Source organism: Rhizobium sp. BK176 (genome assembly GCF_024808055.1).
On the sequence record NZ_JANUBV010000028.1, the window covers coordinates 1 to 57,671 of the forward strand.

Genomic DNA, 57,671 nt, shown 5'->3' on the forward strand with positions numbered 1-57,671 from the left:
ACATCAGATCTGCGCTTGAACGAGCCGCGCTATGCCTCGCTGCCGAACATCATGAAGGCGAAGAAGAAGCCGCTCGACAAGAAAAGCCCCGCCGATTTCGGCGTCTCCACCGCGCCGCGCCTGAAGGTCTTGAAGACCGAAGAGCCGTCCGGCCGCAAGGCGGGCGTCAAGGTCAAGTCGGTCGCCGAGCTGGTCGAGAAGCTGAAGACCGAAGCCGGCGTCCTCTAGGGTTCGAGAAAGGGAGACATATCCATGGCCATTCTTCTTCTGGCTGATCACGACGGCAGCCACCTTTCCGACCAGACCGCCAAGGCGCTGACGGCAGCAACTATGATTGCCAAGGAGCAGGGTAGCGACGTCACCGTGCTCGTCGCCGGCAAGGGCGCCAAACCAGCGGCCAATGCGGCTGCCGGGCTCTCCGGTGTCTCCAAGGTGCTGCTCGCCGAAAGCGACGCGCTTGCCAACAATCTGGCCGAGCCGCTCGGCGAACTGATCGTTTCACTCGCGGCAAGCTATGATACGATCATTGCCGCCGCCACCTCGACCGGCAAGAACGTCATGCCGCGCGTTGCCGCCCTGCTCGACGTCGCCCAGGTCTCGGAGATCATCGAAGTGGTCTCGGCGGACACATTCAAGCGGCCGATCTATGCCGGCAACGCCATCCAGACGGTGAAGGCGACCGACGCCAGGAAGGTCATCACCGTGCGCACCGCTTCGTTCTCCCAGGCCGGTCCCCAAGGCCCAACTGCTGCCGTCGAGGAGATCTCGACGGCAGCCCTTTCTTCTCGTCTCTCGACCTTCGTCAAGGAGGCGCTGTCGGCCTCCGAGCGTCCGGAACTGACCTCGGCGAAGATCATCATCTCGGGTGGCCGGGCGCTGGGCTCGGCCGAGAAGTTCAAGGAAGTCATCCTGCCGGTCGCCGACAAGCTCGGGGCCGCCGTCGGCGCCTCGCGCGCCGCCGTCGATGCCGGCTACGCCCCGAACGACTGGCAGGTCGGGCAGACCGGCAAGGTCGTGGCACCTGACCTTTACATCGCCTGCGGCATATCAGGCGCCATCCAGCATCTCGCCGGCATGAAGGATTCGAAGGTCATCGTCGCCATCAACAAGGACGAGGAGGCGCCAATCTTCCAGGTCGCCGACTACGGTCTCGTCGGCGATCTCTTCGAGGTGTTGCCGGAGGTAGAGCGGTCCGCCTGACCGCTTCGAAAAGCCCGAGAGCGGCCGAGCGTACCGATCGCAGTCAGTTGGTGGGCTGCTCTGCTGGCACAGGTAAAGTCCGATTTGCGGGCGGCAAATCTAGCGACGGCGGAATATGCTGGTCGACCACTCCCATCTGTTGTGTCGCGACCACTCGTCGTAAATGGCCAAGGCGATAAGGCGGCCGGCTCGGACATAGGGTCTCTTGACAGCTGACTGTCCACTCACTCGCTTACGCGGACAATCAACTTGCCAAAGTTTCGACCCTTCAGAAGGCCTATGAATGCCCTTGGCGCATTCTCCAGGCCATCCACGATATCTTCACGATATTTCAGGCGGCCTTCGGCAATCCATTTTGATGCCTCTTGGTAGAATTCCGGTCGCTGGTCGGCAAATTCGCGCTGAATGAAGCCACGAATGGTCAGGCTCTTGCGAAGGATTGTCCGCATGACGTCAGTCAGCCGATCCGGTCGTGCAGAAACCTCGCCGTTGTAGTGTGCAATCAGGCCGCAAACGGGTACGCGGGCGAAATCGTTGAGGAGGGGAAATACCGCATCCCAGATCGGGCCGCCAACGTTCTCGAAATAGACATCAATGCCATTGGAACAGCTGGCGGCGAGCGCGTCAGCAAAATCCGCCTTGGTGTGGTCGATAACAGCATCGAAACCAAGTTCGTCGAGAACGAATGTGCATTTCTCCTTGCCGCCTGCAATCCCAACGGCGCGCGCGCCATTGATCTTGGCTATCTGCCCGACGGCGGATCCGACTGCCCCGCTGGCCGCCGCCACGACAACGGTTTCCCCGGCCATCGGCTTGCCGATATTGCGAAGACCGGCGTAGGCCGTAAAGCCCGGCATGCCCAGAACCCCAAGAGCTGTGGATATGGGCGCACTCTCAGGGTTGAGCTTCCTTAAGCCGTCGCCATTTGCCACTGCATAGCTTTGCCAACCGGAATGAGAGAGTACGATCTCACCAGGCGTGTAGCTGCGATTCCGGCTTTTCAATATGCGCGCGACCGTTCCACCTTCCATGACGTCGCCAATGGCTACGGGAGCGGCGTACGACTTGGCGGCATCCATCCGACCCCGCATATATGGGTCGAGCGACAGGTACAGGACCTGAAGCAGGATCTCTCCTTCGGCAATCTCGGGCACCGGCCGCCGATCAATCCTGAAATTCGCTTCGGTCGGCTCGCCAACAGGGCGTGAGGCCAACGTTACCCGAAAATTCGTAAGGCTGTCGGTCAACATTTGCTCCTCTTCGAGGCGCGCCCGTGAGCTCATGGACGGGCGCGCTGTTTCGCCCGAAAGGCGTCGCCGACACCTGTGATACTCGTTCCCACGCCTGTTGGTCAATGTACACGGGTTTCGGCAGAAACGTCCTTCCTCCAAGCGTCCAGTTTTGTGTTACGACCTTGGCCGGACGTGGCAAGCGGACGGACCTGGCTGCTCGTTCAATCCACCGCTCTGGGCGCCTCTTATCTCGATTTTGCGCCCCTGACAGTTGCTGCCTGCATGGTGTTGCTGCGTCCACTGAAGGGATGGTTGGCTGCTCACAGCCTTTCACAGAGGAGGCACGCATCGATCGGGATTGGCAGCCCTAACACCGTTCCCATTGCAGCGGGGTCCAAGCACCAATATTTGGCTGAGAACCTAGGACCTGCAAAAATTCATTGGCAATATATTTGCAGCAAATCGGCGATCGAAGCGGAAGGGCTATGCAAATGCATGAAGAACGCCCACCGTTCCCTCCTTGCATCATCGAAAGTGCCGTTTTGAAGGTGAGGGGTGCCGAAGACGCATGGAACACCTGCGATCCCCATAAGGTCTCGCTCGCGTATACCGAGGACAGCCAATGGCGCAATCGCGCCGAGTTTGTCACCGGTCGCGAAGCAATCGTTGGCTTCCTCACGCGCAAGTGGGCGCGCGAACTGGAATTCCGACTAATTAAGGAACTATGGTCGGCTCACGAAAACCGGATAGCAGTGCGGTTCGCATACGAATGGCATGACGACTCGGGCAACTGGTTCAGATCCTATGGTAACGAAAATTGGGAATTTGCATCTAACGGCCTGATGCGACGCCGATACGCCTCCATCAACGATCTGCCGATCAAGGAACAGGAGCGCAAGTACAGGTGGGACCGTGGCGGCCCTCGACCGGTCGACCATCCTGGTCTTTCTGACCTCGGATTGTAGAGCTCGCGCCAGATTTTTCCCCGGGATGGGAGCGGATCGGATGCATGACCCAAGCCTTGCATCCAGGCACGCGGCCCAAGCAGCGTGACGGCCAATGCAACTCAAGTCTCAAATGCATATCAATCGTGTGATGTAGCGCGATCATGCATTGCTTGATCTATGGGGACCCATGCGACAGGTCACCGACCACCACCGGCGCGGCGACGACGCCGTTCATGATAGAGGCCGAGAGGCGCGCGTGGCCCTTGTCCATTCCAGCAAGGAGCTCGATGGAAGCTTGAACTTTCTATCGCTTCCATGACCGAGGAGAACGTCGAGTAAAAAGCTCGGGCGGGGCCCGAGAAGTCTTCTGGCTCCGGCTTCACAATCATCGTCATAGTGATCGCGATGACTGCAGTCACAGGGTGCTCATGGCAGGCCGAAACCCTCTCCGGGTTAAGCCTCCTCAGGCTGTCCCCCTTGCCACTGCATACCTTGCCAACCGGAACGAGAAAACACGATATCGCGAGGCGCGTCTGTGATACGACGCATCTATTTTGAAACATTTGTGAGGAATCTGGTGGGCGATGAGAGACTCGAACTCCCGACATCCTCGGTGTAAACGAGGCGCTCTACCAACTGAGCTAATCGCCCTCGCGAGATCGGTCCGGTTCGGTCCGCCGCGTCGGTGGCCGTGATCTATGCGGATCATGGAGCTTGCCCCGGGTGCTGTCCTTGACGAGGTAGCGCTGAGCGAAGAATTCGGCTTGTCGCGCCCCCCGGTGCGAGAACTGATGCGCCAGATGGCTGGAGAAGGCTTCATCGAGCTGGAGGCAAACCGCGCTGCGCGAGTGAGCTCGATGAGCTACCAACTACAGGCAGGGAGACGCGGTCGGCAAATCCGCCAGCCGTCTGAAGGTCGGATTCGTGCTCGCTCGATCCTTTACGCTTTCAGCGTTTGCGCTCTTCGTCGATACGCTGAGGCCTGCGAGCGACGAGCACGACCGTTCGGGACGCGTGACCGCAAACTGGCAGGTGCTTGGAAGTACCAGGCATCTGATCACCTCCAGCTGCGGCGTGCAGGTGGCCCCGACCCCGGATTTCGTCGATCCGGCGAGTTTGATGACATTGTTGTTGTTGGGGGACTTCTGACAGCCATGGATCCGGTCGATCGCGACACGATCGCTTTCGCCAAGCGTGCGGATGCGGCCAGGATCCCGTTGATCGGTCTCTGCACCGACTCATTCATCCTTGCCGAGGCTGGATTGATGACGAAGCATGAGACATGCGTGAGCTGGCTGCACTACAAGGAATTTCGCGAACGCTTTCCCGATCTTGCCGTGCGATCGGATCGGATATTCAACCTGGATCGGCAACGCGGTTCCTGTGCCGGCGGAAGCAGCGCCGCCGATATCGCAGCCGTCCTCGTGCTCCGGTATATCAGTCGCGAGGCCGAGAGAAATGCCCTGGAAGTCCTGCAGATCGAAAAGGCGCGTTCCGCCGGCGACATCCAGCCCGGCGCCCTTTGCACGATGACTATGAAGACAAGTGCGTGAAAGCCGCGATGATCATGATGGAACAGCACATCGAGGGTGGGATGACGATCCCGAGGCTCGCAGCCTCGGTTCGTTTGTCACGGCGACAACTTGAGCGATTGTTTCTGATCAAGGCTGGAAGTCTCCCGCACAGGCTTACACACGCGTGCGCATGGAGAGGGCGCGGGCGCTATTGGTGCAATCGAAGACGTCGCTGATCGAAATTGCTCTTGACGTCGGCTACGAGAATGCCTCTCACTTCACGCGCACGTTCAAGCGCATCTTTGGCCAGACACCGACACAGGTTCGGGCCTCTGCAATGGGGATTCAATGGATGCGCAAGGTCGGAACGATCCGTGAGCTGTGGCGATATCCAGTCAGTTCAACTACGGGCGAACAGATCGAACAATGTAGGCTTACGGCGACTGGCCTTGTCGGTGATCGTCAGTTTGCCCTGGTCGATGCGGCGACGGGTGTGGTCGCATATCCCGAGCGTGAAAAGCGCTGGCAAAGAGCGGTCTTTGTCAAGTCGCGGACCGCGTCGGATGGTGATGTGGAAGTCCAAGTGCCCGGCCACAACTGGTTTCCTATCACTGCGCCGCGGCTGCTGGAGGCGCTCACGAGCTTCTTTGAATTCGAGGTGGCGGTCAGACCATATGAGAGAACGGGGTCCGCGTCCGGCGACGCTTTATTTGCGGCTGACCGGTACGTGGTATCACCCTTGCATCTTCTGACAAGCGCTTCGGTCGACCATCTGAAGGAGATCCACCCCAGTGGAAATCCTGACCGACGTAGGTTCCGACCCAACATTTATCTGGAGGCTGAGGCCGATCTTTCCGGGTTTGCCGAACTGCACTGGATCGACGCGCCTGTTCGTCTTGGAAATGTCGCCGCGACGGTAATCGCGCCAACCAAACGATGCGGTTTTACGATCATCGCTCAGGATGGTCTGGAAAACGATCCCGACATTCTCCGGAACGTGATGAAATTTGGGAACCGCAATATGGGGGTCTATTGCCGACCGGATGAGCCAGGGGCAATCCGTCTTGGCGATGCGGTTTTCGTCTAGTTTCAAACTTGTCGCAGGTCTGAGAAAATTCACCTCTGATTTGGCCTCTATGCGGCGGATGTGGGCAGGAACGAAGTCAATGGCCACTCGTTAATCTGCGAGAGACGCAGAGGAGACCAAAATGGGTATCGAGGAAGCCAAGACCGAAAAAGGTAGAGACTCCGCACGCGGATTGCGGAAGAACGCCGCCAAGGAAGAGAAAAAAGTTGAAGCTCAGAAAGGGTCGGATCTGGCAAAAGGTGCCGATCGCTTCGAAGAGCGTTCCAAGAGTTCCGACGGCAAGAGCGCAGCGACCAAGCAAAGACTCTGAAACGGTACCTCACGGCGATCTCCGCGATTGGGGAGCATGTCATACGCTGTTGGCAATCGTAGGCCATTCGTTGAGCTGCGATGAACGTTCGGTGCGACCCCTCACCGGTCGAGGTCGACGGCACAACGGCACCGCGTTCTGATGTCCGAAAATTGGCGGGCTTTGCCGCACGAACGGCTGGGCTATCGAAGCTTCGCTTCGCGAGACGACGAAAGGCCCTCGTCGAGCAACACACACCGCAATGACTGGATTTTCGGAACTTACCCGCAGTGCAGGAATTATGGGACCGACTTCGATTTCCGGACTCGAAGTCTTGGACCTGCGGCAAAACAAGGAGCGCTCCATGAACAGGAATTTGACAGCCCTTTTGGGCGTATTGGCTGTGGCTGGGTACCAGAACAGGGACAAAATCCAGGAAATTCTGCGAAAGCTTGTCGACAGCGGGCAAGGAACCGCGGGACAACCTGCCGGAGGCACCGAGGCGAGCGGCGCTGATAACGGATTGGGGGGACTGCTGGGCGGCTTGTTCAGGCCGGGTGGTGTTGGAGATTTGTTGAAGGGCGGCTCGGTTGGATCAGTCGTGAGCGATGGGCTTGGCAGTCTGCTTGATCAATTTTCGAAGAATGGCAAGGGAGAGGTGGCGGGCTCCTGGGTCAATCAAGGTCCAAATCAGCCGATCGATCACCCGGAGCTGGTGCAGGCGCTGGGCCCGGAGCTACTGGCAGAGTTGCAACGAAAGACCGGACTGGACCGCGACGAGATTATCTCACGGCTATCGAAATCTCTTCCGGAAGCTGTCGATAGCCTAACACCTGACGGAACGGTTCCGGCAAACGCCTGACGTCACGCCGTACGGTGAGCTGCAGCCACTGACCGCCGGCAATGCCGAAGGCGCTGATTTCGCCATTGAGGCATTTCGTGCAGGATTGGTCTCGTCTGATTTGGTAGGAGCCGGTCACGAAGAGACGGGAACGCGATGCGACGAAGATTGAATCATAGCGCGATGCCTGCGGTCGGCTACGTTGAGCCGTGGAGCGTGCGCGCAGGAGGCTGGGTAGCGTGTCATGTTTCCTGTGCCGACCCAACGGCGCAGGCCACGGTCGTGACAATTGACCGGGATAAGAACGAGCACCTGAATTGGACAGTCAGGAAGGCATCTCGGTCTTTTGAGGTAAAAGCATACGACCTCGGCTCCTGGGTCGAAATTCCGATGTTCGATGTCGGTCAGGATTTCGTCCTTGATGTCGAGATTCTGTTCACCTCCAATGATGTCGTGAAGCCCGTCATTACTTGGCCGGGCTTCTTGCTGACCATCGATCGTGATGGACGGTTACAGGCCAATGGCACGGACGTCGCGACGATCGCCAATGAGACCTGGTACGGTCTATCCCTCTCGTTCCATGCCGGGGAACTGTGTTTAAGGCTTTCGCCCCATCACGGTGGAAGGGAAGTGGAGAGCAGGACATCTGGCCTGCCAAAACCAGCCACCATCCATATTGGCGCCGAGGCCTCACACGCGCAACTGACGCTCAACGCACGCATCGGGAGGATCAGTCTTAAGACCGCATCCGGTAAATTGCGTTGGTGCTTCCCGGTTCGTGGCCCTGTCGAGAGCCTCAAGCCTGTGGATGGTGGCGGGCCAGACCTTCGCATTTGCAATGCTCCGACTTTTGCGGTTGCCTCACCTCGATTTACCGGCGAGATTCACGACCCGCGTGTCGACGCCGATCATTTTGACGCGATCCATCTGCACGATGACGACTTTGCCGGCTTCGACTGGGCAGCCGATCTCGTCATATCGGTGCCGGCGGACGCACGACCGGGCGTCTATGCCGTCGCAATAGAGACGGACCGAGGGGTTGAGCAGCTTCCATTCTTTGTTCGCCCGCAAGCTCCTACGTCATCGGTTGCCGTGCTCCTGCCGACCGCCACCTATCTCGCATACGCGGATGAACAGCTGCCGCCGGACCGGTATCCGTGGCATGGCAGCGATCGTTCCCACCTTTTCGCAATCGACAACAATTTCCTGAGCCTTTACGACGTCCACAGCGACATGAGCGGGGTCAGCCTCACAAGCAGTCGGCGGCCTCGCGCCACCCTTCGCGCAGACTATCACTATCCCCTCTCGAACTCGCCGCATCTCCTTCCGGTCGATTTGCAGCTTCTGAAATTTCTCGGCCGCCATGGAATTGATGTCGACATCCTGACTGACCATGATCTCGATGACGAAGGAAGAGCAGCCATCACGCCTTATCGACTGCTTTTGACAGGCAGTCATCCGGAATACTGGTCATCGGCCATGATGACTGGGCTGAAGGAATATCTCAGTTCCGGCGGTAGCCTTGCTTACCTCGGTGGAAACGGATTTTATTGGGTCGTAGCGTTCCAGGGCGACAAAATGGAGCTGCGGCGCGGGAAGAACGACATCTGGTCGGGCAGACCGGGCGAAATCCATCTCGCAATGACCGGCGAGCCCGGTGGAAACTGGGAGGATCGCGGCCTTCATCATCCGCAAGCTCTTGTCGGCGTCACCTACGTGATCATGAGCTTCGGCAAGTCTCGACCCTATCGGCGGCTCGAGGAAAGCCACTATGGCAACTATGCGTGGCTCTTTGACGGCGTTTTATCCAATACCTTCGGAGCCGAAGGCGGCGTGCTTGGAGGTGCTGCCGGCTACGAGATCGATGCGGTCATCCGCTCGGAGGAGACACCAAAGAATCTCGTTCGCCTCGCCGTTGCGGATGGCTTTGACGAGAGCTTCCAGGTGCGGCCCGATCTTTGGGTCGCAGGCGGCGAAGCCGAGCGAACTGCCCTTCGGCGGGCAGACATGACGATCTATCAGCATGAAGGCGGGGGCGTTGTCTTTTCGACGGGCTCCGTGGCCTGGATCGGTGCGCTGCCAAACCCGTCGCAGGATAACGACGTCGGACGCATCATGCTGAACTTGATGGGAAGGTTTGGTTGTGAATAGTGACGAAGGAGGCCGATGCCGCGAGCCGGCCTCCGTGGGGTTCAATGTTCCAGTTCGCCCTGGGAGCCCGCACGGATGGCAGCGAGCACTTCCTTTTGGAGCGCGATGAATTCCGTCGTTGAAATCATCTCCTGATTTCGGGGGCGTCCAAGCCCGACGTTGAAGGTCGTACTGATGCGCCCGGGATTGATGCTCATCGCAAGAATGCGATCGGAGAGGTAGACGGCCTCTTCGACATCATGGGTAACGAAGAGAACGGTCAGCCGGTGTTCCTCCCAGATCTGGGTTAGAAGCTCCTGCATCTGGTGACGGGTCAGTGCGTCAAGCGCGCCAAATGGCTCATCCATCAACAGCATTTTCGGACGGTAGGAGAGGGCACGCGCGATGGCGACGCGTTGTTTCATCCCGCCCGAGAGTTGCGAGGGAAAAGCATCGGCGAACTTGTCCAGCTTGACCAGCTCGATGTGATGGCGAGCGACATCCCGGCATTCGGCGGAACTCATCCCGGCCGCCTGCAGGGCGAATTCGACGTTCTGCTGCGCCGTCAACCATGGCAGGAGCGTATAGGATTGAAAGACGACCCCACGATCGAGCCCCGGGCCAACAATCGGAGCGCCATCCGTCAGAAGGACGCCATTATCAAATCCCTGCAGGCCCGCGACGATGGAAAGAAGCGTGCTCTTGCCGCACCCGGACGCGCCAACCAGGGAGACGAATTCGTTGTCGGCAAGTTCAAGCTCGATATCGCTTAAGGCATGAACGCGGGATTTCCTGCCGCTGTACCACTTGTTGAGGCCCTCGATCTTGAGTTTGGGTTCGCTCATGTCAATGCCTCGAGGAATAGCGGAAGAAGACGCGCTCGAGCGCTTTCATGCTCTGGTCGGTGATCAGGCCGAGCAAGCCAAGCAGCAGAATGTAACCGATGATGGTCTGTGTCTGAAAATATCGTTGCGAGACGACAATGCGATAGCCAAGCCCGGATGTGGCGGCGACAAGTTCGGCAAGGACAAGCCAGGTCCAGGCCCAGCCCAGGCTGATGCGCAGGGTATCCCAGATCCCGGGAAGGGCGGATGGCAGGACGATGCGGCGCAGGATTCTGGTTTCCGACATTCCAAGCGTGCGGCCAAGCCCGACGAAGTCGGTTGGAACGCGTTTGACGCTGTCCATGACCATCAGCACCTGCTGGAAGAAGGTTCCGATCCAGATGATGACGAATTTCTGGATGTCACCGGTTCCGGCCCAAAGAATGGTAAGGGGCACAAAGGCAACGACCGGCATGTAGCGAACGAAATCGACGAAAGGCTCGATGGCCGCTTCCCATGTCTTGAAACAACCGATCATGATCCCGATCGGAATTGCCATGGCTGAGGCCAGAAGAAATCCGACCAGCATGCGATAGATGCTGATGCCCGCGTCGGTCCAAAGAGTGCCATCGACGGCGAGTTCGACCATCTTGGCCCAGACCGCTGTCGGAGAGGGCAGGAAGATAGGCTTCACCCAACCGGTGCCGGTCGTGATCCACCAGATGGCAAAGAGCAGGACGAAGACGGCAAGAGCGATCATGAAGAAGGCCCGGCCGCCGATCGGATCGCCGATCCGGAACGCGCTTGGCGGCCGGCCGACGCCCGCGCGCGATTGCGCGCGGGATCTTTCCTTGGATGTCGAGGGCATTTTGGAGCTAGACATTACGGTTCCGTTGGCAGAGGTCACTTGTTCGCGGCGTCAACGAACGAGGTGTCGATCATGCTGTCAGCGGAAACGTCCTGTGTGAGAAGGCCGGCCTGTTTGGCTGCCTTCAGAACATCGGCGAAGGTCTTGCTCTTGAAGTCACCGGCAAAGGCCTTCGAAGCCTCCGCGGAGGTGTAGTACTGAACGCCGTCGAAGGCGGTCTTCAGATCATCCGGCGAGGCACCAACGGCCTTTGCAATGATGGCGCGGTCCTCTTCCGTATTGGCCTTGTAGTCGGCAAGTGCCGCATCCCAGGCCTTGATCATCGCCAGCACCTGTCCCGGCCTTTCCTTCAGCACTTCCTCGCGAACGACGAGGACGTCGGAGACGAGACCCGGGTCCTTGCCTGCTTCAAACAGGAGCTGGATGTTCTTGTCCTGGGCAAGTGCGGTCGAAATGTAAGGCTCGTAGGTTACTGCAACGGGAACCTGTCCTGCGATCAATGCGGTTCCGGCGTCGGCTGCTGGCATCGGCACGCGTTCTATGTCCTTGATGGTCATGCCGTTGCTGGCAAGGGCGTAGTTCAGGAGGATATCGCTGGTCGTGCCTTCCTCGAAGGCAATCTTCTTGCCCTTGAGGTCAGCAACGCTCTTGACGTCGCTGCCGGCGAGGATGGCATCGGCCTTCAGGCTGAAATCAAGCAGGGAGACGATCTTTACCGGAAGACCGGCAGCGACCATGCCCATGGCGGTGTGGGTGGCGATGTTGGCGGCATCAAGCTGACCACTTGCGAGCGCGGCGTTGATGTCTTTGTCCTCGGTGAAGTTGACCAGCTCGACGTTCTCGAGATTGGCTTTCTTGAACAGGTCCTTGCTTGCCGCCACGTGCCACTGGCCATAACCGAGCCATGGCTCGATCCCGATCTTGAAGGTGCCAGCCTCCGGCTTTGCCGGGATGTCCTGTGCGACAACCGGACTGAAGGCGAGCGCACCGACGATCCCGAGTGCCAGCGCTCCGCGGTAAACGTGCCTGCTGATGATAGCGTAGTTCATTTCAAACCCCTCTTTCTCTCGTTGTTAGCGTTGCATCTTTTCAAGTTTCACGCCCGAACATCAAGGCGGAATAGCGGGTGTGATGGCAGTGCTTTTCGATTTGGCATACATTTTAATGTCGCCCTGTCGCTACCCGGTAAGGCTGATGTCTTTCCATTCAGCGCCTCCACGCCACGACCTACCCTAACCAGTCATTTTGCTGGTGGCAGGTATCGGCTCCCGAGCGCATAGCGGCTGCCGACATAGGTGAAGGTATTGACTGTAGCGACGGTCGGTCCGGTCCAAGTCTTCCGGTTGAGGACCAGGCAACTGTCACGTTCACGGATATGCAGAAGCTTTGCGTCCCGTTCCGTCGCGGGAATGGCGCTGATCAGATGCTCGACCTCGGTCAGTGGCGTACTGTGCTGTAGGTAATCGTAGGTCGCACCAGACGTAAAATCCTGATCGAGATAGTATTTCACAAGTGCCGGATTGACGTATCGTTCCTCCAGTTGAACAGGAACGTCATTCTCCCAATGAACGATGAGGGAATGGTCGACCGGTCGGAGCTCTGTGAATTCAAATGCCCCGAGCAGCATTTCATCCGGCTTCTCGATTCTCTCCAGGACGATGACCTCTGCCCGATGTCGACTTCCCCGGTCCTTTATCTCGCTGACGATGTTGCTGATCTCGATCAGGGTGGATTGGGCTCTCGGAGGCGAAACAAAGGTGCCGACTCCCTGGACGCGCCTGAGGTAGCCCTTGTCGGTCAGTTCTCTCAATGCGCGGTGGACAGTCATCCTGGACACTCCGAGCGAGGATACCAGATCGTGCTCGGACGGGAGCCTCCCGTTCTGTGGCCAGTTGCCGTTACCGATGTTGTCGAGGACGAAGTCCTTGACCTTCTCGTAGAGTGGCAGCGCGGTATTTGAGAGACCGGTCAATATTTAAGCTCCGTCTCACGCCTTGCGTGTCTTGATCAATCGGCGATGCGAATAATGGTTTTCAGCTTGGTTGCCCGCCCTTCGCTCAATTGGCGATATGCATCGGGAATGTCGTCGAGCGAGGGCCGGACGTCGATGAATTCCAGAAGTGAAGACTGAAGCTCGGGCAAGAGGGCGATGGCATCGCCAAGCTCACTCTCGAAGGCGTGACATCCGACAAGGGCAATCTCGCGCTCGACCAGGGTGTTCGGGTCGAGATCGATCTTCCCGTGGCTGATGCCGACGAGAGCAAAGGTGCCGCCTCCATCGAGGATCTCGATACCCTGTTCGATCGCCTTGGTGTTTCCGGTGGCATCGATTGCGTAACGAAGGGAGGCGCCGTCAAGACCGTCTCTTGTCTTTACCTTGTCGAGCGGAACCGCGGCTCCGCCGCAGATCCTGGCGACCATGTTTGCGCGGTCCACGTTCATGTCCGCAAAGAGCAGCTTTCCGTCATGAAGACGCGACAGAAGCAGGCCGCAAAGGCCGCCAATCGAGCCGCAGCCGATGACTATGACCGCTTCGCCAACGCGGGGGGAGAGCCGACGGACGGCATGAAGGGCCACGGCAAGAGGTTCGGCCATGGCGGCAATGGCAGGGACGAGTGACGGATCGTGCTTCCTGACAAGCCTTGCAGGCAACTGGCTCTGCTCGGCAAAACCGCCATCGCAGACCTCACCGACAAACCCGAGCCGCTCGCAGACATTGGTCCATCCGGCTCTGCAGGCATTGCATTCACCGCAATAGTATCGGGAGTCGGCGACGACCAGGTCGCCCACGGCAAGCCCTTCGACACCCTCTCCAATCGCCGATATCCGTCCACAGAACTCATGCCCGGCGGTCGACGGACGCCTGCTGATCCATTGCCCCGTCCGGAAATTATGAAGGTCCGAGCCGCAGATCCCTGCTGCACGAACATCGATCGTTACGGAGCCCGCCGGTGGAGGGCCGGGACTTTCGATTTCCTCGACCCGAAGATCGAGCGCATCGTGCAGGCGAACGGCCTTCATCGCTTTAGCCTCGCTTCGGGAGATAGTCATCACGGACGGCTGAAACGGCATGCGCGTGGGACGAGAACCCTTCGTATTCGGCAAGCTTATGGGCGCGCTTGGCAAACTCGGGATAGGCAGAGGCCGTCACATAGCCGATCGAACTGCGTTTCACGAAGTCGGTCACAGAGAGCGGACCGAATGTCCGCGCCCAGCGACTCGTCGGAAGCACCGCGTTCGGCCCGAGGCAGAAGTTCGCGATGCTGACGGGCGTATGAGGTCCCATGAGGATTTCCGCCGCCTCGGTGATGTGTCCAAGATGGGCAAAGGGATCCTGCGAGAGAATCTCAAGGTGCTCGGGCGCATAGGCATTGACGAAATCATAGCTCTCCTCAATCGACGAGGTGAGGATGATACCGCCGCATCTGCCTGAAAGGACGGCACTGGAAAATTCTACGCGTTGCTTGGTCATGCGGGCCCAGTGCTCTGGGAGGGCGCCAAGCGCCTCCTCGGCAACCCTGCGGCTATGGGTGACGAGATAGGCGGAGGAGTCGGGGCCGTGCTCGGCCTCGATCAGGAGGTCGAGTGCCGCCAGGCCTCCATGAACGGTGTCGTCAGCGAAGATGATCGCTTCGGAAGGGCCGGCCGGAAGCCCGGTGTCGATGATGCCGGCGAGGCTCCGCTTGGCGGCAACCACCCATGGACTTCCCGGTCCGACGATTTTGAGCGCGGGTTTGATCGTCTCCGTGCCGTAGGCGACAGCGGCGACAGCCTGCGCCCCGCCGACCTTGTAGACCGTCCTGACGCCGGCGAGACGTGCTGCGACAAGCGTTGCGGCATCCACGCTGCCGTCAGGTGCTGGTGGCGTGACGATCGCGAGTTCTGGAACACCTGCTACAACCGCCGGGACGGAGGTCATCATTGTAACGGATGGAAACGACCCCTTGCCGCGTGGGACATAAAGCGCGACCGACTTGATCGGTGTGAAGCGGTCGCCCGCGAAGGCCCCAGGCTTGATCTCCTTCAGCCACATGGCCTCAGGCTTTTGTTCCTCGTGAAAATGGCGGATGTTCTCGATGCCGAAGGTGATTGCCTCGATCACATCTTCACTGACTGCCGTGAAGGCCGTATCGAACTCCACCTCCGTGACCTTGATGGTTTCTTCCGTGACATTTGCCTTGTCGAGGTCACGTCCGAAGCGGGCAATGGCGCGATCACCCTCCGTTCGCACGGCTTCCAAGATCGGCGCAACCTTTTCGATGAAGGCCGAGATATCGGTCTCGGACCGGCGCAGAAGAGCGACTTTCTCGCCAGCACCAAGTTTCGAATAGTCGTGGAAGGTGACGTCAGTCATTTGCATGGGCCCTTGGTTCTAGACCGCGCAGGCGGCCTTTTGCCACGACAAGGTCGTGGCCGACAAAAACTGGATGCGGCCGGCAGGAGCGCAACGCAACGGGTGCCTCCAGCAGGATTTCTGATCACGCGAGGACGCCGGACTTGAGCCCGGCAGATTCCCAGGAAGTCGACGACTTCGTTGCCGTTATTGTCTATAGTTGTCTATACAGCATGTGTAATGGTGAACCCGTCGCTGTCAAGGGCAAGGACCGCGTTTGGCAGCCTCAGATGGACGCAAGAAAACCGCCATCAATGGCAATACATTGCCCGGTGACATAGGCAGAGGCTTCGCTCGCAAGAAAGACCACGGCACCGCCAATATCGGAAGGTTCACCGAACCTCTTCTGCGGGATCTTGTCGAGCATCCGCTCCGACCAGTTTCCGTCCTGGTAGAAGCCTTCCGTCATTGCCGTGCGGAAGTAACCGGGAGCGATCGCATTTACGCGGATGCCAAGCGGGGCCCATTCGGCCGAGAGCGCACGTGTCATGCCGAGAAGCCCAGACTTCGAAGAGCCGTAGGGCACGGCTGTGGGAATGCCGACATATGAGGTGAGAGAGCAGAGGTTGATGATGCTTCCACCGGTGGCCCGACTGGACATCCGCCGTGCTGTGGCCTGCGACCAGAAGAAGGCACCCTTTAGGTTCGTTCCGATAATCTTGTCCCAGATCGCTTCATCGACATCGAGCGAGGGAGCCACCTGCTCGCAACCGGCATTGTTGACGAGGATATCGATCCCGCTTGCAATCGTATCAAACCGGTTCAACGTTTCGTCGATGGAGGAGACGTCGGTGACATCCTGGGCGCTGGTCAGGCATGTCCTGCCAAGGGCTTCGATTTTCTGTTTCGTCTCATCAAGCGACGTTTCGTCGCGAGCGGTAACACAGAGACTTGCCCCGGCTTGCGCAAGGGAAAGTGCGATCCATTGGCCAAGGCCACGGCTGGCACCGGTTACCACTGCAACCCGTCCGGTCAGGTCGAACATGTTTTGGGCCATGGGATCCTCTTGCTATTGAAACCTATGTCGTCGCCGGAAGCATATTTATGCGCAAAAGACCAGTCTTCCTACGACACTGATCGAGGCCTGCGTAAGCGATGGCCATGGTTGTCGACGGACGAACGGTCTTCAGTCTCGTGCTGCTTGTACCTCGACCGATTGAACTTCAGGGATTTATCTGCGGGCATGGATTCGCATCGGAAAGAGCTGATGGCATGCATTGGTGCGGGGGGACGTTCAAGAGCGGTCATTTGCAGTCTCTGGGCGCGGCCTGCTTGTTGGAACGATTACCCTTTGCTGTCGTTCGCCTTCTTCCAACAGAAGAGGAAGTGCTATGACAACCATTATATTTGTGCACGGCATGTTTCAGAATCCGAAAAGTTGGACGAGATGGGGAGAATACTTCTCCCGTCATGGTTTTGAGTGCGTTGTTCCTGCCTGGCCATTGCACGATGGTGATCCGGCGGAGCTGCGTGAAAGTCCTCCTCCAGGGCTTGGCGAACTCAGCCTTGATGACGTCGTCGCGACAATGCAAAGGATTGTTGGCAACTACGATCGCCCCGTCATGATCGGCCACTCTGTCGGCGGACTGGTCACGCAGCTCCTTGTCGCGAAAGGACTCTTATCCGCCGGCGCGGCGATCTCTTCTGTCGCTCCCAATCGTATGCTCGAATTCGACTGGGGCTTCATCAAGAACGCAGCAATCATAGCTAACCCTCTCATGGGGGATGAACCTGTTTTCATGGATGCCAAGACGTTCCACCGGTCATTTGCGAATTCGCTGTCCAGAGCAGACGCGGCGCTTGCCTTCGAGGAAACTGCGACACATGATAGCCGCAACGTGCTGCGCGACTGCATGGGAGGGGCCGGTCGCATTGATCTGGAATGTCCGCATGCGCCATTGCTGTTGATCGGCGGCGAGAGAGATGAAATCATTCCGTCCGAGCTGAACGAAAAGAACTACAAGGCATATAAGGACGTGGGCAGCGTGACCGATTTCCTGAACTATCCCGGACGCAGCCACTTCATTTGCAACGAGCCGGGTTGGGAAGAGGTGGCGGGCTTCGTCTACCAGTGGGTCGAACGGAATACGGCGGGGAGGCCGGCGATCTAGCCCAACAGCATCCCATCCCATAGCGCTTCGCGGCGGGCAAAAACATCCTGTCTAAAAGTTTGCGAGTGCTTCCAGGCGAATGAGTGCACAGCCGAAAAACCGGTCGATGCTATGCGCAACCGACCCGCGTCCGGCGTGTCAGTCGCGTCCGAATTTTTTCTCGATGATCCTGAGCCCATGTTCGTATCTGGACGTATCTGAATTCATCTTTCGAGCCTGGGCAAGGTTGTCCTTGAGATCGGCTATTTTCACGGGCCGGGCAATCTGATTGGACGCTGCCCTGAGGACGAATCTCTCGTCGTCTTCGCCGGGGCGTTTAGTGAGTGCGTCCACGGCATCAACGATCAGCGGGCTGAAGCCCTGTTCGCGAAGCCGTTCCAGACTCCAACCCGGTGCCTTCTCGACCAGATCATGCAGATAGGCGACTGTTCGTTCGTCCTCGTCGGTGACGGCCTCGGCAACACGTTTGCAGTGGGAAAAATAGGGCTCGCCCTGTTTGTCCTTCTGACCCGAGTGGCCATCGAAAGCGAGCTTAACTGCTTTCAGAAGGTCGGACATCGATGCATGCTCATCGGTATCGGTTGCGTGGCCGTCAAAGCTCATCATCTTCACCTCTTCAGGACCGCATCCTGCTTTTCCTTCTGCGGAGAGGTCGCGATGCGTTTCTCAAGAACCGCAGCTTCTCTCTTTTCCCTCACTAAATAGGAGGAACTAGGCCTGTCCGTTCGTTGTGGAAGCCGGACCAAGGTCCGATGGTTCAGTAATGACCTTCGGTCCATTAGCGAGTTGGCAACGTCGATATACGCAACCTCATCCAATCCTTCAGCCATCCAGCCAAACCGCGAGACCATCCAGTGTCTGCAGCCAATATTTGACCGCACCGAAGCCGATAACGATCTGACGCCGCTCGCGAGTAGGGTCGAGCTGGCGCATCGTCAGCACTGTCTTGCCGTCGCCCTGTTCATCAAAGGTCACGGTGGCGCGAAAACGAACGCAACTGCTGCCTAAGCCGGAGCTTGGATTCTTTGTTCCGACCGACGGGCACGGATCGCGGAAGCGATGAAGACCCTCGAAAGTCCATGATATAGTGGTTCATGCGACAATATCCGCGATGTTAAATAGCCGATCATGGAAACGGCCATGATTGGGATCACGGCCTGGTGATCGCCAGTCATTTCCAGGATGATAACGAAAGCTGTCATCGGCGCTTGCACGACACCGGAAAAGTACCCTGCCATCCCAAGGATCGCTGCCAGGGCAATGCTGGTGCCAAGCAATGATCCAACTGTACTGCCGAATCCTGCGCCCACGGCGAGTGACGGGGCGAAGATACCGCCGGGTATGCCGGACAGCATCGAAAGAAAACTTGCCGCAAGCTTTTCGATGAAGAACAGCATTGGAAGGGCATGACCCTCGACAGCGCCTCTGGCCTGTTCATAGCCAGTGCCGAATGTCGCACTGGCGGATGCAACCCCAATGACGGCAACGAGTAGACCGCAAAGTCCTGCAACCGCGACCGTCCGTGTGAGTGGCTGTGGGCGGACCCAACGGCGAAGGCGCTGACCGAAATGGAGGGCGAAACCACTGAAGCAAGCGCCGAGTGCGCCGCCACCAACACCGCAGATCAAGACCAGCCCCCAATCTCGAATGTCAGTTGGGGTTGCCGATGCTTCGCCGAAATAATTATAGCTACCCGCAAGAGCGAGAGCCGCCATGCCGGAAAGAATGACAGCGGTCAGGACGATACCATTCGCACGCGACTGATAGCTCCGACTCATCTCTTCGATTGCAAAGACGATCCCGGCGAGCGGTGTGTTGAAAGCGGCGGCGATACCGGCTGCGGAACCTGCCAGGATAAGGCCTCTGGCCTGCGCCATGCCTCCGAAGCGAGCCACCGCGAGCATGATTGCTCCGCCAACTTGAACAGTTGGTCCTTCGCGTCCAATCGAAGCGCCGCAAAACAGGCCCAAAATCGTCAGCATGATTTTGCCAACTGCTATCTTCAAAGACAACAAGCGCTGACGGTCTTCATTCTCCTGGAGATGCCGGGCGGCTATCGCCTGCGGAATGCCGCTTCCTTGAGAGTTTGGGAACACTTTGGCTGCTAGATAAGCAGACAGCATAAATCCCAGTGGCGTAATCAACAGAGGCAACAAAAATGCGAACTCACTCGATGATCCAATCGAGGTGAAAGCCCTTTGCGCAAGATCGGCAAGTTTGGCAAATATGACACTTACAACGCCTATCGCGATTGCGCCGAACCAAAATACGGCCCTTGTACGCCAGAGGGACAAGGAACCCCGAAGAACACGAGAACGACGGAAAAGCTTTGATTTGCGATAAGCGCTTGGCATCTGAAACTCTGGCAGAACGGTATTTAACCCGAGCCTTTTAGCGCCATAAAGCAGTACGCGTCACCCCTTACGTCGTGGCTCAAATCATCAACCAATAATTCCACTGCAGCAATTCCTTGATCCCAGGGTCGGACTGCATGGTCCGAACCGCCACCTGATGACCGATCGAGCCGGCTTAATGTTTCGCTCTGCAGAAAGTGCCGGTCTGGGCTTACGCATTAGCGGCGGATGAGCCTTCCCACCCAAATCAATATGCAGGCTCCGACAAATCCGGCAACCAGGTATCCGAGCCAACCGCTCAGAACGATACCGACCAGCGAAAGCAAGATATTGGCGATGATAGCCCCAACGATTCCGAGGATGATGTTCATCAGCACCCCCATGTTCGACTTCATGAACTGCTCGGCGAGCCATCCCGCAATACCGCCGATGATAATCGCTGCAATCCAGCCGATACCTGCTTCTTCCATGTTAAACCTCTCGAAATAATGCTGATCCAAATTGACTACAGTTCATTGCACCTAGAGCGGGACGCGCCGCCGTCAATCACCGATCGCTTCTCGGAACTTCAACGGCGGACATACCTGGATGACCGCGACCATCTGGTACGACGCTTTCGGGCCTTCCGCGTCCCGGGAGGGGTTTCAACTCCAGCCAGCAGCGACAACCGAGGAGGCCGTGTTTTCCTGAAAGTTCAACGTTTTGGGGTCCGGACGAAGACGATGCTTCGCTCGGTTGCTGTCCGGCCGGGTTGCCCGGCTCCGGCTGTTCGAGTAGCGCACCGGAACGATTTCTTACGAGGGATGTTGTCTCCAGGGATGATGGTCGTCCCAGTTTTTCTTGGAGGCGAAAAGGCATGGTCCGAACGAAAAGTTGCTTCTCGGCCCTCGCGATAGCCAATGCAATCCGGTCGCAGCCAGGACCCGCCAAACGCATACAGGATCCGGAGCTCAGGACGCTGATGTCAGTCCCGGCAGAAGAAGAGGTGGAGGCGCGCAGGGCCCGGCGGGCCTTGCGCCGACAGAAGCAGCGCAATGAAAATGAAGAGCGCGCCGCAAAAATGCACGATCTTAGAATGGGTGCCAAACAGGCCAGCTACCCCGGAGCGCTCTCGGCCGTAAGCAACATTCAAATCGGCTGTTCGGGGTGGTATTACTGGCATTGGAACGGACGATTCTATCCCTCCGATCTTTCACGAAGCCAATGGTTTGCCCATTATCAGAAAAGTTTTCGAACCGTCGAGCTTAATGCCCCGTTTTATTCTTGGCCAACGCTCGCCACCATAAAGACATGGCTGCGCCAGGCAGATGACGCCTTCGTCTACACCGTGAAAGTATGTGAGTTAATTACGCACATCAAAGCTTTCGAAGGCACCCACGAACTGGTGCGGGACTTCGGCTATATTTCGGACGTGCTTGGAGACCATATGGGGTGCTTTTTGTTCCAGCTGCCTCCGCGCGTGCGCTACACAACGGAGATGCTGGATTTGATCCTCTGTCAGCTTGACCCGGCTCGACGGAACGTCGTCGAATTCCGGCATAAGAGCTGGTGGGATGATACTGTGTTTAGGAAGTTCGAGGCTGCCGGAGTGATCTTTTGTTCAACCAGCGGACCGCGGCTTCCTGATCAACTCGTCAAGACTTCGGACGACGTGTATTTACGTTTTCACGGCACCACCCAGTGGTATCGACATGACTATAGCGACGAGGAGCTGCTCGGATGGGTCGAGCGCATTAAAGCTAGTGGCGCGAAACGGGTCTGGGCCTATTTCAATAACGACCGTGATGCCAATGCAGTCAAGAACGCCGAGGCGCTTTGCCGACTGCTTGAAGCGCAGAACCCGATGGTGGGCAGCTAGAAAAGCAGGCATTTATCTTTGATAGGGTGGATCGTACGTGGCTGGCAATTTGTGGTGATGGCTTTGTCAGTCACGCCCTGCAAACCCGGCAGCTTGCTTAGCGATCATGTCGAAGTGGCTACCCTCGCTCGGTCACCGCAACGCGATTTCGGTGCTGCTCGTACTGCGAGCCTATTTTAGCCCCGGCAAGGATGGCCAATCCCATCGCGATAATGCTGGCCAGCAAGATAAGCCAGGGTCCAATTTCCCGATTTGATGGTCGGTGAATGCTCATAGCGACGACGATGGCACAAGGCCGATCTGGTTGGGCTGGGGTAGCACAGCTTGCGGGCGCTCGTCACTGTTGAGGGCAGCGCGGGTTTCATCTTCGCCCCAGCCGGCGGCTAGTGCCGAGGAAACCAGAATTTCCAGTCTCTCTGCTTCCGAGGCGTTTGACGTCTCATTGAGGCGATGCCTGGCGGTCTCGAGACACTGCTTGAGGTTGGCTTGCCGGGCAAACGGGTTGTCCGAGTAGGTCGGCGATGCGACGTAGGTCATTTGATGGCTCCTTTATTTTATCTCACAACGAGCAGCCGTCAGTCCGGTTCCACCCCGTATTCCGACATCATGCCGCCCAGTTCGGCAATTCGGGCCAAATTGGCAATACCGTTGAGATCGTTTAAGCTCAGCAACCGGGACCATTCGAACGGGGTGAGGAAGGCTGACAGCCTAACGAAGAAAGCCTTCGCGCCCGAACTCTTCCCAGCCGCGCAGTTTCGACGGTTCATCGTCGGCGCTCACCTCGGGCGGCGTCGGAGCTTTGCCACCCTTCTTGAGGGAGCGGGTCAGTTTCGCCTTCCAGGCCGCACGCCTTCTGTTTTCCGCCGCAGTTGCGGCGTCGTCTTCGCGCCATTCGTCGACGATACCGCGGTCGAGCATGTCCTCGACCGCCCGTGGGTCGAAGACATGAAAGGTTATCTTGCGTGCACGCCCACGAAGCTTCACCGTTCGGGTTCCAGCACTCGGCAGTCGGCCATCGTTGAGCCAGCGATGTCTCTCGGTTGTGGATATGGATAGGATTTCCTCAATTTCGCGAGGAATCACCGGGAGGCTTTCGATATTTTCAAGTGCCTCGGCGACGACTGCCGAGGCCCTGCGAAACTCGGCTTTCGCACATTCGGGCATTCCCAAGGTGAGAAAGCTACCGCTGAGATCAAGCGACTTGCGGCTTACGGAAGGCAATCGGGCTCTGATCTCGAGGAGGATCCCTTTGGCGCGCACGGATGACCCCAGCGTGGCCGCGGGAGGCAGCGCCCAGGTCTGGATCAGGTCTGAAGGGACATTCTTTCTCGTCTTTGACATCTGACTGTAGATGGGACTTCAAAGCAGAAGCGTCAACGACCAGGCCCGCTTAGGCGCCACTGGATATGCCGTGAATGGGAGGCCTTGGTCCCGACAAGCCCTCGAAGGATCATCGTCGGTAGCTGCACGTCGTTACTGAGCTCTTGGCGTTTCCCGAACAATCTGGCCAAGAACCGATCCAAGTTCGTCCAGATCGACCGGCTTCGTCAGATGGTGGTTGAAACCAGCCGCCGAAGCGAGGTCCTTATCCTTGCTCTGTCCCCATCCGGTCTGGGCGATGATCGGAATATCCTTGAATTCGCCGTCGGCTCTAAATGCGCGGCACACCTCGTACCCATCCATATGAGGCAAGCCGATGTCGAGAAGCACGATGTCGGGTTGGAAGGAGCGGGCCGCCTGAAGAGCTTCCCGTCCGTCATGAACGAGGTGATATTCGTATCCGATCTCCTCCACCATCCAGCCCACCACCTGAGCGACGTCGACGTTGTCATCGACAATGAGAACCTTTCCTGTCTGTTCAGAAACAGTTTCATCCACGCTCGGTCGGGCTTCAGGCGTGGTTTCCGCCGGAGCGGAAACGAGAGGCAGCCGAATGACAAAGCATGTGCCGGTTCCCGTTGGGCCAGCTTTTGCCTCTATCCGGCCGCCATGCAAGGTCACGAGCTGCTTCGAAAGAGAAAGGCCGATGCCCAGGCCGCCCTGGGAACGTGTCAGGTGATCCTCGACCTGGGTGAACAGCAGGAAGACATTTGAGCGCATATGCTCCGGAATGCCGATCCCGTTGTCGGACACCACGATGACGACCTCCGTTGTCTCCCGATAGGCTGTTATCTCAATCCGTCCGCCCTCAGGCGTGTACTTGGCCGCGTTGTTCAGCAGGTTTCCGACGACCTGGGAGAGGCGAGCGGGATCGCCATCGACCCATAGCGCTTCGCTTGGCAGGTCGGCCACAAACCTATGCCCGGCCGCATCGATCGCGGGTCGGCTTCCTTCAACCGCCAGATTGACGATGTCCTGGACTTTGACGGGTTCTCTGCGCAGCTCGATCTTGCCCTGGCTGACACGTGAAACATCGAGAAGATCATCGATCAGCCGCACCAGATGGGATAGCTGGCGATCCATCGTCGACCGAATTTTCTCCGCCTCGGCGCTGTCAGGCTTTCGATTCAGAATGTCGAGCCCGTGGCGAAGTGGTGCGAGTGGGTTGCGCAGTTCGTGAGCGAGCGTTGCAAGGAAGATGTCCTTCCTCTGGTCGGCTTCCTTCAACGCGGTTGCATGCGCTTCAAGCTCATCGCGCTGCATTGCCAGCTGTTGGCGCTGCCGATAGAGTTCAAAGAAAACCTCCGCCTTGCTGCGCAGAATGTCGGGCTCGATCGGCTTCTGGATGAAGTCGACGGCGCCAGCTTCATAGCCCTGGAAACGCCACGACCGGTCAGGGCTACCAGCGGTCACGAAAATAATCGGAACCCGCCGCGACCGTTCGTTTCCCCGCATGAGTTCGGCCAATTCAAAGCCGTTCATGCCAGGCATCTGCACATCGATCAGGGCGAGGGCGATATCGTGCTTCAGCAGAAGTTCCAGGGCTTCATCTCCAGAGCGCGCCTTCAGGAGCCTGAGACCCTCACGGCGCAAGAGCGCCTCCAGGGAAATGAGGTTTTCTTCGAGGTCGTCCACCAGGAGAAAGGACACGGGGTCCATGAGCTTACACCTTCTTCAGATATTCAGTGATCGCCGCAAGCGACATGATGTTTGCGCCCGGGCATGCCCGGATTGCCGCTTCGGGCATCGCCGGAGCAAAAGCGCCGTGAGGATTTTGGACAAGGGCTGTTCCACCAGCGTCGACAACTGCGCGCAGGCCCGCAGCACCGTCATGGTTGGCACCGGTCAGGACGATCGCTATCAGGCCCGAGCCGTAGACATCCGCGGCAGTTTCGAACAGCACGTCGATCGATGGGCGCGAGAACATGATCGGATCATCGCTGGACAAGGCCAGAGAGCCGACCGATTCCACGAGCAGGTGATAGTCGGGTGGTGCGAAGAATGCCGTTCCGGCCTTGATCGTTTCCTTGTCTTCGACCTCTCGGACATCGATGGCACATTTCGTGCGGAAGAGTTCGGCGAGAATGCTCCGCTTGTCAGGAGGCACATGCACCACAACGAAGATCGGCAGCGGAAATCCGTCTGGTAGTGCCGGCAGGATCACCGACAATGCTTCGAGCGCGCCTGCGGACGCGCCGATAACCACTGCTTCATGGCGCCGAACGCTCATCAGTCCGTCCTCTGATAGATCTTTTCCTCGCGCACAAACTCCTTGAACGACTTTGAATGCGACGAGAACCGGATGCTTTCCTTGGATCCAAGACCCAGAAAGCCGTTCCGCGGCAGGGAATCCTTGAACAAGCCAATCGCCCGATCCTGGAGGGACCGATCGAAATAGATCATCACATTGCGGCAGGAAACGAGGTTCATCTCCCCGAAGACTGCATCAGTGACCAGGCTGTGATCGGAAAAGACGACGTTGCGGCGCAACGTCTTGTCGAACGTCGCCCGGCCATAAGCGGCTGTATAATATTCCGACAGGGAAGATTTGCCCCCGGACTTTCGGTGGTTCTCGGTAAAGAGCTGGATCCGGTCGAGATCGTAGATCCCGCGCTCCGCAATCGCCAGGGCATCCTGGTTGATATCGGTGGCGTAGAATATCGTACGCTCTTCGAGACCTTCTTCCCGAAAGAGGATCGCCATCGAATAGAGTTCCTCGCCGCCGCTGCAGCCTGCGATCCACACCTTGAGGGAAGGATAGGTAAGAAGATGCGGGATCACCTGCTCCCTGATCGCCTTGAAGTAGGCGGGATCCCTGAACATCTCGCTGACCTGGACCGTGAGGTAATCGAGCAGTCGCGGAAGTGCTGACGGGTCGTGCAGGAGGTTTTCCTGCAGTGCCGAGTAGGTCGAAAAGCCAAGCTGCTCGCGCGCCTGCTTCAGCCGGCGCTTGATCGACGCCATGGCGTAGTTCCGGAAATCGTAGTGATAGCGGACATATAGCGCTTCGAGCAGCAACCGGATCTCGATATCCTCGACCTTGCCGATATGTATTTCGGTCACCGCGGCATCCATACGCGTACGAGTGAGAGGAGCTTTTCGACGTCGAGAGGCTTAGCCATGTAGTCGCTCGCACCCGCCTCAATGCACCGCTGCTGATCATCGGGCATGGCCTTTGCCGTCAACATTATGATCGGCAGCTTGTTCCAGGCGGCGTTCTTGCGGATCTCCCGGGTCGCCGCCAGACCATCCATGACGGGCATCATCACGTCCATGAGAACAAGATCGATAGCCTTCGCCGGGTCATCCCCGGACTTTGCAAGCGCATCGAGTGCTTCCTGGCCGTTGCGCGCAATCTGGATGACCGCGCCTTTCGGTTCGAGGATATTGGTGAGCGCATAGACGTTGCGCACGTCATCCTCGACGACGAGGATGCGGCGTCCCTCAAGGAGGGCGTCCCGGTTTCGGGCCTTGCGGATCATCTTCTGCTGCTCGTCGGGGAGTTCTGAGACGACCTGGTGAAGGAAAAGGGTCACCTCGTCCAGCAGGCGTTCCGGTGACTTTGCCCCCTTGATGATGATCGATTTCGAGTAACGCCTTAGTTTCTGCTCGTCGTCCGCAGACAGGACGCGTCCGGTATAGACGATGACAGGGGGGAAGGAGTGGTCGCCGTCCTGGCTGATGGTCTCCAGCAGCGAATAGCCGGATGCGTCAGGCAAGGACAGATCAAGCACGATGCAGTCGAAGGTCTGTTCCTTCAGGAGCTTCAGGCATTCGGCAGCCGTCCCGGCGCTGACCGTTTCGACGTCATGCGACGTCAAGAGCTTCGCGACGGCCTCCCGCTGGACCTCGTTGTCTTCGACAATCAGGACGCGGTGCATTCGTTGAGAAAGCTTCGACTCCAGCTTTGCGAGCACCTCGATCAATTGCTCCCGCTTGACCGGCTTGAGCATGTAGCCAACGGCGCCAAGCGACAACGCGGTTTCCACATTATCGTTGGCCGATACGATATGGATCGGGATATGACGGGTCCGCACGTCCCGCTTCAGCCTGTCCAGCACCGATAGTCCCGATTGATCGGGCAAACCGACATCGAGGACGATCGCGCTCGGCATGTACTGTTTAGAGAGAGAAAGAGCCTCCTGCGCTGTGCCGGCGACCACGACACGGAAACCCATTTCCCGGGCAATGTCCCTGAGGATAGCGGCAAAGCTGTGATCGTCTTCGATGACAAGGAGAAGGTGTCGTTCGTCTAAGGGTGCGGCGCGGTCGTCTTCGATGATTTGACGACGCGGCGGCTGCGGGATAGCTGTGGTGTCGACCGACGCTGATGAAACCGAGACGATTGGCGCGGCAGAACTAATATCGCGCGGCGCGACCTTCGCGGGGTCGTAGGACTGGGGCAGCACGATTGTAAACGTGCTCCCTTGTCCCTCCCGGCTCGCGAGATGGATGCTGCCACCGAGAAGGCGAACAAGCTCCCGGGAAATCGACAGCCCGAGACCTGTTCCGCCATATCTGCGGCTGATCGTTCCATCGGCCTGGTGAAACGCCTCGAATATGCTTTTCTGCTGTGTTTCTGCGACGCCGATGCCGGTGTCACGGACGGCGAAGGCGACGTGACCGCGAGCTTCAGGCTTGACCGTGATCGTCACGCTTCCTCGCTCGGTGAACTTGAATGCGTTGGATAGCAGGTTTTTCAGAACCTGCTCGAGCTTTTGCGGGTCGGTTTCGATGACGCTCGGGGCGTCTGCGGTGACGTCGACATGGAACTCCAATTCCTTGCTTTGAGCAACGGGATCGAAAAGATGTGAAAGGTTGTTTGTCAGTCTCTCGATCGAAAGAGGCTCCGGCTTTATGTCGACATGCCCGGCTTCGATCTTCGAAAGGTCTAGAATATCGTTGATCAGGTTGAGAAGGTCGTTGCCTGAGGATTGGATCGTCTGGGCGTACTTGACCTGCTCCTCCGTCAGGTTCTCCTCAGCATTGTCGGCAAGCAGCTTGGCGAGGATCAGGGAGGAGTTCAGCGGCGTTCTGAGTTCATGCGACATGTTCGCGAGGAAGTCTGACTTGTAGCGGCTCGCCTGTTCGAGCTCGCGGGCCTTCAGTTCCACCGAAGCATTGACCTGCTCCAGGCTGTCCCGCTGGATTTCCAGTTGCCGCGCCTGTTCCTCGAGCTGCGAGTTGGTTTGCTCCAGTTCAACCTGCTGCTGCTCCAGCCGGGCCTGCGATTCCTTGAGCGCGCGGCCCTGTTCCTCGAGTTCCTCATTGGAAACGCGCAGTTCCTCGCTCTGAACCTGAAGCTCTTCCGATTGCCGCTGCGTTTCCTCCAACAGTTTCTGGAGCTCAGTGCGATAGTTCGCCGAGCGTATTGCGGTTGCGATGGAGGATGACGCATGCTCCAGAAAGTACAGGACGTGTTCGGGGACCTTGCGGAGGAAACCGAGTTCGATGACAGAGTTGACGGTCTCATCGAGAACAGCCGGCGAAATCACCAGATGCCGTGGCTTGTCCTGACCGAGTGCCGATCCAAAGGCCAGATAGCCGTCGGGAACGTCATCGACGAGAAGTGTCCTGCGTTCGGCGGCTGCCTGGCCCAGCAATCCTTCTCTTCCGCTGAACCGTGCAGGGATGGACACACCCGCGGGGACGCCATAGGTGGATGCCCGTCGATACCAATCCTGATCGCCGACGAAGATTGCTCCGGCGACAGCTCCCGCATAACGCGCCATGAACTCGAGAATGCTGTTGCCGAGCTGATCGGTCTGCTGGTCGCCCATCATGGCGGTGGCGAGACCCAGCTGGCCCGTCCTCAGCCACTCCTCATGTCGGCGCGCCATCGTTGCCCGGCGGACCATGACGCCGATGGCAATGGTCAGGACGATGCCGAGGGCTGCTGCAAGCATGCTGGTCACCAGCGCCGTATTGTAGGCGCTTTCCATCTCGGCGAGCCGTGCTGCACGGAGGTTAGTCTCCTCCTCAGTCATGGCGCCGAGTTGAGCTCGCACGGCATCCATTTCGATCTTGCCGCGGTCGGAGTTGACAAGGGCAAGCGCCGGCTCCAGACCCTGCGAGCGCCTCATGTCGATCGTTTCCTTGAGTTCCGCGAGCTTCGCATCCACGTGCTGTCGGAGCATAGGCAGTCGGCGCTGTTGTTCGGGATTATCCTTCGTGAGATCCGCGATCTCGGCAATCCGCTGCGGAATACTGGTCAGGGCCGCCTGGTAGGGGTCCAGATACCGCTCATCGCCGGTAAGGACGAAGCCTCGCTGCCCGGTTTCTGCATCCTGGATACTGGAAAGCACCTTGCTCAGGCCTAAGATGACCTCGTGCGTATGCACGATTCTCGCGTTGTTCTCGCGTAGCGACCGCAGATTGAAGGTCCCGATCGCGCCGCTGATGACGAAGAAGGCGACTGCGGTGGCCAAGGCGAGCGCCACGGCGGGCTCAAGGCTGGATTTGAGCCTGTTGGTGGACACTGCGGCATGCGACATGAATTGCTCTCGCGAATGTGTGACGGTTCCGAATATCCCAGCTTGCGCGCCGAGCACACAGTCGGATCAAGAGGAATGTCGGCGCGAGATAATGCCCTGACACGAAACGTCAATGCGAGATTTCGCATGTTTTCGACTGCCGGGCCCAATGCATCCGGTCACTCCAATGCAATGTATGGGGCCAGGCATCCCGCAAGCGCCATAGGCGGAGCGCCGACGACGTCAGGCTCCGACGGGCGATGGTCGGTTGATGTCCTCCCTCGTCAGCTGATTCACCTTCGCAGAGCGAAGACCCCTCTGTGGAACATTTCGGCATTTAGCTGGTTTTCTCTTTGCAGCGCTCCGCCGACACGCTGGGGGACCTTGCATCGCCCATTATGAAGGTCCGCGACAGGCCCGGCGAAGATCTTCAGATCCGCCGGGCTTTTCATTTGGCCTATGGAACCTTCGACAATCCTATCGGTTTCTGCTTCGCAATGTCCTGACAGGCGCAGTGCAAAGCTGGCTCCAATCCTTCTTGGACGCCAGAAGGCCCGGTTGCTCCCGCTGCCGGGCCTTTTTCAGTCGGGTTTGTTAGCCCTGCCCGAGCGGCGGAGATTTCCCCTGCAGGCTCGCCTGAAACCGATCTGGATTGGGAAGTCAGGGAGCGCAATCGAGGGGAGGTCCACGCAAAAATTTGGCGATGACACCTGAGTCGCCATGGCCTTGACTCTTTAGCGCGGAACGCTGCCCATCATGCTGCAACCTGATCCTAGGCGACAGCTATCTTACGCAGTCGAGCTTTCCCCTGCCAAGGGTCGGTCGGTCCGTCCTGATATCCTTGGGCCTGTGGCAATCTTCCTGGTTCGTGGAACCTGTCTGCGAGGCGTCGATGTTTTTTCTGTCGGCAGATCTACCGAAGCCGTCCGGATTGGTGATGGCTTCCTCTGAAGGGATAGAACTGTGGCTGCCAAATATCGGCCCGGCCTCATCGGGCAGGGACTGGGCATGAGCGTTCAGGGAAAGGCCAAGACCAGCGGTCAAGATCAGATAGGCTGCGAGGTGGAACCGGCGCATGGGCGTTTCTCCTTTGGAGACAAACTCTGCACCGGGGGGTGCTGTTCCCGAAAATCGTCCGGAAGCGGTGACTGACGTCGCGTGCCTGTCGCGCGGAACTCACCAGACCCAGCCTAACGTCCGCGTTAATCCGGGAGCGACTGAGTCGCTCTAACGCCCGAAATGACGCGATGGGCCAACAACTGACATCGGAGGCTCACCTACTTTAATGCAGCTTCGATGGCGTTAACCAAGTCGTTTTCCGTGAAGGGTTTCAAGATTATTCGCCAGTCCTTCAGTTCCTTCAGGGGGCCTCGATCGCTATAGCCGGTCATGAGGATGACTGGCAAAGTTGGCCGCATCGCGCGGATCGCTTTCGCAAGCTCACCGCCGCTCATTTCCGGCATCGCGAAGTCCGCGAGAACGACATCTATTTCTTGATTCCTTGCGAGCAGCCGGAGCGCTTCATTGCCGCTCTCCGCTGACGCCGATGCATATCCGAGAAACTCGAGTATCCTGACCGTGGATTTGAGGACAGCCTTGTCATCGTCCACGACCAAAACACGCAACCTCTTGGAAGTCTGCGCACGGTTGCTCGCATCAACAACGTCCGCCTGGTCATCAGAAACGTCGGCCGCAGCGCGCGGCAGGAAAATCGTGACCGCAGTGCCTCGGCCGAGGCCTGTCTCGATGCGCACGCCGCCACAGGATTGTTTGGCAAAACCGAAGACTTGCGCTAATCCGAGGCCTGAACCCTTTCCCGCTTCTTTCGTCGTAAAAAAGGGCTCGAACACATGTGGCAGCACCTCGTCTGGGATGCCGATGCCGGTATCCTTGACGGCGAGCGCTACGTAGTCTCCCGGCAACGGCTGTTCCGGCCGGGAGGGCGCGCTTTCGATCATGGTGTTGAACGTCTCGACGGTCAGAGTGCCGCCCGGCTGCATCGCATCCCTGGCGTTGATGGCGAGGTTGAGGACGATCATCTCGATCTGGTTTGGATCGACCAAGGCGGGCCAGAGATCCGGGGCAAATCTCGTTTTGAATTGCAACGTGCCGCCCAAGATGACCCTGAACAGATTGTCCATCCCGACGAGCTTGCTGTTGAGATCGACCTTGTGGGGTTCAAGCTGTTGTTGCCGCGAAAAGGCGAGGAGTTGCGCAATGAGTTTCGCGCCGCGCTCAGCAGCGTTCCGAATCAATTCGACGCCTTCCTGATCGTCAGGTCCTTGCACTGTGCGGGAAAGCAGATTCGCATTGGTGAGCACGACACTGAGCAGGTTGTTGAAATCGTGCGCCACGCCTGACGTGATCTGCCCGATCGCATCGAGCCGCTGCAACTGCTGGACCTCGGCTTCGGCGACCTCTCGTTTCTCCATCTGAGAGCGCAGCTGCCGGTTGGCTTCCTGCAGTTCGCGCGTCCGCTCTTCAACGCGACGTTCGAGCCTTCCTTCAACAAGCTTGTGGTCGGTGACCTCCAGAGCGATGCCGAAAAACGAAACCGGCGTGTTGTTCTCGAAACTGGTCTGCCCACGCGTCGCGATCCAACGTTCCACGCCGTCGGCTTTTCCTATTACCCTATATTCGACTTCATAGACTCCATCGCCCCGCGGGTCGACGCACCGCTCGATCGCAGCCTCGACCCGCGCCTGATCGCCTGGATGAATGCCGGCCCTCCACACCTCGTAATCGACAGGCGCGCCTGCAGCCAGGCCCCACATTGCCCTCAGGGTGTCGTCCCACTGCAATTCATTGGTTTGGGGATTCCATTCATAGCGGCCAAGCTTCACGAGATCGACCGCCGCCTGCAGCCTCGCCTCGCTTTGGCGCAAGGACGCTTCGGTTTGCGCTCGCTCGAGCAGGTCGGCCGCTTCCCGGGCCAGCACATCGAAGCGGCTGAAATCACTATTGCTGGGCTCGTGCGGCTCCCGCCAATGGGTCGAGACCATGCCGAGCGTGCGGCCGTTGCGAGACCGCAGCGGCGTCGACTGGACTGCGCGCAGGTTGGAGAGGCGGTAGGCCTCCAGGCCCTCGGTCCCCGCCATGAAGGCGCAGGTCTCGGTGTCGCTGACGAGCACGCGCCGTCCTGTCTTCAGCGCCTCGCCGCACGTGCTCGCCGTGTTGCAGTCGACGCGATCCCAGAACGTGGCCGCGTCCGGATGAAAGCCTCGCCCGGCCAGCAGTTTCAAAATCCCCGTATCAGGCTCAAATATCTGCATGCTCGCGGCCTGTGAGCGCATCACCACGATGGCCGCATCGAGAATCCGCTCGTAGAGAAGCTCAGGGCGGTTGGAGAGCAGCTCCAGGCTGACCTGCTGGAGCTGACGGGCGACTTCGTGCTCTTGTGCGAGTTGGGCCTCGCTCTCGCGCAGCGCCCGTTCTGCATACAGTCGCTCGGTGATGTCTCGCGCGATTTTTGACGCGCCGATGACCCTGTCCGCCGTATCCATCAAGGGCGACACTGTGAGTGAAACATCAACCGGACTTCCGTCTTTACGCCTGCGAACGGTTTCGTAGGAACCAATGCGTTCGCCTCTGCGGACGCGATCAAGAATTGCGGTTTCTTCGTTGTGGCGATCCGGGGGAATCAGAATCATAATCGGCTGGCCGATGACTTCCTCGGCCATGTAGCCGAAGATTCGCTCCGCGCCCCCGTTCCAACTGGTGATCATGCCATTCAGGTCTTTGCCAACGATTGCGTCGTGACTGGACTGGACGATGGAAGCGACTCGCTGCGCCGCGTTCAGGGTGAGCAAAGTCTGATAGGCGGTCGCCGCGAAAACGCCCAGGTTGGTCATCACGCGCAAGTCTTCCGCATCGAAGCGGCGACTGGTGTCATGCGCGACGATCCAGATTGTGCCGACTGCTTCATCCTTGATGAAGAAGGGAATCAGGAGCGCTTCCTCAAGAACGGGCCTGATGGGCTCCCAGTAGGGGAAATCGACTTCGGGATGTGAGCAGATCATGGCGACGCCTTGGTCCAGGACCGTGCCGCAAGGACCAAAGTTGCGCGGTGTTCCGCCGTTTACGTGACTGGCCCACTGCCCGGCGATGGCGCGCCAATGAAAATTACTCTTCCCGTCCCCTTCCTCCAGGAGGCTGAGCCCGGCAGAGTGCGCGCGACACAGACCTAACGCGGAATCGACGAGCTTCTGCAAGATGCCTTCGGGCGAGCGTGCTAATTCCTGCGCCAAGGCGATCAGTGCCTGGTTCTCTGCGCCGTAGTCGGCCGGACGCGACGGACGCCGCCGCAACTCCTCCGCCAAAAGCATGGAACGCAGGTTAGGTTTGAGCTTGCGGCCACTAGCTGTGGTGCGCCGCTTCACCGACTGCTTCCCTTGCTCGGCTCGCACTTCAATCACCTAACACTGGGACCGCGTCCCCGAGCAGTAACTTATATCTCGGGCGGTTCGCCCATCCTAACTTGAGATACATGTAAAATTGCTGATGCTCTTTCGCATGCACAATTCGCGTGTGTACCCTGCCCGGGACGCACCGGTTCGTGCGCAGGCTGAAGGAAACCCCGCCCACCGCGCACGTCTGCTGTAGGTCATGAACGACAAAACTCAAGGTCAGTATAGCGGGTCCGCCTTCAGGTGCATAGCGATCAGTTGAGCCTGGCTGCCAAGCTGTGATTCAAGCTTGCAAACCGGAGTGCTGCCCAACAAATCCCGCGGCGTGCCGCGGGTGAGCGACCGTCGTATCGTCAATGGAGCGATTTCTACCACCAACGCCAATGCGAACGCAGCACTACTCGCTGCGCACCGGTGCGGCCGGTCGCGTCAAACAAGGATATGTCTGCTATCGAACAAAGGGTGGGACCCTGCTTGATCGGCCAACCAAACTGCCCATACCAATCTTTCTCAGGAGCACTAGATCCAAGCGATCGGTGGAGGGAATCTCATGGGAAGTCAAGGTGGTGAGGTGCAGCGTGACAGTACGGGAGGGTACAGGCTCCCCGACCCCGAACCAGCCGCCATCGCTCTCAGTGACGCAAGTGCACTTCTAGAGACACTTACGGCAGTAAGACGAGGCGACTTTTCGGTCAGGATGCGATCCGACCTGACCGGCGTCACCGGCAAGGTCGCCGATGCCCTCAACGATATCATTGCCGCCAACCAGCGGATGGCCCATCAGCTCGAGCATGTCGGTCAGGTCGTAGGCCGCGAGGGTCGCACGAGCACCCGGGTCCGCTTCGGCCTTTCTGATGGCTCATGGTCTGACATGGAGCGGTCGATCAACCACCTCATCGACGATCTTGTCTGGCCGACGACGGCGGTTACCCGGACGATTACAGCCGTCGCCAAGGGCGACCTCTTGCAGACAGTGCCTCTCGACGTCGATGGCCGGCAGCTGCAGGGCGAGTTCCTGCGCTCGGCGGATATTGTCAACACGATGATCAAGCAACTCGGCGTTTTCACCTCCGAGGTGACCCGCGTTGCCCGTGAAGTCGGCACGGACGGTAAGCTCGGCGGCCAGGCTCAGGTCCCCGAAGTGACCGGCGTGTGGAAGGACCTGACGGAAAGCGTCAACTCGATGGCGTCGAACCTTACGGCCCAGGTTCGAAACATCGCCGAGGTCACGATCGCGGTTGCCAATGGCGACCTTTCCAAGAAGATCACCGTCGACGTGCGGGGCGAGATCCTGCAGCTCAAGGAGGCCATCAACACGATGGTAGACCAGCTGCGCTCCTTCGCATCGGAGGTGACCCGCGTTGCCCGCGAGGTCGGGACGGAAGGCAAGCTCGGCGGCCAGGCGCTGGTGCCGGGTGTCGCAGGCACCTGGAAGGATCTGACGGACTCGGTCAATGCCATGTGCGGCAACCTGACGGCCCAGGTCCGCAATATCGCGCAGGTGACAACAGCAGTGGCGCGCGGTGACCTTTCACGCAAGATCACCGTCGACGTTTCCGGCGAAATCCTGGAGCTGAAGGAAACCATCAACACGATGGTCGATCAGCTGAACGGTTTTGCCGGCGAAGTGACGCGTGTCGCGCGCGAAGTCGGTACCGAAGGTCGACTTGGCGGCCAGGCGCAGGTCCCTGGTGTTGCCGGGACCTGGAAGGACCTCACCGACAATGTCAACTCGATGGCGTCGAACCTGACCGCGCAGGTGCGCAACATCGCTGACGTCTCGACCGCGATTGCCAGCGGCGACTTGTCGAAGAAGATCACGGTCACGGTGTCAGGCGAAATCCTGGAGCTGAAGGAAACCATCAACACGATGGTGGACCAGCTGAACGCTTTTGCTTCTGAGGTGACGCGCGTTGCGCGCGAGGTCGGCACGGAGGGCAGGCTCGGCGGACAGGCAAACGTCCGCGGGGTTGCCGGAACCTGGAAGGATCTTACCGAAAACGTCAACTCGATGGCCGGCAACCTGACTGCCCAGATGCGCAATATCGCCGAGGTCTCGACCGCAATCGCCAATGGCGACCTGTCGAAGAAGATCACCGTCGACGTGAAAGGCGAAATCCTTGAGCTGAAGGAGACAATCAACACGATGGTCGATCAGCTGAACGCCTTTGCCTCCGAGGTGACGCGCGTTGCGCGCGAGGTCGGCACGGAAGGCCAGCTCGGGGGCCAGGCCAATGTCCGCGGCGTTGCCGGGACCTGGAAGGATTTGACCGATAGCGTCAACTCGATGGCCTCGAACCTGACTGCGCAGGTCCGTAACATCGCCGAGGTCGCGACCGCGGTCGCGCAAGGCGACCTATCGAAGAAGATCACGGTCACAGTGTCCGGCGAAATCCTGGAGCTGAAGGAGACCATCAACACGATGGTGGACCAGCTCAACGGCTTTGCCGGCGAAGTAACCCGCGTCGCCCGCGAAGTGGGCACCGAGGGAAGGCTGGGAGGCCAGGCAAACGTGCTTGGCGTTGCCGGCACCTGGAAGGACCTGACCGACAGTGTGAACTCGATGGCGGGCAATCTGACGGCGCAGGTGCGCAACATCGCCGAAGTCTCGACGGCGATTGCCAATGGCGACCTGTCGAAGAAGATCACGGTTTCCGTTTCAGGCGAAATCCTGGAGCTCAAGGAAACCCTGAACACCATGGTGGACCAGCTGAACCGGTTTGCCTCGGAGGTGACGCGTGTCGCGCGTGAAGTCGGCACCGAGGGCAAGCTCGGCGGCCAGGCGCAGGTGCCGGGCGTTGCCGGCACCTGGAAGGACCTGACAGAGAACGTCAATTCCATGGCCTCCAATCTCACGGGCCAGGTGCGCAATATCGCCGAAGTCACCACGGCTGTGGCAAGGGGCGACCTGTCACGCAAGATCACCGTCGACGTGAAGGGCGAAATCCTCGAGCTCAAGAACACTATCAACACGATGGTCGACCAGCTCAATGCCTTTGCGGGCGAAGTCACGCGTGTTGCACGTGAAGTTGGTACCGAAGGCAAGCTCGGCGGCCAGGCGCAGGTTTCAGGTGTCGCCGGCACCTGGAAGGACCTGACGGACAGCGTGAACTCGATGGCCGGAAATCTGACGGCCCAGGTCAGAAACATCGCGGAGGTGGCAACCGCCATCGCCAATGGCGACCTTTCGCGCAAGATCACCGTCGATGTGCGCGGCGAAATCCTGCTGCTCAAGGACACCCTCAACACCATGGTGGACCAGCTGCGGTCTTTTGCCGGCGAAGTAACGCGCGTTGCGCGCGAGGTCGGCACCGATGGACGGCTGGGTGGCCAGGCGGTGGTTCCAGGTGTTGCCGGCACCTGGAAGGACCTGACCGACAACGTCAACCTTCTCGCGGCCAACCTGACGACACAGGTCCGCAACATCGCCGAAGTGACGACAGCTGTCGCGCGCGGCGACCTGTCGCGCAAGATCACCGTCGACGTAAAGGGCGAAATCCTCGAGCTGAAGAACACCATCAACACGATGGTGGATCAGCTCAATGCTTTTGCAGGCGAGGTGACCCGCGTTGCCCGAGAAGTGGGGACCGAAGGCAAGCTCGGTGGCCAGGCGCAGGTGCCCGGTGTGGCTGGCACCTGGAAGGACCTGACCGATACCGTCAACGTCATGGCGCTCAATCTGACCGAGCAGGTTCGCGGTATCGTCAAGGTGGTCACGGCGGTTGCCAATGGCGACCTGAAGCAGAATCTGACGGTTGCCTCGAAAGGCGAAGTGGCAGCGCTCGCCGAGACCATCAACAACATGACCAATACGCTTGCCACCTTCGCCGACCAGGTCACGACGGTGGCCAGAGAAGTCGGCGTCGAGGGTCGGCTTGGCGGTCAGGCAAATGTCCCTGGCACTGCCGGTACCTGGAAGGACCTGACTGGCAACGTCAACCTGCTCGCTGCCAACCTGACGACGCAGGTGCGCGCGATTGCCGAGGTCGCGACCGCCGTCACCAAGGGCGATCTCACCCGATCGATCCAGGTCGAGGCCCGCGGCGAAGTGGCGGAGCTCAAGGACAACATCAACACCATGATCGACAACCTGCGCCTGACGACCGAGCGCAATACCGAGCAGGACTGGCTGAAGACGAACCTGGCGCGCTTTACGAACATGCTGCAGGGCCAGCGCGACCTGACGCTGGTCGGCAAGATGCTGCTCTCGGAACTGGCGCCTCTCGTCGGCGCGCATCAGGGCGTCATCTACCAGGTCGATGATGGGCAGCAGCCTGTTCTCTCGCTGCTGTCGGTCTATGCGGAGGGCATCGAGGCTGCGCATCCGGCGCGGCTCGAATTTGGCCAGGGGCTGGTGGGTCAGTGCGCGAGCGATGCCAGACGTATCCTGGTCACCGATCTTCCCGGTAATGTCGTTCCGATCAGTTCCGGTGTGTTCTCGGTCCTGCCGAGAAGTGCGATCGTCCTGCCGGTTCAGTTCGAAGGGCAGGTCAAGGCGGTCATCGAGCTTGCCTCGGCGGGGAGTTTCACGGCGCTGCAGCTTTCCTTCCTCGACCAGCTGACCACCTCCATCGGCATCGTGCTGAATTCGATCGAAGCGACGATGCAGACGGAAGGCCTGCTCAAGCAGTCGCAGCAGCTCGCCGCAGAACTTCAGACCCAGCAGCGCGAGCTGCAGCAAACCAACGAACAGCTGGAACAGAAGGCTCAGCAGCTCGAAGAGCGCAACGTCGAGGTCGAGGGCAAGAACCAGGAGATCGAGCAGGCTCGTCATGCGCTGGAGGAAAAGGCGGCCGAACTGGCGCTGACCTCGAAGTACAAGTCGGAATTCCTGGCGAACATGTCGCACGAACTGCGCACGCCGTTGAATTCGATCCTCATCCTCGGCCAGCAACTCGGGGAAAACCCGGATGGCAATCTCTCGGCAAAGCAGGTGGAGTTCGCCAGGACGATCCATGGGGCGGGCACCGATCTCCTCAACCTGATCAGCGACATCCTTGATCTCTCCAAGATCGAATCCGGCACCGTCTCTGTCGACGCGGAAGAGATTTTCATCAGCAACCTGCTTGACGTGATGGCCAGACCCTTCCGGCATGAGGCCGACAATCGCGGACTGTCCTTCTCGGTCGATATTGGGACGGATGTCGCAAGAAGCATCATCACCGACTCGAAGCGCCTCCAGCAGATCCTCAAGAACCTGTTGTCGAACGCCTTCAAGTTCACGGCCCAGGGCGGTGTGACGCTGCGGGTTGCAGCGGCGCGGGGCGGCTGGTCGCCGGATCATCCCTCATTGAAGCATGCGCCTTCTGTCATCGCCTTCGAGGTAACAGACACGGGGATCGGCATTCTTCCTGAAAAGCAGCGCATCATCTTCGAGGCGTTCCAGCAGGCGGATGCCTCGACCAGCCGGCAATATGGCGGCACGGGCCTTGGCCTTGCCATCAGCCGTGAACTTGCGAACCTGCTTGGCGGTGAGATCCAGCTTCGCAGCCAGCCTGGTGTTGGAAGCACTTTCATTCTTTATCTGCCTCTGACCTTTGTCGGGGCGGGCATTGCGACGCCGAAAGCGGCTTCCACGTCAAGCAATGTCGTGCAGCTGTCGGAGGCCATGGCGGGCCGACGTGCTGACAGGGCCGGCGACCATGTCGAAGACGACCGGCAGACCATCACCTCTGCCGACACGGTTCTGCTTGTCGTCGAGGATGACGCCCACTATGCGCGCGTCCTGGTCGATCTTGCCCGTGACAACGGCTTCAAGGTTCTGTTGGCGACGCGCGGCAGTGACGCACTTGCCCTGGCGCAGGAGTATCAGCCGGCCGCGATCTCGCTCGACATCTTCCTTCCCGACATGCTGGGCTGGACGGTGTTGAGCCAGCTAAAGCAGAATTCAAAGACGCGGCACATCCCGGTCCAGATCATCAGCCTCGACGAAGACCGGCAGCATGGTCTGACCCGCGGTGCCTACGCCTTCATGAGCAAGCCCACCACGCCGGAAGGGTTGGGGAAGGCCCTGTCGCAGCTGAAAACCTTTGCGCAGCCGAGGCGCAAGCGGCTGCTGCTGGTGGAGGATAACGAAGCCGAGCGTATCAGCGTCACGGCGCTGCTCGAACATGACGATATCGACATTGCAAGCGTCGGCACCGGACGGGATGCTCTCGCTGCCCTGAAGGATGACGCAGCCGACTGCGTTGTGCTTGATCTGTCGCTACCAGACATGTCGGGCTTCGAGGTCCTCGAGAAGATGCGCGATGATGCCGAGATCGGCGAGATTCCGGTTGTGGTCTTCACCGGCCGGGAACTCTCCCCGGAAGAGGATGCGCGGCTTCATAGCATGGCCCGCAGCGTGGTTGTGAAGGGGGTTGAATCGCCCGAACGCCTGCTCGATGAGACAGCACTCTTCCTGCATCGTGTCGTCGCCGACATGCCCCGGGAAAAACAGGCGATGCTCGAGGAACTGCACAGTTCCGACGAGGATCTGATTGGCGAGACCGTCCTGCTTGTCGACGATGATGCGCGCAACATCTTTGCACTGAGCAGCGTGCTGGAACGTCGCGGCATGAAGGTTCTGACGGCGACCACGGGCAGCGAGGCGATCGAGGTCATCCAGAGGGAGCCTGATGTCGCGATCGTGCTGATGGATATCATGATGCCTGGGATGGATGGCTACGAGACAATGCAGGTTATCCGTTCGGACCCGAGCTTCCGGCGCCTGCCGATCCTGGCACTGACAGCAAAGGCGATGAAAGGAGACCGCGAGAAATGTCTGGAAGCGGGAGCGTCGGACTATCTGGCAAAGCCTGTCAACACCGAGCAGCTGCTGTCGGCGCTGCGCATGTGGCTGCATCGCTGAGGATAGTGTCATGAGCCCAGTCAATATCCTTCTCGTCGATGACCAGCCCGCAAAACTCCTTAGCTATGAGGTGATCCTCCAGGACCTCGGCGAAAACCTCATGAAGGCCCAGTCGGGCCGGGAGGCTCTCGAGTGTCTGCTGCGCAACGAGATCGCAGTGATCCTGGTTGACGTCTGCATGCCTGAGCAGGACGGCTTCGAGCTGGTGAGCATGATCAGGGAGCACCCCCGCTATCAGAATACCGCGATCATCTTCGTCTCTGCCGTGATGATGGCTGAGCCGGACCGTCTGCGGGGTTACGAGGCCGGAGCAGTCGATTACGTCTCCGTCCCGATCGTTCCCGAGGTGCTGCGCGCCAAGGTGCGGGTGTTTGCCGATCTTTTCCGGAAGACCCGCGAACTGGAACGTCTGAATGCCGATCTTGAGGCGCGGGTGCAACAGCGCACGGCGGAGCTTGAAGCATCCTCGACGGAGCTGCGCCAGCTGAACGAGGATCTCGAGCGGCGCATCGACCAGAAGACGCGCGAACGCGAGGATGCGCTGGCGCAGCTCTTCGAAGCCCAGAAGCTCGATACGATCGGCCAACTGACCGGCGGTGTCGCCCACGATTTCAACAATCTCCTGATGGCGATATCAGGAAGCCTCAACCTTTTGAAAAAGCGACTGCCGTCCGATGAAAAGAGCGAGCGCCTGATTGGAAATGCGATGCAGGCCGCAGAGCGTGGCTCGGCGCTGACGCAGCGACTTCTTGCGTTCGCCCGCCGTCAGGATCTGAAGCCCCAGGCCGTCAACTTCGAGCGGCTGTTCGACAGCGTCGAAGACCTGCTGAGCAAGGCTGTCGGCCCCCAGATCGCGATTGCGCGGCGGATCCCCAAGGAGCTGCCGCCAATACTGGTCGATGGCAACCAGCTTGAACTGGCTCTGCTCAATCTGTTCGTCAACGCGCGGGACGCACTGGGGCAGGGCGGAACCGTGACGGTGACGGCCCAGTCAATGGATGGCGAGGATCGTCCGACGTCGCTGAAGGAGGGCCGCTATATCAGGATATCGGTCTCCGACGACGGCGAGGGAATGGATGAGGCGACCTTGTCGCGCGCCACTGAACCGTTCTTCACGACCAAGGGGGTAGGAAAGGGGACGGGTCTTGGGCTTTCAATGGTCCATGGGCTAGCAGCGCAATCTGGAGGCGTTCTGCAGGTATCAAGCATCGCAGGCCAAGGCACGACCGTATCGCTCTGGTTGCCTGTCGCTGACACCGCGGAGGAGCCGATGTCTGCGACGGAGCAGCGTGCCATGGCAAGCGCCTCGGATGTACCTGCATCGCTGAGCGTCCTCGTCGTCGATGATGACGCGCTTGTCCGGTTAGGAACCGTCGCGATGCTTGAAGATCTCGGTCATACTGCCTTGGAAGCCGCATCGGCCTACCAGGCGCTGGATCTGCTGGCTGCCTCCTCCCGCGTGGACCTCGTTGTCACCGATCATGCCATGCCCGCAATGACAGGTGCGGATCTGGCGCGGCAGATCTTCGCGTCCCACCCCGGTTTGCCGGTCATTCTTGCCTCGGGCTATGCAGACCTCCCTGATGATCCAGCCTATGTCGGTATGTTGAGGATGACAAAGCCCTTCACCCAGGAACAGCTTCGTGACGCGATCGAACGGGTGCGGCTGGAAAGGGTGGCAGCGGCGTGAATCTCAGGCGGACGTTCTCCTCCGGTCGTATGGTCAGGTTGAAACGATCAGGGAGAGACATATGTTGCGGCCGAAGCTGCTGATCCTGATCATGGCGATCATTTTCCTGCTTATCGTGGCGCTGGCGATGTGGTGGTAATCGCCCGGCACCGCCAGGGCCTTCATTTGGCTTTAAAAACCCCCATCAGATAGCAGGGATATGAATTGCGCTCTGTGCTTCAAATCAAAACCGAGTTGGCACACCGGTACCGAGATCCGCCTGCGTCGGGGGCTTTTATTCTTTGGTGGACCGTTATTGCGGTTCGGACGCGGTTTTGGCCCTCTCGATCCGCTTGGCGACGTCTATAGAGAGCACGTCGAAGAGAGGGACAAGGCGCTCGGCAGTATCGATCGCATTTTTTCCGATGCCGTGCTGATGATATTCCGCGAGCTGGGAAGAGGTGGCTTTAACCTGGACCGCTACTTTCCGTTCAATCGCTTGCAGTTCAGCAACTGTCAGATCAGGCTTCAAAAGCGTCGCCTGTAGTTCGCTATAGAGGCGCTCAGTCTCGGTGATTTGGCCAATCCAGTGCCCGCTGCGCGTTTGGGCTCTCGGCTCCACGGCTGTGGTTGATTGTCCCGAGCTATGGGTTGCTTTGCGGGGGCTGGAAGAGAGAGTTCGCCCTGATCCATCTGTCGGGCCATTTTTACCACTGCGCCTGAAAAGCTTATCGACTATCCCCATCATCGCCCCTGCGTATTGATGTTTATTGCTGTTCATTGCCTTGCAGGCGCGCTCGAAGCGAGTTGCGATGCTCCCCAACTCGATCCATGCCCCGCATATTAGACATCAATTCATTATTTTCCGTTGACGCCCCACAAATAGACTGCGGCGTGATGAGCCGATCCTCAGGTCGATAGACGATCAAGCTCAAAGCGTAGTGGACGAATTAACGCCCCTTCAAGGGTTGTTTAGGGGGTCCTTATGTTTCCGGCATCGCTCCTTCGAATATCGTAGAGGTGGTGTCCGGGGGTAGCCGCCTGTTCGAAGGCTGAGGGCACCAGCGCTGAGGTCTGAGCCGGGGTTATCGGTAATGGAGGCTGGTGTGTGGCGCATCAGACTGAAGTCTGACCATCGGAACCAGATTTCGTTCGACATGTTATCCGACAAGAGTTCAAAGGAACGACAATGTCAGGCGACTCGGACAGCAGTAAATTGGACTTGCGCACCACACCCCGAAGTTATCGTCGGGGAGGTGTTTGGATTTTTGTCACGATCGTGTTGATACTGGCAGTTGTCGCTTTTGCCTGGACGAAGGTTAGAGACGCGGTGATCGAAACGCCACAGACAACGAACCATAGCGCCTCCACTCCCTCGTCGACGCAGATGAGACCGTAAACTGCAGTCCAGGGGGCGGACCTGCTCGCACAGCCTCATCGACTTGCCCGTCATTTGCCTCGGGCTACCTGGATTTGTTTCATGATACACGCTTATGCGTGCGGAAGATCCAGCCATCCGCCAAGACAAACGTCGCGGCGCGTCGCTAGGCAGTTGGGAAAGGTGCCTGCTGGAGTGGAAAGCTCGCAAGCTGCCGGCGTGTTTCGATGCTTGTCCGTTACCTGAAGCCCTCGGCAACAGGGCTTTCTTTTCCCGCATCCGATTTCGCCCGGATCGAGTTGCGCCAGACCATTTCAGCCTTGAGGGTGATGGGCTGGACGACCGCCTGGCCATCGTCCTGCGGCATCTGGCTCAGCCAATTGACCGCCCTGGAGGCGATGTCTGCGATTGGTTGAGCAAAGGTTGTCAATGCGTAAGACGACCAGGACGCTTGCTCAATATCATCGAAACCCGCCACGCAGAGGTCGTCTGGGACGGACAAACCGAATTGGTGACGAGCGACATCCATGAAGCCACAGGCAATCAGGTCGGTCGCGCAGAATACCGCATCAGGACGTTCCTTGGCGGTCAGCATGCGGCGAGCGAGGACGCTGCCGGCTTCATAGCCGGTCCAACCATGGCGCTCCACAATCACCTCCATGCCCAAAGCGCGAGCCGCCGCAACGAAGCCTCTCTCACGCGCCATCAGGCTGGGTGTCCCAGCTTCGGAGTTGGCAAAGGCGAGACTTCTGCATCCAGCCCGCACGAAGGCGGTCACAACGCGCCCGCCCGCTTCGTAGTCGTCCAGATTTATGCGCAATGGACCTTGCTGATCGTCGTCGCGATTGATGAGAACCAGCCGTTGCCCGTTGCGCAAGCAAAGCTGAGTGATGGATCTGTCCGGCAACCCGGAAAGAATGATGGAAGCATCAGCACGATACCTAAGTGCCTGCTGCAAAGCGCGGTCAACGCTGCCGTCCGAACGATCCGTGTTGATCAGCATGGCAACCTTGCCCGCATTCTGCAGGTTCAGCGTCAGCTTTCCAAGGAGAGCCGATCGGTAGGGTGTCGCAACCTCGGAAACGATCAGGCACACGATGCCGCTTTCATTGCGCATCAAGCCGCGAGCGAGATGATTGACGTGATACCCAAGTTCCTCGGCTGCGAGCATAACGCGCTCACGGGTTTTCGTCGAAACGCTCGCGCCTGGTGTGAACGTCCGGGACACTGCCGATCGGGACACGCCGGCTTTCTCCGCGACCTCCCGTGCGCTTATGGTTGTGTGTTTCACAGCGGCCCTCTCTGCCCATCTCGCGACGCCATATTGCACATGAATGCAATGACAAGATCGTGCGAATTGCACCATAAACAGTTGACACAACAGCAAGGCAGATGCAACTGTTGCACACGCTTGCAAAGCGTGCGGCGTGGAGGCGTCGGTACATTTAGGAGGATACAATGAAGTCGGTTCAAATCGCCGCGACCATTATCGCCGCGGGTATATCTCTGTCTGCCTATTCGGCGCACGCCGCAGGAAATCTCAATCTTATCTGCTCCGCCGACGTCGTCATTTGCGAAATGATGAAGGACCGGTTCGAGAAAGAAACGGATATCACGGTGAACATGGTTCGGCTGTCTTCGGGAGAGACCTATGCCAAGGTTCGCGCCGAGGCGCGTAACCCGAAGACCGACATCTGGTGGGCGGGGACCGGCGATCCGCACCTGCAGGCCGCCACCGAGGGCCTTACTCAGGAATACAAGTCGCCGGTCCTCGATCAGCTACAGGACTGGGCGAAGAAGCAGGCAGAAAGCGCCAATTATCGCACCGTTGGCGTCTATGCCGGCGCGCTTGGCTGGGGCTACAACACCGACCTCCTGAAGAAGAAGGGGTTGAAGGAGCCGAAGTGCTGGGCCGACCTGCTGGATGCCTCCTACAAGGGTGAGATTCAGATCGCCAACCCGAACTCCTCAGGCACGGCCTATACGGCGCTCGCGACCCTGGTGCAGATCATGGGAGAGGATAAGGCGTTCGATTACTTGAGCAAACTCAACGCCAATGTCTCGCAATACACCAAGTCAGGCTCGGCGCCGGTAAAGGCTGCAGCACGCGGCGAAACGACGATCGGTATCGTCTTCATGCATGACGCTGTTGCCCAGACTGTCGAGGGCTTCCCGGTCACGTCCGTTGCTCCCTGCGAAGGCACCGGCTACGAAATCGGCTCGATGTCGATCATCAAGGGTGCGAAGAACCTCGACAATGCCAAGAAGTGGTATGACTGGGCGCTGTCGGCTGACGTTCAGTCACACATGAAGGACGCCAAGTCGTTCCAGCTTCCGTCCAACAAGTCGGCAGAGGTCCCGAAGGAGTCCCCGAAATTCGAGGATATCAAGCTGATCGACTACGACTTCAAGACTTACGGCGATCCAGAGAAGCGAAAGGCGCTGCTTTCGCGATGGGACAAGGACATTGGCGCCAAGGCCAATTGATCTGATCCTTAAAGCAAGAATGGCCGGCAGTCTCGCTGCTGCTGGCTAAATTGCCTGATACTCTGGCGGAGCGATCGATGAAAAACCATAACCGCAGACTGGATATCGCTCTCGTCATTGCCCTTGCTGCCTTGATGGTACTCCCGTGGTACAGGACGGAGGGGGGCTTCTTCGGACTCGGGTGGCTATCTGATTTTCCTGGAGATCCGCCCTCGGCGCCTGGCGTCCTGCAGATCGTCTCGCATGGGCGATGGTGGCTGGCGGTCGTCGTCGTCTTTGTGGTCCTTTGCGCCGCGTCGCGCTTCATCTCCGATCACGCAAGGCGCGGTGCGCTTCTTGCCTGGGCGGGTGGGCTCGGCCTTCTGTTTCTGGCAGTGCAAGGGCTTGCGATCGGCTTTACCGGCTGGAGCTGGACGATCAGCGAGACCCTGTTCGGTGCCCTTCCGGATGGTCAGCCGTCGATGGGCGCAGGCGCCGTCGTGGTCGGTCTCACCTTCGTCATCCTTTTTTCCTTCGGGCTCGCCGAACGCGGGGTGATGAAGGGCGACGCCTTCGTGGTCAGTGCCATTGCGATGCTGGTCTTGCTCGTGACCGTGTTCGTCTTCTACCCGATTGGCAGCATGTTCGTCGGCGCGTTCCAGGACTTCGACGGTTCGTTCAACCCGACCGGCTTTCTGACGAACATACAGGACCCGTCCGTCTGGAGCCTTGGCTGCGTGTGGGGAGGCGAACGCTGCGGCGTCGCCTGGCGGACGCTCTGGCTGGCGATCTGGGCTGCGTCCGGCTCGACGACGCTCGGCCTTTGTTTTGCACTGGTAGCAACGCGCACACGCTTTCCCTTCAAGAAGGGATTGCGGCTTTTGACCATTTTGCCAATCATCACTCCGCCATTTGTCGTTGGCCTTGCTCTGACCCTGTTGTTTGGCCGCTCCGGTGTCGCAACCCAGTTTGTCTCAACGTTGCTCGATATAGAGCCCGGCCGATGGCTCTATGGCCTGACGGGGATCTGGATTGCCCAGGTCCTTTCGTTCACGCCGATCTCCTTCCTCGTTCTGATTGGTGTCGTGGAGGGCGTAAGCCCATCAATGGAAGAGGCCTCCCAGACGTTGCGCGCCGATCGCTGGCGCACGTTCTGGCGCATTTCCCTGCCGCTGATGAAGCCCGGCATCGCCAACGCCTTCCTGATCGGATTTATCGAGAGCATGGCGGATTTCGGCAATCCGTTGGTGCTCGGCGGTAGCCATGGCGTGCTGTCGACAGAAATCTTCTTCGCTGTTGTCGGCTCGCAGAACGACCCGTCGCGCGCCGCCGTGCTTGCCCTGATCCTGCTCTGCTTTACCCTGTCGGCGTTCCTGGCGCAGCGTTTCTGGCTGTCCGGCAAGAATTTCGCGACAGTTACCGGCAAGGGCGATTCGGGACAGCATATCGCGCTGCCGCGCGGGCTTTCGATTGCCGTGCATGCGATCGTCATACCCTGGATGATTTTCACAATTGTCGTCTATGCAATGATCCTCTTCGGCGGTTTTGTGCGCACCTGGGGTCTCGACAACACGCTTACGTTGGAACACTACATCCGCGCTTTCTCGATCGGCTTGCGCAATGACGGCGGCCTGGCGTGGACCGGGGTGGCCTGGAACTCGTTCTGGACAACAATGGAGATTGCCCTGATTTCTGCCCCGCTGACGGCCGCTGTCGGTCTGTTGACCGCCTACCTGATCGTCCGCCAGAAGTTTGCCGCACGCAATGTGTTCGAGTTCGCGCTGATGATGAGCTTCGCGATCCCGGGTACCGTTATCGGCATCAGTTACATCATGGCCTTCAATCTGCCCCCGCTCGAAATGACAGGGACGGCGCTGATCCTGATTGCCTGCTTTGTGTTCCGCAACATGCCGGTTGGCGTGCGTGGCGGCGTCGCGGCGATGAGCCAGCTGGACAAGAGCCTCGACGAGGCATCGCTCACACTGCGCGCAGACAGTTTCAGGACAATCCGCAAGGTCATCCTGCCGCTGCTCAGGCCCGCAATCACTGCAGCCCTCGTCTATTCATTCGTGCGCGCGATCACCTCGATCAGCGCCGTCGTTTTTCTCGTGAGTGCCGAGTACAACATGGCGACTTCCTATATTGTCGGACTCGTCGAAAACGGCGAATACGGCATTGCAATCGCCTATTCCTCGACACTGATCATCGTCATGGTCGCCATTATCACCGGCTTTCAACTTCTTGTCGGCGAGCGCCGCCTGCGGCGCGAAAACCGTGTCGCGCTTGCGGCGCCGACCGCTACCGCTGCCGCACCTCTCGGTCAGGAGAAAACCGCATGACCCCCACAAAACCTGGCTCCGTCGTCTTCGAGAATGTGCGCAAGAGCTTTGGCGCCTTCACGGCGATCCCTGATCTTTCCCTGACCATCGAACCCGGCACGTTGGTCACGCTGCTTGGACCTTCGGGCTGCGGCAAGACGACGACGCTTCGCATGCTGGCTGGTCTCGAGCACCCGTCGGCGGGACGGATCCTGATCGGCGGAAAGGACGTCACGATGTTGCCGGCAAATGAGCGTGATGTCTCTATGGTTTTCCAGTCCTATGCGCTTTTCCCGCATATGACCGCCCTCGACAACGTCGCCTATGGCCTGGAATCCTCCGGGCTGAAGCGAAAGGACGCGCGCGAAAGGGCTGAAGAAGGCCTGAAGCTTGTTGGTCTCGCCGGCATGGGACAGCGCCTGCCTGCCGAGCTTTCAGGTGGTCAGCAGCAACGCGTCGCGGTTGCACGGGCGCTGGTGCTTGAGCCACAGGTCCTGCTGCTCGACGAGCCTCTCTCGAACCTCGACGCCCGTCTTCGCCGCCGGGTCAGGACCGAGATCCGCGAGTTGCAGCAGCGGCTGGGCTTCACTGCTGTCTACGTCACGCACGATCAGGACGAGGCGCTTGCCGTTTCCGATGAGATCATCGTGATGAAGGACGGCGAGATCGCCCAGAAGGGCACGCCCCACGATCTCTATGACCAGCCGGCATCTGCGTTCATCGCCGATTTCATGGGCGAGGCCAACGTCGTGCCTTGCGATATTATCGGCATCGAGGGCGGCCATGCGACGATCAGTATTGGCGGACTGCACCATCGTGTCGCCGGTCGTAACATGCGCGAGGGACCGGCAGAGCTTGCAATTCGTCCGAGCGCCATCACACTAGCACCAAAAAATGGCGGCGCGTTCAGCGGACAGGTCACCCATGCCGCCTATCTCGGTGATCACGTGGAATATGAAGTGAAGACCAGCAAAGGCACTCTGTTCGTCGTCGATGGCTCAATGGCGAGGGCATTCGAGCCTTTGACAGAGGTTGAAATCGGCTTCAAGGATCGCGGGATTGCCATCATCGGCGGCTGATTGCTGCCTTTTATCAAGGAAGATTTTCATGACGTCGCATATTGTACCAGACCTTGAAGCGCGCCTTGCGCTGGCCGAAACGGTGGCTAACGAGGCCGGAGCGCTGGCGCTCGACTATTTCAGGCGCCGGGACACGCTTGTCATCGAGACCAAGCGCGATCTGCAGGATGTGGTCTCGGTCGCCGATCGCGACGTGGAGAACCTGATCCGGGGCCGCTTCAATGAAGCCTACCCGGCCGATGGCGTGCTCGGCGAGGAGTATGGCCTTGAAGAAGGGACGTCGGGGTTCACCTGGGTTGTCGATCCGATCGATGGAACCAGTCCTTTCGTCAACGGCATGCCGAATTGGTGCGTCTCGATCGGTCTGCTCTACGAGGGCCTGCCCGTTGTCGGCGTGATCAGCGCGCCATGCCACGACGAGATCTATGCCGCAGCACTCGGCAAGGGTGCTACGCTGAATGGAGTGAAGCTCTCACTGGACTCCTCGCGGACCATTCGCAATGCCGTGACTGGTATCGGTGCCAACAACCATGTCACGCCGAAGACGGTTGCCGGGATAGTGGAAAGCCTGTTGGAGGCTGGCGGAAACTTCATGCGCAATGGATCGGGAGCCCTGATGCTCGCCTATGTGGCAGCGGGCCGCCTTGTCGGATATTATGAGCCGTATATGCACGCGTGGGATTGCATGGCCGGGTACTGCCTGGTGAAGGAAGCAGGCGGCTGGTACCATCCGTTCCCGACCTCAGGCGAGCGGCTGACGAAGGGAGCGCCCGTGATTGCGGCTGCGCCCGGGGCAATCGACGATCTGCGCAGGATTGCTCAGGTGTGAAGCCTCGGCGTTTGAAAGATTGCAGGCCCGGCATCCCGCCGCGCCGCTCTCAAGTCTTGAGGGCGGCCATAAAATCGGCTGATGGGCTTTTCTGAAAACCTGCGTCTCATGGTGATGAGGACTGTTTCCCATTGGCTCGTGAGTCTTGCATCAAAGCCAGACGGCTCAGACCCTGACCGGTGCCACCTCGCGCGCAGAGCGTTTTGCGCCACCTGGATATGCAAAAGGGTTGGGCCTGCGGAACAATTTCAGGCACGTCTTGCCTGGGTTGCGGACCCGAAGGCATGTGCCCGAGGCTGCGCCCACGCGCAACCCGGCGATGCGCAACTTGGCTCCATCAGTCACTGGGCCAAACAATAACCCTGTCGAGTTCACGGAGGATGTCGGCCTCCAGTTCGGCACTGACCACCTCGTATTCCTCGATGATATGCGAGCTAGCATTGTCATGCCGAAAAGCCTCAAGCGCGATACATGCCTCGTCATAAGCCGCGAATAGCTCGTCAAAGTATGGCCACGAGGTAGAGCCCAACAGGACTTGCAGCCGCCTGCGTTGCTCAGGCAACCTGAGCATCAGGCGACGCAGTCCGGACTGCGCAAGCGAACGACTGCCACCGATCTCATGATCGTTGCCCATTGGCTATCCTCTGCCCCTGAAGCAGAGTAGCAATCGCCCGACGAAACGGAAGTAGTTTACGGTAGCTTCTACTATCTCAAGGCATCCGGTTCTCTAAATTAGCAATCTGGTTTATTGGAGGGTTAAGAATTTAATTGCACATCAATTCCACGTAGATAAAGTGGGCGTCATATACGCTTTGGTTGTATGCTTGTCGGAGGGGAACCGGTGAGAAATCAGGCTGTAAGTGTCCGAGAAACAACTCCTGCGCCCGATGACGTACGGGAACAACTGCGAAGGATCCTCTCAAGCCCGGATTTTATCCTTCCTGATCGTGGACGCAGGTTCCTGCAGTACGTCGTGACCGAGACGGTTGAGAAACGTGAAGGATATCTCAAAGCATTCACGATTGCGCAGGCGGTATTCGGACGAGGTAACTCGTTCGATGCTCAAAACGATCCCTGTGTCCGCATTGCGGCACGTCAATTGCGTAGCGCCCTGGAGCGCTACTACCTTACGGCGGGCGCAAAGGACCCAGTGCTAATCACGGTTCCTGCCGGTGGGTACGTTCCCGCGTTTACGTTGCGAGGCCCCGGAAGCGAGAGCGGCATCGAGCGCAAACCTGAGGTGGGAGCTCCCGCTACGAGTGCCGGAAAAGAGCAGGTCCCGGTCGACGCGCAAAAGAGTGAAGGCAGGCTGCTTCGTTGGATCATGGTCGGCGCTGCGCTGATCGTGCTTGCCGCCGTTGTCATGGCATCGCTTGCAGAATGGGAAAACCCGGCATTGAAAACGGCGGTAACGGACGGCAGCAGGCCGAGGATCGTCATCGATCGCTTCCAGAGTGTTGGCCAAGGCAATGCTGCAAATGACATCTCAGCCGGTTTGACCAGCGAGCTTTTTGTCAACCTTGCGAAGTTCAAGGACGTTGTGGTCATGTCAGGGAACGGTGCAACTGGCGTCACTGCGACTGACCCGACATACGCCCTTCAGGGAAGTGTCCGGTTGGAAGACAGCGACATGCGGTCGACTGCCCGCCTGGTCCGTCAGGCCGACGGCGTTGTTGTCTGGACTGGCGACTACAATGTCGACATCAAGGGTCGGAGCATTTTGGATATCGAGACGGGGATTGCGCGTTCCATAGCGACTGCAATTGTGGCGCCCCTTGGAGCCGGCGACCACAAGACGCCGGGTTCGTCAGGCGCTGGCAAATAAGTGCAAGCGTAGCCATCACGACGGCATAACCGTAGACTCAGGGCCACACCGGCCAGAGACCGTCTTTCCGGACCGATCCCGCTTTGCCAGGACAGATCCCACTCTTCCCGATCAAACAGGGGCGTTTACAACGCTCGTCATCGCTATCAATGAGTGCTTGGGGATCCCAGCGACGCAGAGACTGACGGTCCCTCAAGAGGCGTCCAGCAAAGCGGCGAGCCCTGCGAGCTGGAACCGCCAGAAATGGGCGACTGCTTTCCTGATGTCCTCGGCATTGTCATAGCGGCGCAGGATACCGGCGAGCGTATCGAGCGTGCGACCGAAAATCTGCTCCAGTACGAAATGCAGATGCGCATCATCCTGGCGTCCGAGGCGGGTGACGGCGCGGCTGGTCATGTCAGCGATCATCCGTGGCCGCTCATCCTCAAAAGTAGTGCCGGCGGCGCTGCTCATCAGGATGGCGGCAGCATGTCGATGCGTGGCCCAGAAGGCAAGCAGATCGCCCGCTGCCGAAGAACCGCTCGCATCGAGCGCCCGCCAATCGCTGCGGTTTTCGAACTCGCCAAGACGCGCCGAAAGCAGGCGCCGATGCTCTGCGGCGTGGTTTGCCGGCAAAACCTTGTCGAAGAGATCGGCCTTGTCCTTCACGTACTTATAGACGTTGCTGGCGCTGGTGCCAGCGCGCTCGGCGATATCGGCGATCCGGGCTGCCTCGAAACCACGTTCGGCGAAGATGGCGCCGGCGGCATCGAGAATGCTGTTGCGAAGATCGTCCTTCAGGATTTGCGGCATGCAAGCGTCCGTGAGAGCGCGGAGAGGCGAGGTAGCCACGGTGCCGCGTTTTCCAGCTGGAACGCAAGCTGAAAGAGGAGGGCGTCTTCTCCTGCCCGTGCCGCAAAATGACTCCCAACAGGCAAGCCTTCCTCAGTCCAAAAGAGCGGTACGGACATGGCAGGCCAGCCCGCCAGCGATGCGGCCGCCGTATAGGCGGCACTCCGCTCGAAATGGCGTCGGAGCACCTGAAGGGGACAATCCGGGGAGACGGTGCCAAGAGGGAAGGCGGTGAAGGGAATTGTCGGTGAAAGCAATACTTCCACATCGTCGAGTGCCACTTGCGCCATGTCGCCGGCAGCTGCGATTTCCGCAGCCGCCTCGACAAAGCGTGACGGTGGAAGCGCGCGAGCATGCTCGATGAGGGTAAGCGTATAAGGTTCGAGGCAGGCGATGGCGGCGTCTGGGGCAAGGCTGGGGGCGAGATAGTTCACCATGCCTGATGTGGTCATTGCCATGATGTCGTAGACGGCACGCGCAGCCACCCGACCGTCAAAGCGCGGTCCCTCGACCGGGACAAGGGTATGATCAAGCGAGTGACAGAGTGTGATGGTTTGCTCCAGCGCAGCCCGGGCCGCCTCATCCGGCAAGTTGCCGAAGGCGTCGAGGCCATAGAAACCGATCGACAGTTTTCGCGGCGGGTTTGCCAAGAGATCTGCCGCTTCCGGTAGGGGTTCTGCCCAGTCTTCAGTTTCAGTCACGCGAAGCCAGGTCGCGCTATCGCGCACGGAACGGCTGACGCAATGCTCGCTCAGAATGGCGGCAAGCGGCATATTCTTGGGAAGACCGGCGGAGCGCGTGCGCCAGCGGGTCGGCTTGAAGCCGAAGAGGCCACAAAGCGAGGCGGGACCGCGGATAGAGCCGCCGCCATCGGACGCGTGTGCGACAGGCACCATCCCGGAGGCGACCGCAGCGGCGGCACCACCTGAGGAACCGCCTGTCGATCGGGACAGATCCCAGGGATTGCGTGTCTTGCCTGTCACAAGCGGCTCCGTCGTTCCGACGAGGCCGAACTCCGAGGTCGTCGTCTTGCCGAAAACAACGAGACCCGCCGCGTCGAGCGCTTCGGTATAGGACGAACCGGCGGGCGCGATCTGGCCGGACATGAGGCGGGAACCCAGGCCAAGAGGCTGGCCGGGATAGGCGATCAGGTCCTTGAGCAGGGTGGGGACACCCGCGAAGGCACCGTCACCCGCGTTCGTTCGGGCGCGTTCGCGTGCGGCCTCGAAGGCCGATGCGCTGAGAGCATTGAGCGCAGGATTCAGTCGCTCGATACGAGTGATCGCTGCATCAAGCAGCTCTTCCGGCGTTACGTGCCCTGCGTGGACGAGCACTGCCTGTGCGGTGGCGTCCAATTCAACAAGAGGAAGATCGTCAATCGGACTGGCTCCGAGATCGAGCGTCATGGCGCAAACTCCAAAAAAGAATAAACCATTCTCTTTTCAATAACACGCCTGTTGTGAGCTGTCGACCAAGGGGCGAAGGGATGGCCAAGGGCCGAGCCGTGTGAGCTCGAAAGACGGTCAGGCCGCACGACGCCGTCATTCTGGATCATGACATTGGTGCGCCCAAGACAAGTCGAAGACGTGCGACCAGATAGCTGGAACCCCGAAAACCTGGAGTCTCGTGATGGTGTTGCTTGAAGAATGACATTCGGAGCCTGATGGGGGACCGACGGCCGGCATCGAAAGGTGGGGATTTCGACCGCCGACGAACGACCTCACTCCCAGATCGCTGTAAACTCGTTGTTCCGCATAACGCGAAAAGGCCGATCCAACAGGGGAACAATGGCGAACCAGCTCGACATGTTTGCTTCGATACCGGTCGCGGCTGGCGCTGAAGCGGCCAAGGAACGAGCTATCCGGAAAAGCTCGAGAATGGCGCCAGAGGAAATGGCCAAAAGCCTTGAGGCGACCGGGAACTACAAGATCCTGCGAAGACTGCTCCCCCGATCGATCGTGACAGAGCGGAGACCCGAATTTACGCGAGTCGGTGTGATCGTGGACACCGAGACCACGGGCCTCAATCACCGAAATGACGAGATCATCGAGTTTGGTGCGGTTGCCTTCACCTTCGACGACAATGGTAGGATCGGCGATGTCACCGACGTCTATGGCGGCCTGCAGGAACCGCAGACGCCGATCCCGGCTGACATCACCCGGTTGACGGGGATCACCGACGAAATGGTGGCGGGCCAACAGATCGACATCGCGGCTCTGCGCCGCATCGTCGAACCCGCAGACCTTATCATCGCCCACAATGCCGGTTTCGATCGTCCTTTCTGTGAGGCGTTCTCTCCGTTGTTCGTCAACAAGGCCTGGGCCTGCTCGGTCAAGGAGATCGATTGGAGCTCCCGTGGCTTCGAGGGAACCAAACTCGGTTACCTCATCGGGCAGGCAGGCTATTTTCATGACGGGCATCGCGCCGTCGACGATTGTTTCGCGCTGCTTGAAGTCCTGGACCACCAGCAAGGAGAGGATGACCGTCCCTTTGCCGAACTCAACCGCGCTGCCCAGCGCTCACGCGTCCGGCTCTTTGCAGAGCACAGCCCGTTTGACATGAAGGATCACCTCAAGGCGCGCGGATACAGATGGTCCGACGGTACCGACGGGCGTCCGCGGTCGTGGTGGATCGAGCTCGATGAGGACGTTCTGGATGACGAACGTCATTTCCTCCGGACAGAAATATACCGCTGGGACGATGCAGACCCACCCGTCCAGCACCTGACCGCGCTTGAGAGGTTCAGGGCATAGCGGACCGCTGACGGCGGCGCTGAAACAGAGCCGATGAAGCAAACCGTCAACGCGTTGTTAGGGCTTTGTTGACCATAATTGCGGCTTCGTCCGTCCGGCGTGTTTCTGCAGTCGGGCATGATCTCAGATGACGAGGATCGCAATGTCCGGCTATGCCAGCAACTCTCAAGCCATTGGGCGCACATCATTCAATGCGGTGGGCGTTCTATGCTATGTTGTTCGGCGCGTCAGACAGGTGGCCATCGCCTTGCTGGCGGTTTTAGGATTTGCCGTCGATGCCGCTGCGGAAGATCGTTCGTTAAAACTCTTCTTTACCCACACGGGAGAACGGGCAACGATCATCTTCAAACGCGATGGAAAGTTCGATCCAAGAGGGCTTGCCCAGGTTAACCGCTTCCTGCGTGACTGGCGAAGAAACGAGCCGGCGCGCATGGATCCCCGGCTGCTCGATCTCGTCTGGGAGGTCTATGGCAAAAGCGGAGCTCGCGACTACATTCACGTCGTCTCAGCGTATCGATCACCTACTACCAACAACATGCTGCGGTCCCGATCCAGAAGCTCAGGCGTCGCAAAGAGCAGTCAACACATGCTTGGAAAGGCGATGGATTTCTACATTCCGGGCGTGAAACTTGCCACGCTGAGGGCCTTGGCGATGCAGAAACAGGAAGGCGGTGTGGGATACTATCCCCGCTCCGGGTCTCCCTTCGTTCATCTCGATGTCGGTCGCGTCAGAGCCTGGCCCCGCATGTCGCGACAGGAATTAGCAAGCATTTTTCCGAGCGGACGAACAATGCATGTTCCTGCGGATGGCCGACCGCTACCGAACTACAACCAAGCGATTGCCGACAGCAAAAAGCGAGCTGGCTTGAGAACGATCGACATTGCCGCGACGCTGGATGAGGACGACACGGAGGAAACGGGAACGACAAGGGCCTCGGGCGCCAATCTGAAGACCGCTCTCCTTGCGGTGTCTTCCAGTCTTGCGGAGGCAGCACTTGCCCGCCAGATTGCTCAAGGCGGCAGCGATCGCAAGGAAACTGAAAAGAGCTTCGCCGATCTCTCCGCAATGGCGGTCCCAGTCCCAACGCTACGAACGCTGCCAATTAGGAACGGCCATGAGACCGATCCGATCCAAACGGCGTCGATTGGAGAGACCTCGCCAATCGGAGTAGCCGAGGCTCCGAGGGTTTTCGGTGGACCCAAGCCTGCCACTATGACCTTATCGAAAGGGGATGTCGCAGAACTTCCTTTGTCAGCGTCGCGTGAGCTCCAGGCCGGCATCGGGCGAATTTCGGCAAGGCGCCTAATGACCTGGGCGCTTCACGGACCGGGACAAATGCAAGACTTGTCATCACCTCGAATAGCCAGGCGGACGATCCTTCAGTACGGGGAATTGTAGGGCGAGAATCCCGGGGGCACAAGGAGACCTTTGTGCGATCCTCCTCAAACTACTGGACTTCGATCATCTCGAAAATGCTGGCTTTGTGATCAGGCCGATCATGGAGGTGGTCTGGGGACGCGCCATCTCGAAATGACTGCTCCCGATCGCTGGAGCTTTTTCAATTTGCTGCTCGCCAAGAAGTTGCGCTCCATGCTCTCATCGTGCATCATGCAATCAAGCTACCACACGGGAGGAAGCCGATGCGATATGCGGTGGTCTTGGGAACGGATGTATGCCTGGTTACCCGGCACTTGGCTTCGGCCGAGACAGAACAGGAGTTTTTTTCGGCGCGATTTGGTAGGCGCGCCAATGTGGTCACCATCGA

At 59.0% G+C, this 57,671-nt stretch carries 41 protein-coding genes, 1 tRNA gene and 4 pseudogenes; 20 read left to right on the forward strand and 26 right to left on the reverse strand.

Annotation, left to right across the window (positions count from 1 at the left end):
- Together FHT76_RS36685 and FHT76_RS36690 are read left to right on the forward strand one after the other, a co-directional pair.
- A pseudogene (locus FHT76_RS36685) lies at positions 1 to 228 on the forward strand (electron transfer flavoprotein subunit beta/FixA family protein); the annotation flags it as partial.
- Between the two features lie 24 nt (positions 229 to 252).
- Positions 253 to 1,200 (forward strand): electron transfer flavoprotein subunit alpha/FixB family protein, encoded by a 948-nt coding sequence (locus tag FHT76_RS36690; RefSeq protein WP_183864652.1) that lies wholly within the window; start codon positions 253 to 255, stop codon positions 1,198 to 1,200.
- 224 nt (positions 1,201 to 1,424) lie between these two features.
- On the opposite strand, the gene FHT76_RS36695 is transcribed toward FHT76_RS36690, so the two are convergent.
- A complete protein-coding gene (locus FHT76_RS36695) occupies positions 1,425 to 2,450 on the reverse strand; it encodes an NADP-dependent oxidoreductase (RefSeq protein ID WP_183758015.1) in 1,026 nt (341 codons plus the stop codon).
- A gap of 473 nt (positions 2,451 to 2,923) precedes the next feature.
- Between FHT76_RS36695 and FHT76_RS36700 the strand changes: the two genes are divergently transcribed.
- Positions 2,924 to 3,397 carry a nuclear transport factor 2 family protein gene (locus FHT76_RS36700; RefSeq protein WP_183758013.1) on the forward strand — a complete coding sequence of 158 codons (474 nt, stop codon included), beginning with the start codon at positions 2,924 to 2,926 and terminating at the stop codon, positions 3,395 to 3,397.
- Positions 3,398 to 3,954: 557 nt separating this feature from the next.
- Here FHT76_RS36700 and FHT76_RS36705 read toward each other — a convergent pair.
- Positions 3,955 to 4,030: transfer RNA gene (locus FHT76_RS36705), tRNA-Val, on the reverse strand.
- A gap of 56 nt (positions 4,031 to 4,086) precedes the next feature.
- Here FHT76_RS36705 and FHT76_RS36710 point away from each other — a divergent pair.
- The 6 genes and pseudogenes from FHT76_RS36710 to FHT76_RS36735 all read left to right on the forward strand — a co-directional run.
- Positions 4,087 to 4,218, forward strand: a pseudogene (locus FHT76_RS36710) (GntR family transcriptional regulator); the annotation flags it as partial.
- Positions 4,219 to 4,288: 70 nt separating this feature from the next.
- A pseudogene (locus FHT76_RS36715) lies at positions 4,289 to 5,230 on the forward strand (GlxA family transcriptional regulator); the annotation flags it as partial.
- Positions 5,231 to 5,245: 15 nt separating this feature from the next.
- Entirely contained in the window at positions 5,246 to 5,980 is a 735-nt protein-coding gene (locus FHT76_RS36720; RefSeq protein WP_246720198.1) for an MOSC domain-containing protein, read from the forward strand.
- Positions 5,981 to 6,101: 121 nt separating this feature from the next.
- On the forward strand, positions 6,102 to 6,290 hold the full coding sequence (locus FHT76_RS36725; RefSeq protein WP_183758011.1) for a hypothetical protein: 189 nt from the start codon (positions 6,102 to 6,104) through the stop codon (positions 6,288 to 6,290).
- 343 nt (positions 6,291 to 6,633) lie between these two features.
- Positions 6,634 to 7,131: a YidB family protein gene (locus tag FHT76_RS36730; protein WP_183758009.1), complete on the forward strand. Its 498-nt coding sequence runs from the start codon at positions 6,634 to 6,636 to the stop codon at positions 7,129 to 7,131.
- A 261-nt stretch (positions 7,132 to 7,392) separates the two neighbouring features.
- Complete coding sequence (locus FHT76_RS36735) at positions 7,393 to 9,261, forward strand: N,N-dimethylformamidase beta subunit family domain-containing protein (RefSeq protein ID WP_259186535.1); 1,869 nt, start codon at positions 7,393 to 7,395, stop codon at positions 9,259 to 9,261.
- 41 nt (positions 9,262 to 9,302) lie between these two features.
- On the opposite strand, the gene FHT76_RS36740 is transcribed toward FHT76_RS36735, so the two are convergent.
- From FHT76_RS36740 to FHT76_RS36770, 7 genes are all read right to left on the reverse strand, one after another.
- Positions 9,303 to 10,085 carry an ABC transporter ATP-binding protein gene (locus tag FHT76_RS36740; RefSeq protein ID WP_183758007.1) on the reverse strand — a complete coding sequence of 261 codons (783 nt, stop codon included), beginning with the start codon at positions 10,083 to 10,085 and terminating at the stop codon, positions 9,303 to 9,305.
- 1 nt (position 10,086) lies between these two features.
- Complete coding sequence (locus tag FHT76_RS36745; RefSeq protein WP_183864651.1) at positions 10,087 to 10,947, reverse strand: ABC transporter permease; 861 nt, start codon at positions 10,945 to 10,947, stop codon at positions 10,087 to 10,089.
- Between the two features lie 20 nt (positions 10,948 to 10,967).
- The gene (locus tag FHT76_RS36750) at positions 10,968 to 11,981 is read right to left on the reverse strand and encodes an ABC transporter substrate-binding protein (protein ID WP_183864650.1); all 1,014 of its coding nucleotides are present in this window, start codon (positions 11,979 to 11,981) and stop codon (positions 10,968 to 10,970) included.
- Positions 11,982 to 12,172: 191 nt separating this feature from the next.
- A complete protein-coding gene (hutC, locus tag FHT76_RS36755; RefSeq protein ID WP_183758001.1) occupies positions 12,173 to 12,904 on the reverse strand; it encodes a histidine utilization repressor in 732 nt (243 codons plus the stop codon).
- Positions 12,905 to 12,939: 35 nt separating this feature from the next.
- Positions 12,940 to 13,953, reverse strand: a complete 1,014-nt coding sequence (locus tag FHT76_RS36760) for a zinc-binding dehydrogenase (RefSeq protein ID WP_183757999.1) — start codon at positions 13,951 to 13,953, stop codon at positions 12,940 to 12,942.
- A 4-nt stretch (positions 13,954 to 13,957) separates the two neighbouring features.
- Positions 13,958 to 15,286: a histidinol dehydrogenase gene (gene hisD / locus FHT76_RS36765; protein WP_259186536.1), complete on the reverse strand. Its 1,329-nt coding sequence runs from the start codon at positions 15,284 to 15,286 to the stop codon at positions 13,958 to 13,960.
- A gap of 265 nt (positions 15,287 to 15,551) precedes the next feature.
- Positions 15,552 to 16,322 (reverse strand): SDR family NAD(P)-dependent oxidoreductase, encoded by a 771-nt coding sequence (locus FHT76_RS36770; protein WP_259186537.1) that lies wholly within the window; start codon positions 16,320 to 16,322, stop codon positions 15,552 to 15,554.
- Positions 16,323 to 16,656: 334 nt separating this feature from the next.
- Here FHT76_RS36770 and FHT76_RS36775 point away from each other — a divergent pair, with 334 nt between their 5' ends.
- Positions 16,657 to 17,436 (forward strand): alpha/beta hydrolase, encoded by a 780-nt coding sequence (locus tag FHT76_RS36775; RefSeq protein WP_259186538.1) that lies wholly within the window; start codon positions 16,657 to 16,659, stop codon positions 17,434 to 17,436.
- Between the two features lie 138 nt (positions 17,437 to 17,574).
- Here FHT76_RS36775 and FHT76_RS36780 read toward each other — a convergent pair whose 3' ends face one another.
- The 4 genes and pseudogenes from FHT76_RS36780 to FHT76_RS36795 form a co-directional block, all read right to left on the reverse strand.
- Complete coding sequence (locus FHT76_RS36780; protein ID WP_310503306.1) at positions 17,575 to 18,042, reverse strand: HD domain-containing protein; 468 nt, start codon at positions 18,040 to 18,042, stop codon at positions 17,575 to 17,577.
- 216 nt (positions 18,043 to 18,258) lie between these two features.
- A pseudogene (locus FHT76_RS36785) lies at positions 18,259 to 18,429 on the reverse strand (ATPase); the annotation flags it as partial.
- Between the two features lie 11 nt (positions 18,430 to 18,440).
- On the reverse strand, positions 18,441 to 19,790 hold the full coding sequence (locus tag FHT76_RS36790) for a chloride channel protein (RefSeq protein ID WP_259186539.1): 1,350 nt from the start codon (positions 19,788 to 19,790) through the stop codon (positions 18,441 to 18,443).
- Between the two features lie 218 nt (positions 19,791 to 20,008).
- Positions 20,009 to 20,260: a GlsB/YeaQ/YmgE family stress response membrane protein gene (locus FHT76_RS36795; RefSeq protein WP_183757989.1), complete on the reverse strand. Its 252-nt coding sequence runs from the start codon at positions 20,258 to 20,260 to the stop codon at positions 20,009 to 20,011.
- Positions 20,261 to 20,751: 491 nt separating this feature from the next.
- On the opposite strand from FHT76_RS36795, the gene FHT76_RS36800 reads away from it, so the two are divergent.
- Positions 20,752 to 21,648: a DUF72 domain-containing protein gene (locus FHT76_RS36800; protein WP_183864670.1), complete on the forward strand. Its 897-nt coding sequence runs from the start codon at positions 20,752 to 20,754 to the stop codon at positions 21,646 to 21,648.
- A gap of 270 nt (positions 21,649 to 21,918) precedes the next feature.
- On the opposite strand, the gene FHT76_RS36805 is transcribed toward FHT76_RS36800, so the two are convergent.
- From FHT76_RS36805 to FHT76_RS36840, 8 genes are all read right to left on the reverse strand, one after another.
- Entirely contained in the window at positions 21,919 to 22,185 is a 267-nt protein-coding gene (locus tag FHT76_RS36805) for a hypothetical protein (protein ID WP_183757985.1), read from the reverse strand.
- Between the two features lie 171 nt (positions 22,186 to 22,356).
- On the reverse strand, positions 22,357 to 22,989 hold the full coding sequence (locus tag FHT76_RS36810; RefSeq protein WP_183757983.1) for a hypothetical protein: 633 nt from the start codon (positions 22,987 to 22,989) through the stop codon (positions 22,357 to 22,359).
- A 132-nt stretch (positions 22,990 to 23,121) separates the two neighbouring features.
- Positions 23,122 to 24,687 (reverse strand): response regulator, encoded by a 1,566-nt coding sequence (locus FHT76_RS36815; protein WP_183757982.1) that lies wholly within the window; start codon positions 24,685 to 24,687, stop codon positions 23,122 to 23,124.
- A 4-nt stretch (positions 24,688 to 24,691) separates the two neighbouring features.
- A complete protein-coding gene (locus tag FHT76_RS36820) occupies positions 24,692 to 25,258 on the reverse strand; it encodes a chemotaxis protein CheB (RefSeq protein ID WP_183757980.1) in 567 nt (188 codons plus the stop codon).
- Positions 25,258 to 26,103, reverse strand: a complete 846-nt coding sequence (locus FHT76_RS36825; protein WP_183757978.1) for a protein-glutamate O-methyltransferase CheR — start codon at positions 26,101 to 26,103, stop codon at positions 25,258 to 25,260. The genes FHT76_RS36820 and FHT76_RS36825 overlap by 1 nt, the downstream gene beginning before the upstream one ends.
- A complete protein-coding gene (locus tag FHT76_RS36830) occupies positions 26,088 to 29,522 on the reverse strand; it encodes a response regulator (RefSeq protein ID WP_259186541.1) in 3,435 nt (1,144 codons plus the stop codon). The genes FHT76_RS36825 and FHT76_RS36830 overlap by 16 nt, the downstream gene beginning before the upstream one ends.
- A 762-nt stretch (positions 29,523 to 30,284) precedes the next feature.
- The gene (locus tag FHT76_RS36835) at positions 30,285 to 30,578 is read right to left on the reverse strand and encodes a hypothetical protein (RefSeq protein WP_183757973.1); all 294 of its coding nucleotides are present in this window, start codon (positions 30,576 to 30,578) and stop codon (positions 30,285 to 30,287) included.
- Between the two features lie 200 nt (positions 30,579 to 30,778).
- Positions 30,779 to 33,880 (reverse strand): PAS domain S-box protein, encoded by a 3,102-nt coding sequence (locus tag FHT76_RS36840; RefSeq protein ID WP_259186542.1) that lies wholly within the window; start codon positions 33,878 to 33,880, stop codon positions 30,779 to 30,781.
- A 577-nt stretch (positions 33,881 to 34,457) separates the two neighbouring features.
- Here FHT76_RS36840 and FHT76_RS36845 point away from each other — a divergent pair.
- The gene (locus FHT76_RS36845) at positions 34,458 to 40,757 is read left to right on the forward strand and encodes a HAMP domain-containing protein (RefSeq protein WP_259186543.1); all 6,300 of its coding nucleotides are present in this window, start codon (positions 34,458 to 34,460) and stop codon (positions 40,755 to 40,757) included.
- A gap of 10 nt (positions 40,758 to 40,767) precedes the next feature.
- The gene (locus FHT76_RS36850) at positions 40,768 to 42,447 is read left to right on the forward strand and encodes a response regulator (RefSeq protein ID WP_183757967.1); all 1,680 of its coding nucleotides are present in this window, start codon (positions 40,768 to 40,770) and stop codon (positions 42,445 to 42,447) included.
- Positions 42,448 to 42,739: 292 nt separating this feature from the next.
- Here the strand turns inward: FHT76_RS36850 and FHT76_RS36855 are convergent, their stop codons facing one another.
- Positions 42,740 to 43,207 (reverse strand): hypothetical protein, encoded by a 468-nt coding sequence (locus tag FHT76_RS36855; protein ID WP_259186544.1) that lies wholly within the window; start codon positions 43,205 to 43,207, stop codon positions 42,740 to 42,742.
- Positions 43,208 to 44,042: 835 nt separating this feature from the next.
- Positions 44,043 to 45,047 (reverse strand): LacI family DNA-binding transcriptional regulator, encoded by a 1,005-nt coding sequence (locus tag FHT76_RS36860; protein ID WP_259186545.1) that lies wholly within the window; start codon positions 45,045 to 45,047, stop codon positions 44,043 to 44,045.
- A 215-nt stretch (positions 45,048 to 45,262) separates the two neighbouring features.
- Between FHT76_RS36860 and FHT76_RS36865 the strand changes: the two genes are divergently transcribed.
- The 4 genes from FHT76_RS36865 (at position 45,263) to FHT76_RS36880 (ending at position 50,496) form a co-directional block, all read left to right on the forward strand.
- Positions 45,263 to 46,291, forward strand: a complete 1,029-nt coding sequence (locus tag FHT76_RS36865) for an ABC transporter substrate-binding protein (protein WP_259186547.1) — start codon at positions 45,263 to 45,265, stop codon at positions 46,289 to 46,291.
- 77 nt (positions 46,292 to 46,368) lie between these two features.
- Positions 46,369 to 48,609: an iron ABC transporter permease gene (locus FHT76_RS36870; RefSeq protein ID WP_259186548.1), complete on the forward strand. Its 2,241-nt coding sequence runs from the start codon at positions 46,369 to 46,371 to the stop codon at positions 48,607 to 48,609.
- Entirely contained in the window at positions 48,606 to 49,667 is a 1,062-nt protein-coding gene (locus FHT76_RS36875; protein ID WP_183864638.1) for an ABC transporter ATP-binding protein, read from the forward strand. Before FHT76_RS36870 ends, FHT76_RS36875 begins: the two co-directional genes overlap by 4 nt.
- Before the next feature lie 28 nt (positions 49,668 to 49,695).
- Positions 49,696 to 50,496: an inositol monophosphatase family protein gene (locus tag FHT76_RS36880; protein ID WP_183757955.1), complete on the forward strand. Its 801-nt coding sequence runs from the start codon at positions 49,696 to 49,698 to the stop codon at positions 50,494 to 50,496.
- A 337-nt stretch (positions 50,497 to 50,833) separates the two neighbouring features.
- Here FHT76_RS36880 and FHT76_RS36885 read toward each other — a convergent pair whose 3' ends face one another.
- Complete coding sequence (locus tag FHT76_RS36885) at positions 50,834 to 51,130, reverse strand: nodulation protein (RefSeq protein WP_183757953.1); 297 nt, start codon at positions 51,128 to 51,130, stop codon at positions 50,834 to 50,836.
- A gap of 339 nt (positions 51,131 to 51,469) precedes the next feature.
- Here FHT76_RS36885 and FHT76_RS36890 point away from each other — a divergent pair, with 339 nt between their 5' ends.
- The gene (locus tag FHT76_RS36890; protein WP_259186549.1) at positions 51,470 to 52,321 is read left to right on the forward strand and encodes a hypothetical protein; all 852 of its coding nucleotides are present in this window, start codon (positions 51,470 to 51,472) and stop codon (positions 52,319 to 52,321) included.
- Between the two features lie 192 nt (positions 52,322 to 52,513).
- Here the strand turns inward: FHT76_RS36890 and FHT76_RS36895 are convergent, their stop codons facing one another.
- Entirely contained in the window at positions 52,514 to 53,113 is a 600-nt protein-coding gene (locus FHT76_RS36895; RefSeq protein ID WP_183757949.1) for a TetR/AcrR family transcriptional regulator, read from the reverse strand.
- Positions 53,098 to 54,558 (reverse strand): amidase, encoded by a 1,461-nt coding sequence (locus tag FHT76_RS36900; RefSeq protein ID WP_259186551.1) that lies wholly within the window; start codon positions 54,556 to 54,558, stop codon positions 53,098 to 53,100. The genes FHT76_RS36895 and FHT76_RS36900 overlap by 16 nt, the downstream gene beginning before the upstream one ends.
- A gap of 381 nt (positions 54,559 to 54,939) precedes the next feature.
- On the opposite strand from FHT76_RS36900, the gene FHT76_RS36905 reads away from it, so the two are divergent.
- Positions 54,940 to 55,905: a 3'-5' exonuclease gene (locus tag FHT76_RS36905; RefSeq protein WP_259186553.1), complete on the forward strand. Its 966-nt coding sequence runs from the start codon at positions 54,940 to 54,942 to the stop codon at positions 55,903 to 55,905.
- Positions 55,906 to 56,032: 127 nt separating this feature from the next.
- Positions 56,033 to 57,304, forward strand: a complete 1,272-nt coding sequence (locus tag FHT76_RS36910; protein ID WP_259186554.1) for a DUF882 domain-containing protein — start codon at positions 56,033 to 56,035, stop codon at positions 57,302 to 57,304.
- Positions 57,305 to 57,671: the final 367 nt, after the last annotated feature.

Coding starts and splice junctions, on each gene's coding strand:
- FHT76_RS36690 (WP_183864652.1), top strand. CDS start 253: ATGGCCATTCTTCTTCTGGCTGATCACGACGGCAGCCACCTTTCCGAC.
- FHT76_RS36695 (WP_183758015.1), bottom strand. CDS start 2,450: ATGTTGACCGACAGCCTTACGAATTTTCGGGTAACGTTGGCCTCACGC.
- FHT76_RS36700 (WP_183758013.1), top strand. CDS start 2,924: ATGCATGAAGAACGCCCACCGTTCCCTCCTTGCATCATCGAAAGTGCC.
- FHT76_RS36720 (WP_246720198.1), top strand. CDS start 5,246: ATGCGCAAGGTCGGAACGATCCGTGAGCTGTGGCGATATCCAGTCAGT.
- FHT76_RS36725 (WP_183758011.1), top strand. CDS start 6,102: ATGGGTATCGAGGAAGCCAAGACCGAAAAAGGTAGAGACTCCGCACGC.
- FHT76_RS36730 (WP_183758009.1), top strand. CDS start 6,634: ATGAACAGGAATTTGACAGCCCTTTTGGGCGTATTGGCTGTGGCTGGG.
- FHT76_RS36740 (WP_183758007.1), bottom strand. CDS start 10,085: ATGAGCGAACCCAAACTCAAGATCGAGGGCCTCAACAAGTGGTACAGC.
- FHT76_RS36745 (WP_183864651.1), bottom strand. CDS start 10,947: ATGTCTAGCTCCAAAATGCCCTCGACATCCAAGGAAAGATCCCGCGCG.
- FHT76_RS36750 (WP_183864650.1), bottom strand. CDS start 11,981: ATGAACTACGCTATCATCAGCAGGCACGTTTACCGCGGAGCGCTGGCA.
- FHT76_RS36760 (WP_183757999.1), bottom strand. CDS start 13,953: ATGAAGGCCGTTCGCCTGCACGATGCGCTCGATCTTCGGGTCGAGGAA.
- hisD (WP_259186536.1), bottom strand. CDS start 15,286: ATGACTGACGTCACCTTCCACGACTATTCGAAACTTGGTGCTGGCGAG.
- FHT76_RS36770 (WP_259186537.1), bottom strand. CDS start 16,322: ATGGCCCAAAACATGTTCGACCTGACCGGACGGGTTGCAGTGGTAACC.
- FHT76_RS36775 (WP_259186538.1), top strand. CDS start 16,657: ATGACAACCATTATATTTGTGCACGGCATGTTTCAGAATCCGAAAAGT.
- FHT76_RS36780 (WP_310503306.1), bottom strand. CDS start 18,042: ATGATGAGCTTTGACGGCCACGCAACCGATACCGATGAGCATGCATCG.
- FHT76_RS36790 (WP_259186539.1), bottom strand. CDS start 19,790: ATGCCAAGCGCTTATCGCAAATCAAAGCTTTTCCGTCGTTCTCGTGTT.
- FHT76_RS36795 (WP_183757989.1), bottom strand. CDS start 20,260: ATGGAAGAAGCAGGTATCGGCTGGATTGCAGCGATTATCATCGGCGGT.
- FHT76_RS36800 (WP_183864670.1), top strand. CDS start 20,752: ATGTCAGTCCCGGCAGAAGAAGAGGTGGAGGCGCGCAGGGCCCGGCGG.
- FHT76_RS36805 (WP_183757985.1), bottom strand. CDS start 22,185: ATGACCTACGTCGCATCGCCGACCTACTCGGACAACCCGTTTGCCCGG.
- FHT76_RS36810 (WP_183757983.1), bottom strand. CDS start 22,989: ATGTCAAAGACGAGAAAGAATGTCCCTTCAGACCTGATCCAGACCTGG.
- FHT76_RS36815 (WP_183757982.1), bottom strand. CDS start 24,687: ATGGACCCCGTGTCCTTTCTCCTGGTGGACGACCTCGAAGAAAACCTC.
- FHT76_RS36820 (WP_183757980.1), bottom strand. CDS start 25,258: ATGAGCGTTCGGCGCCATGAAGCAGTGGTTATCGGCGCGTCCGCAGGC.
- FHT76_RS36825 (WP_183757978.1), bottom strand. CDS start 26,103: ATGGATGCCGCGGTGACCGAAATACATATCGGCAAGGTCGAGGATATC.
- FHT76_RS36830 (WP_259186541.1), bottom strand. CDS start 29,522: ATGTCGCATGCCGCAGTGTCCACCAACAGGCTCAAATCCAGCCTTGAG.
- FHT76_RS36835 (WP_183757973.1), bottom strand. CDS start 30,578: ATGCGCCGGTTCCACCTCGCAGCCTATCTGATCTTGACCGCTGGTCTT.
- FHT76_RS36845 (WP_259186543.1), top strand. CDS start 34,458: ATGGGAAGTCAAGGTGGTGAGGTGCAGCGTGACAGTACGGGAGGGTAC.
- FHT76_RS36850 (WP_183757967.1), top strand. CDS start 40,768: ATGAGCCCAGTCAATATCCTTCTCGTCGATGACCAGCCCGCAAAACTC.
- FHT76_RS36855 (WP_259186544.1), bottom strand. CDS start 43,207: ATGAACAGCAATAAACATCAATACGCAGGGGCGATGATGGGGATAGTC.
- FHT76_RS36865 (WP_259186547.1), top strand. CDS start 45,263: ATGAAGTCGGTTCAAATCGCCGCGACCATTATCGCCGCGGGTATATCT.
- FHT76_RS36870 (WP_259186548.1), top strand. CDS start 46,369: ATGAAAAACCATAACCGCAGACTGGATATCGCTCTCGTCATTGCCCTT.
- FHT76_RS36875 (WP_183864638.1), top strand. CDS start 48,606: ATGACCCCCACAAAACCTGGCTCCGTCGTCTTCGAGAATGTGCGCAAG.
- FHT76_RS36880 (WP_183757955.1), top strand. CDS start 49,696: ATGACGTCGCATATTGTACCAGACCTTGAAGCGCGCCTTGCGCTGGCC.
- FHT76_RS36885 (WP_183757953.1), bottom strand. CDS start 51,130: ATGGGCAACGATCATGAGATCGGTGGCAGTCGTTCGCTTGCGCAGTCC.
- FHT76_RS36895 (WP_183757949.1), bottom strand. CDS start 53,113: ATGCCGCAAATCCTGAAGGACGATCTTCGCAACAGCATTCTCGATGCC.
- FHT76_RS36900 (WP_259186551.1), bottom strand. CDS start 54,558: ATGACGCTCGATCTCGGAGCCAGTCCGATTGACGATCTTCCTCTTGTT.
- FHT76_RS36905 (WP_259186553.1), top strand. CDS start 54,940: ATGGCGAACCAGCTCGACATGTTTGCTTCGATACCGGTCGCGGCTGGC.
- FHT76_RS36910 (WP_259186554.1), top strand. CDS start 56,033: ATGACGAGGATCGCAATGTCCGGCTATGCCAGCAACTCTCAAGCCATT.